This window comes from Curtobacterium sp. 314Chir4.1 (genome assembly GCF_900215175.1).
Taxonomy (GTDB): domain Bacteria; phylum Actinomycetota; class Actinomycetes; order Actinomycetales; family Microbacteriaceae; genus Curtobacterium; species Curtobacterium pusillum_A.
On sequence record NZ_OCMI01000005.1, the window covers coordinates 1 to 56065 of the forward strand.

At 71.7% G+C, this 56065-nt stretch carries 57 protein-coding genes (1 of these 57 cut by a window edge); 13 read left to right on the forward strand and 44 right to left on the reverse strand.

What is annotated here, in order from left to right; all coding sequences use genetic code 11:
- Positions 1-133 precede the first annotated feature (133 nt).
- From CRP27_RS15825 to CRP27_RS15865, 9 genes are all read right to left on the reverse strand, one after another.
- Positions 134-1801: an MDR family MFS transporter gene (locus CRP27_RS15825; protein ID WP_097181588.1), complete on the reverse strand. Its 1668-nt coding sequence runs from the start codon at positions 1799-1801 to the stop codon at positions 134-136.
- Positions 1798-2418: a TetR/AcrR family transcriptional regulator gene (locus tag CRP27_RS15830; RefSeq protein WP_176505648.1), complete on the reverse strand. Its 621-nt coding sequence runs from the start codon at positions 2416-2418 to the stop codon at positions 1798-1800. Before CRP27_RS15830 ends, CRP27_RS15825 begins: the two co-directional genes overlap by 4 nt.
- 47 nt (positions 2419-2465) lie before the next feature.
- Positions 2466-2948 carry a GNAT family N-acetyltransferase gene (locus tag CRP27_RS15835; protein ID WP_255257627.1) on the reverse strand — a complete coding sequence of 161 codons (483 nt, stop codon included), beginning with the start codon at positions 2946-2948 and terminating at the stop codon, positions 2466-2468.
- A gap of 46 nt (positions 2949-2994) precedes the next feature.
- Positions 2995-3684, reverse strand: a complete 690-nt coding sequence (locus CRP27_RS15840) for an HAD family hydrolase (protein WP_097181589.1) — start codon at positions 3682-3684, stop codon at positions 2995-2997.
- Positions 3685-3738: 54 nt separating this feature from the next.
- Positions 3739-4380 (reverse strand): MBL fold metallo-hydrolase, encoded by a 642-nt coding sequence (locus CRP27_RS15845; RefSeq protein WP_097181590.1) that lies wholly within the window; start codon positions 4378-4380, stop codon positions 3739-3741.
- 58 nt (positions 4381-4438) lie between these two features.
- Positions 4439-4870 (reverse strand): MarR family winged helix-turn-helix transcriptional regulator, encoded by a 432-nt coding sequence (locus tag CRP27_RS15850; protein ID WP_097181591.1) that lies wholly within the window; start codon positions 4868-4870, stop codon positions 4439-4441.
- 77 nt (positions 4871-4947) lie between these two features.
- Positions 4948-5520 carry a DUF3618 domain-containing protein gene (locus CRP27_RS15855; protein ID WP_097181592.1) on the reverse strand — a complete coding sequence of 191 codons (573 nt, stop codon included), beginning with the start codon at positions 5518-5520 and terminating at the stop codon, positions 4948-4950.
- Positions 5517-5960 (reverse strand): phage holin family protein, encoded by a 444-nt coding sequence (locus tag CRP27_RS15860; RefSeq protein ID WP_097181593.1) that lies wholly within the window; start codon positions 5958-5960, stop codon positions 5517-5519. Before CRP27_RS15860 ends, CRP27_RS15855 begins: the two co-directional genes overlap by 4 nt.
- On the reverse strand, positions 5957-6739 hold the full coding sequence (locus CRP27_RS15865) for a hypothetical protein (RefSeq protein WP_097181594.1): 783 nt from the start codon (positions 6737-6739) through the stop codon (positions 5957-5959). Before CRP27_RS15865 ends, CRP27_RS15860 begins: the two co-directional genes overlap by 4 nt.
- A 147-nt stretch (positions 6740-6886) precedes the next feature.
- Here CRP27_RS15865 and CRP27_RS15870 point away from each other — a divergent pair, with 147 nt between their 5' ends.
- Positions 6887-7651 carry a glycosyltransferase family 2 protein gene (locus tag CRP27_RS15870; protein ID WP_097181595.1) on the forward strand — a complete coding sequence of 255 codons (765 nt, stop codon included), beginning with the start codon at positions 6887-6889 and terminating at the stop codon, positions 7649-7651.
- A gap of 197 nt (positions 7652-7848) precedes the next feature.
- Here the strand turns inward: CRP27_RS15870 and CRP27_RS15875 are convergent, their stop codons facing one another.
- From CRP27_RS15875 to CRP27_RS15895, 5 genes are read right to left on the reverse strand one after another with little or no spacing between them, the layout of a single operon-like run.
- The gene (locus CRP27_RS15875; RefSeq protein ID WP_097181596.1) at positions 7849-9756 is read right to left on the reverse strand and encodes an amylo-alpha-1,6-glucosidase; all 1908 of its coding nucleotides are present in this window, start codon (positions 9754-9756) and stop codon (positions 7849-7851) included.
- Positions 9753-10577, reverse strand: a complete 825-nt coding sequence (locus tag CRP27_RS15880; protein WP_097181597.1) for a Type 1 glutamine amidotransferase-like domain-containing protein — start codon at positions 10575-10577, stop codon at positions 9753-9755. The genes CRP27_RS15875 and CRP27_RS15880 overlap by 4 nt, the downstream gene beginning before the upstream one ends.
- A 10-nt stretch (positions 10578-10587) precedes the next feature.
- Positions 10588-11508 carry a carbohydrate ABC transporter permease gene (locus CRP27_RS15885; protein WP_097181598.1) on the reverse strand — a complete coding sequence of 307 codons (921 nt, stop codon included), beginning with the start codon at positions 11506-11508 and terminating at the stop codon, positions 10588-10590.
- Entirely contained in the window at positions 11505-12545 is a 1041-nt protein-coding gene (locus CRP27_RS15890; protein ID WP_255257628.1) for a carbohydrate ABC transporter permease, read from the reverse strand. Before CRP27_RS15890 ends, CRP27_RS15885 begins: the two co-directional genes overlap by 4 nt.
- Positions 12546-12549: 4 nt before the next feature.
- Positions 12550-13815 (reverse strand): extracellular solute-binding protein, encoded by a 1266-nt coding sequence (locus CRP27_RS15895; RefSeq protein ID WP_097181599.1) that lies wholly within the window; start codon positions 13813-13815, stop codon positions 12550-12552.
- Positions 13816-13910: 95 nt separating this feature from the next.
- On the opposite strand from CRP27_RS15895, the gene CRP27_RS15900 reads away from it, so the two are divergent.
- Entirely contained in the window at positions 13911-14897 is a 987-nt protein-coding gene (locus CRP27_RS15900) for a LacI family DNA-binding transcriptional regulator (RefSeq protein ID WP_097181600.1), read from the forward strand.
- A 5-nt stretch (positions 14898-14902) separates the two neighbouring features.
- Here the strand turns inward: CRP27_RS15900 and CRP27_RS15905 are convergent, their stop codons facing one another.
- A complete protein-coding gene (locus CRP27_RS15905; RefSeq protein WP_097181782.1) occupies positions 14903-15517 on the reverse strand; it encodes a helix-turn-helix domain-containing protein in 615 nt (204 codons plus the stop codon).
- Between the two features lie 67 nt (positions 15518-15584).
- On the opposite strand from CRP27_RS15905, the gene CRP27_RS15910 reads away from it, so the two are divergent.
- Positions 15585-16598 (forward strand): NAD(P)/FAD-dependent oxidoreductase, encoded by a 1014-nt coding sequence (locus CRP27_RS15910; protein WP_097181601.1) that lies wholly within the window; start codon positions 15585-15587, stop codon positions 16596-16598.
- Positions 16599-16678: 80 nt separating this feature from the next.
- Here CRP27_RS15910 and CRP27_RS15915 read toward each other — a convergent pair whose 3' ends face one another.
- The 15 genes from CRP27_RS15915 to CRP27_RS15990 all read right to left on the reverse strand — a co-directional run bounded on the left by CRP27_RS15915 (position 16679) and on the right by CRP27_RS15990 (position 30200).
- Positions 16679-17344: a pentapeptide repeat-containing protein gene (locus tag CRP27_RS15915; RefSeq protein WP_097181602.1), complete on the reverse strand. Its 666-nt coding sequence runs from the start codon at positions 17342-17344 to the stop codon at positions 16679-16681.
- Between the two features lie 4 nt (positions 17345-17348).
- A complete protein-coding gene (locus CRP27_RS15920; RefSeq protein ID WP_097181603.1) occupies positions 17349-17768 on the reverse strand; it encodes a DUF6314 family protein in 420 nt (139 codons plus the stop codon).
- A 9-nt stretch (positions 17769-17777) separates the two neighbouring features.
- The gene (gene ccmI, locus CRP27_RS18555) at positions 17778-18023 is read right to left on the reverse strand and encodes a c-type cytochrome biogenesis protein CcmI (protein WP_097181604.1); all 246 of its coding nucleotides are present in this window, start codon (positions 18021-18023) and stop codon (positions 17778-17780) included.
- Complete coding sequence (locus tag CRP27_RS15930; protein ID WP_097181605.1) at positions 18020-18343, reverse strand: SHOCT domain-containing protein; 324 nt, start codon at positions 18341-18343, stop codon at positions 18020-18022. The genes ccmI and CRP27_RS15930 overlap by 4 nt, the downstream gene beginning before the upstream one ends.
- A gap of 76 nt (positions 18344-18419) precedes the next feature.
- On the reverse strand, positions 18420-19463 hold the full coding sequence (locus CRP27_RS15935) for an NAD-dependent epimerase/dehydratase family protein (protein ID WP_097181606.1): 1044 nt from the start codon (positions 19461-19463) through the stop codon (positions 18420-18422).
- Complete coding sequence (locus CRP27_RS15940; protein ID WP_097181607.1) at positions 19463-20656, reverse strand: zinc-dependent alcohol dehydrogenase; 1194 nt, start codon at positions 20654-20656, stop codon at positions 19463-19465. Before CRP27_RS15940 ends, CRP27_RS15935 begins: the two co-directional genes overlap by 1 nt.
- 203 nt (positions 20657-20859) lie before the next feature.
- A complete protein-coding gene (locus CRP27_RS15945) occupies positions 20860-21753 on the reverse strand; it encodes an aminoglycoside phosphotransferase family protein (RefSeq protein WP_097181608.1) in 894 nt (297 codons plus the stop codon).
- 9 nt (positions 21754-21762) lie between these two features.
- Entirely contained in the window at positions 21763-23850 is a 2088-nt protein-coding gene (locus CRP27_RS15950) for an acyltransferase family protein (RefSeq protein WP_097181609.1), read from the reverse strand.
- Positions 23851-23870: 20 nt separating this feature from the next.
- Complete coding sequence (locus CRP27_RS15955; RefSeq protein WP_176505649.1) at positions 23871-24521, reverse strand: DNA alkylation repair protein; 651 nt, start codon at positions 24519-24521, stop codon at positions 23871-23873.
- Positions 24518-25321: a sulfite exporter TauE/SafE family protein gene (locus CRP27_RS15960; RefSeq protein WP_097181611.1), complete on the reverse strand. Its 804-nt coding sequence runs from the start codon at positions 25319-25321 to the stop codon at positions 24518-24520. The genes CRP27_RS15955 and CRP27_RS15960 overlap by 4 nt, the downstream gene beginning before the upstream one ends.
- Before the next feature lie 36 nt (positions 25322-25357).
- Entirely contained in the window at positions 25358-26455 is a 1098-nt protein-coding gene (locus CRP27_RS15965; protein ID WP_097181612.1) for a type I restriction endonuclease, read from the reverse strand.
- A gap of 554 nt (positions 26456-27009) precedes the next feature.
- Positions 27010-27840: a hypothetical protein gene (locus CRP27_RS15975; RefSeq protein ID WP_097181614.1), complete on the reverse strand. Its 831-nt coding sequence runs from the start codon at positions 27838-27840 to the stop codon at positions 27010-27012.
- On the reverse strand, positions 27837-28292 hold the full coding sequence (locus CRP27_RS15980) for an RNA polymerase sigma factor (protein ID WP_097181615.1): 456 nt from the start codon (positions 28290-28292) through the stop codon (positions 27837-27839). The genes CRP27_RS15975 and CRP27_RS15980 overlap by 4 nt, the downstream gene beginning before the upstream one ends.
- A gap of 68 nt (positions 28293-28360) precedes the next feature.
- Complete coding sequence (locus CRP27_RS15985; protein ID WP_097181616.1) at positions 28361-29548, reverse strand: peptidoglycan DD-metalloendopeptidase family protein; 1188 nt, start codon at positions 29546-29548, stop codon at positions 28361-28363.
- Positions 29549-29723: 175 nt separating this feature from the next.
- On the reverse strand, positions 29724-30200 hold the full coding sequence (locus CRP27_RS15990; protein ID WP_097181617.1) for an SRPBCC domain-containing protein: 477 nt from the start codon (positions 30198-30200) through the stop codon (positions 29724-29726).
- A 191-nt stretch (positions 30201-30391) separates the two neighbouring features.
- Here CRP27_RS15990 and CRP27_RS15995 point away from each other — a divergent pair, with 191 nt between their 5' ends.
- The gene (locus tag CRP27_RS15995) at positions 30392-32263 is read left to right on the forward strand and encodes a gamma-glutamyltransferase family protein (protein ID WP_097181618.1); all 1872 of its coding nucleotides are present in this window, start codon (positions 30392-30394) and stop codon (positions 32261-32263) included.
- Here CRP27_RS15995 and CRP27_RS16000 read toward each other — a convergent pair.
- From CRP27_RS16000 to CRP27_RS16010, 3 genes are all read right to left on the reverse strand, one after another.
- Complete coding sequence (locus CRP27_RS16000; protein WP_141399789.1) at positions 32245-32553, reverse strand: hypothetical protein; 309 nt, start codon at positions 32551-32553, stop codon at positions 32245-32247. The genes CRP27_RS15995 and CRP27_RS16000 overlap by 19 nt on opposite strands.
- Positions 32554-32618: 65 nt before the next feature.
- Entirely contained in the window at positions 32619-32969 is a 351-nt protein-coding gene (locus CRP27_RS16005) for a hypothetical protein (RefSeq protein WP_097181620.1), read from the reverse strand.
- A gap of 87 nt (positions 32970-33056) precedes the next feature.
- Complete coding sequence (locus CRP27_RS16010; RefSeq protein ID WP_097181621.1) at positions 33057-34109, reverse strand: NAD(P)-dependent alcohol dehydrogenase; 1053 nt, start codon at positions 34107-34109, stop codon at positions 33057-33059.
- A 161-nt stretch (positions 34110-34270) separates the two neighbouring features.
- On the opposite strand from CRP27_RS16010, the gene CRP27_RS16015 reads away from it, so the two are divergent.
- Together CRP27_RS16015 and CRP27_RS16020 are read left to right on the forward strand one after the other, a co-directional pair.
- Positions 34271-34711, forward strand: coding sequence for an OsmC family peroxiredoxin (locus CRP27_RS16015; protein ID WP_097181622.1), 441 nt, complete (start codon positions 34271-34273; stop codon positions 34709-34711).
- A 99-nt stretch (positions 34712-34810) separates the two neighbouring features.
- Positions 34811-36319, forward strand: a complete 1509-nt coding sequence (locus CRP27_RS16020) for a threonine/serine exporter ThrE family protein (protein WP_097181623.1) — start codon at positions 34811-34813, stop codon at positions 36317-36319.
- A 9-nt stretch (positions 36320-36328) separates the two neighbouring features.
- On the opposite strand, the gene CRP27_RS16025 is transcribed toward CRP27_RS16020, so the two are convergent.
- Entirely contained in the window at positions 36329-37003 is a 675-nt protein-coding gene (locus CRP27_RS16025) for a TetR/AcrR family transcriptional regulator (RefSeq protein WP_097181624.1), read from the reverse strand.
- A 168-nt stretch (positions 37004-37171) separates the two neighbouring features.
- On the opposite strand from CRP27_RS16025, the gene CRP27_RS16030 reads away from it, so the two are divergent.
- The gene (locus CRP27_RS16030) at positions 37172-37495 is read left to right on the forward strand and encodes a hypothetical protein (protein WP_097181625.1); all 324 of its coding nucleotides are present in this window, start codon (positions 37172-37174) and stop codon (positions 37493-37495) included.
- A gap of 157 nt (positions 37496-37652) precedes the next feature.
- On the opposite strand, the gene CRP27_RS16035 is transcribed toward CRP27_RS16030, so the two are convergent.
- The 5 genes from CRP27_RS16035 to CRP27_RS16055 form a co-directional block, all read right to left on the reverse strand.
- Positions 37653-38552, reverse strand: a complete 900-nt coding sequence (locus tag CRP27_RS16035) for an SDR family oxidoreductase (RefSeq protein ID WP_097181626.1) — start codon at positions 38550-38552, stop codon at positions 37653-37655.
- 99 nt (positions 38553-38651) lie between these two features.
- Positions 38652-39584, reverse strand: a complete 933-nt coding sequence (locus tag CRP27_RS16040; RefSeq protein WP_097181627.1) for a PfkB family carbohydrate kinase — start codon at positions 39582-39584, stop codon at positions 38652-38654.
- On the reverse strand, positions 39584-41071 hold the full coding sequence (locus CRP27_RS16045) for a cytosine permease (RefSeq protein WP_097181628.1): 1488 nt from the start codon (positions 41069-41071) through the stop codon (positions 39584-39586). The genes CRP27_RS16040 and CRP27_RS16045 overlap by 1 nt, the downstream gene beginning before the upstream one ends.
- 70 nt (positions 41072-41141) lie before the next feature.
- A complete protein-coding gene (locus CRP27_RS16050) occupies positions 41142-42161 on the reverse strand; it encodes an ADP-ribosylglycohydrolase family protein (RefSeq protein WP_097181629.1) in 1020 nt (339 codons plus the stop codon).
- A gap of 2 nt (positions 42162-42163) precedes the next feature.
- The gene (locus CRP27_RS16055) at positions 42164-42871 is read right to left on the reverse strand and encodes a GntR family transcriptional regulator (protein WP_097181630.1); all 708 of its coding nucleotides are present in this window, start codon (positions 42869-42871) and stop codon (positions 42164-42166) included.
- Positions 42872-43005: 134 nt separating this feature from the next.
- On the opposite strand from CRP27_RS16055, the gene CRP27_RS16060 reads away from it, so the two are divergent.
- The gene (locus tag CRP27_RS16060) at positions 43006-43734 is read left to right on the forward strand and encodes a hypothetical protein (protein ID WP_097181631.1); all 729 of its coding nucleotides are present in this window, start codon (positions 43006-43008) and stop codon (positions 43732-43734) included.
- Positions 43735-43761: 27 nt separating this feature from the next.
- Here CRP27_RS16060 and CRP27_RS16065 read toward each other — a convergent pair whose 3' ends face one another.
- The 3 genes from CRP27_RS16065 to CRP27_RS16075 all read right to left on the reverse strand — a co-directional run bounded on the left by CRP27_RS16065 (position 43762) and on the right by CRP27_RS16075 (position 47622).
- Positions 43762-44544 carry an endonuclease/exonuclease/phosphatase family protein gene (locus CRP27_RS16065; protein ID WP_097181632.1) on the reverse strand — a complete coding sequence of 261 codons (783 nt, stop codon included), beginning with the start codon at positions 44542-44544 and terminating at the stop codon, positions 43762-43764.
- A gap of 62 nt (positions 44545-44606) precedes the next feature.
- Complete coding sequence (locus tag CRP27_RS16070) at positions 44607-46115, reverse strand: LCP family protein (RefSeq protein ID WP_097181633.1); 1509 nt, start codon at positions 46113-46115, stop codon at positions 44607-44609.
- A gap of 157 nt (positions 46116-46272) precedes the next feature.
- Positions 46273-47622 (reverse strand): MFS transporter, encoded by a 1350-nt coding sequence (locus CRP27_RS16075; protein ID WP_097181634.1) that lies wholly within the window; start codon positions 47620-47622, stop codon positions 46273-46275.
- Positions 47623-47682: 60 nt separating this feature from the next.
- Between CRP27_RS16075 and CRP27_RS16080 the strand changes: the two genes are divergently transcribed.
- Genes CRP27_RS16080 through CRP27_RS16090 form a run of 3 tightly spaced genes read left to right on the forward strand, consistent with a single transcriptional unit; the run spans position 47683 to position 52246 of the window.
- Positions 47683-49971 (forward strand): FAD-dependent oxidoreductase, encoded by a 2289-nt coding sequence (locus CRP27_RS16080; protein WP_369680022.1) that lies wholly within the window; start codon positions 47683-47685, stop codon positions 49969-49971.
- A gap of 44 nt (positions 49972-50015) precedes the next feature.
- Complete coding sequence (locus tag CRP27_RS16085) at positions 50016-51443, forward strand: hypothetical protein (RefSeq protein WP_097181636.1); 1428 nt, start codon at positions 50016-50018, stop codon at positions 51441-51443.
- A gap of 26 nt (positions 51444-51469) precedes the next feature.
- Entirely contained in the window at positions 51470-52246 is a 777-nt protein-coding gene (locus tag CRP27_RS16090) for an IclR family transcriptional regulator (RefSeq protein WP_097181637.1), read from the forward strand.
- 74 nt (positions 52247-52320) lie between these two features.
- Here CRP27_RS16090 and CRP27_RS16095 read toward each other — a convergent pair whose 3' ends face one another.
- Together CRP27_RS16095 and CRP27_RS16100 are read right to left on the reverse strand one after the other, a co-directional pair.
- Positions 52321-52971 (reverse strand): GntR family transcriptional regulator, encoded by a 651-nt coding sequence (locus tag CRP27_RS16095; protein WP_097181638.1) that lies wholly within the window; start codon positions 52969-52971, stop codon positions 52321-52323.
- Between the two features lie 12 nt (positions 52972-52983).
- On the reverse strand, positions 52984-55092 hold the full coding sequence (locus tag CRP27_RS16100) for an efflux RND transporter permease subunit (protein WP_097181639.1): 2109 nt from the start codon (positions 55090-55092) through the stop codon (positions 52984-52986).
- Positions 55093-55168: 76 nt separating this feature from the next.
- Here CRP27_RS16100 and CRP27_RS16105 point away from each other — a divergent pair, with 76 nt between their 5' ends.
- The gene (locus tag CRP27_RS16105) at positions 55169-55582 is read left to right on the forward strand and encodes a MarR family winged helix-turn-helix transcriptional regulator (protein WP_097181640.1); all 414 of its coding nucleotides are present in this window, start codon (positions 55169-55171) and stop codon (positions 55580-55582) included.
- A 79-nt stretch (positions 55583-55661) separates the two neighbouring features.
- Positions 55662-56065: the 5' end (the start) of an LCP family protein gene (locus tag CRP27_RS16110; RefSeq protein WP_097181641.1), read on the forward strand. Its footprint extends 634 nt past the window's final position; the window shows 404 of its 1038 coding nt (coding positions 1-404); the start codon lies at positions 55662-55664; the stop codon falls past the right edge of the window.

Sequence of the window (56065 nt, forward strand, 5' to 3'; positions counted from 1 at the left end):
CCGCCCGTGGTCGCGACCATCCCGCCGGAGCGACAGATCGGCGCCACCGCGGCACGTCCGTGCCGGGAAACCGACAGTCCCCCGCAGGGATCCTGCGGGGGACTGTCGCTTTCGCGAAGGTGCGTGGACCGGCCTAGCGTCCGTCCGACTCCGAGGACACGGACTCCGCCGCGTGGCCCGCGCGCTGGGCGCGCTCGAGCTCGTCGGCCTCGGCTCCGCCGACCGCCTCGCCGCGGGCGACCATGCCGGCCGTGTCGGAGAGCGTGATCTGCGGGAGGAAGAGCGCGAGCAGGAACGCCACCGCGATGAACGGCAGCAGGTACCAGAACACCGGTGCCAGGGAGTCGGCGTACGCGTTCACGATGCCGTCCTGCACGGCCTCCGGCAGCTTCGCCACGGTCGCGGGGTCGATGCTGCCCGCCGACGAGGCCGCATCGGTCGCCGATCCACCGGCACCACGGAACACGTCGGTGAGCGACGTCGTGAGCCGCGCCGTGAAGAGCGCACCGAACACGGCGGTCCCGAGGGAGGCACCGACCTCGCGGAAGTAGTTGTTCGTCGAGGTGGCGGTCCCGACCTGCTCGGCGGGCACGGCGTTCTGCGCCACGAGGACGACCACCTGCATGATGAGGCCGAGACCCGCACCGAAGACGAACAGGTACGCGCAGATCAGCCAGATCGGGGTGTCCGCCGCGAGCTGGGTCATGGCGAGCATCGCGAGGGCGACGAGGATCGTGCCGATGATCGGGAACATCCGGTAGCGGCCGGTCTTGGTGATCAGGTTGCCGGACGCGATCGAGGTCCCGATGAGGCCGACCATCATCGGCAGCATCAGGAGACCCGAGACCGCGGCCGAGGTGCCAGACGCCATCTGCAGGAACGTCGGGACGAAGCCGATCGCCGCGAACATGCCGATGCCGAGTACGAGGCCGATGCCGGTGGCCAGCAGGAAGGTCCGGTTCTTGAAGAACGACAGCGGCAGGACCGGGTCCGCCGCCCGCGACTCGACGAGCACGAGGAGCGCGGCCGACACGACGAGACCGGCGAACCAGGCCCAGGTCTCGAGGGCATCCCAGCCGTGGTCCTTGCTGCCGCCGAACTCCGAGAAGAACACCAGGCACGTGGTCGCGGCGGACATGAACAGCACGCCGAGCACGTCGATGCGCTTCGTCGCCTTCTTGCTCGGCAGCGTGAGGGCGAACCAGGCGACGAAGAACGCCGCGATGCCGACCGGGATGTTGATGTAGAACGCCCAGTTCCAGGTGAGGTGGTCGACGAAGAAGCCGCCGAGCAGCGGGCCGCCGATCGCGGAGAGGCCGAAGATCGCACCGAGCGGGCCGAGGTACTTGCCGCGCTGCGAAGCGGGCACGATGTCGGCGATGATCGCCTGCGACAGGATCATCAGGCCGCCACCGCCGAGCCCCTGCATCGCACGGAACACGACGAGCTGGGTGAAGTCACCGGCGAAGGCGCACCCGGCCGACGCGATCGTGAACAGGGCGATCGCGATGAGGAACAGGTTGCGGCGACCGAGGACGTCGCCGAACTTGCCGTACACGGGCATCACGATGGTGGAGGCGAGCAGGTACCCGGTCGTCAGCCAGGCCTGGTGCGCGACGCCGCCGAGCTCGCCGACGATGGTGGGCATCGCCGTGGAGACGATGGTCTGGTCGAGGCTGGAGAGCAGCATCCCCGCGATGAGTGCGGAGAAGATGATCCAGATCCGGCGCTGCGTGAGGAGCAGCGGCCCGTCGGAGCCTGGGCGAGCACGCTTGGTGGTGCCCGGCGCGGTGGCGCTCATGGAGTGGTGTCCTGTCCGGTCGTGATGGCCGCCCTCAGCAGGCGGAGGTTCGTGGTGAGCAGCTCGTCGAACGGCGGCCCGGTCGCTTCGTCGAAGGCGTCGTCGAAGAACGTCTCAGCGGTGACCTTGAGCAGCGCGGCGGCGGCCTCGGTGACCAGCCGCGCGCGTCGGTCAGCGGGGTCGTCCCACCCGAACCGCTGCCGCACGGCGTCGGTGATCCGGGCGAGCTGCACGTCGGTCGCGGAGAGGAACCGGGCGACGAGCGCCGGCTCCCGCTCGAACACGCGACGGACGAGGGCTTCGTCCGCACGGTCGATGCCGACGCGGTGGAACTGGTCGATCGCCAGCGCGACGATCGAGTCGAGCGGGTCGAGGTCGTCGGGGACGATCCCGCCAGCGGCGTACTCGTCGATCGCCTCGGCGTCGGCGTTGATCTCGATGCCGAGCACGGCGTCGTCCTTCGACGCGAAGTGGTTGAAGAACGTGCGCCTGGACACCCCGACCGTCTCGCAGAGCTGCTCGATCGTGAAACCGTGCAGCCCGTGCTCGACCGTCGAACGGCGCGCCTCGACGATCATGCGTCGGCGCAGCGCGCGGGTGCGTTCGGTGGTGCTCACCGATCAAGAATTGCACTCTCTGCCTGAAAGTGCAACGAGAGGTCGGGTTACAGCGCCTTCTCGAAGCAGAACGACCACGGCATGGTTGCGGCGTACGGCTCGTACACCGGGATCCGCGTCCAGCCGGTCTTCTCGTAGAGCGCAACGGCCTCGGGCTGCTTGTCGCCCGTCTGCAGGATCAGCCGCTGGGCTCCCCGCTCCCGCGCGACCTGCTCCCCCTCGGCGAGCAGGGCCGTCGCCGCGCCCTTGCCCCGGGCGGCGGCGAGCACGATGAGGCGCTTCAGCTCGACCTCGTCGCCGAGTCGTCGGACGGCGATGTGCCCGAGGGCTTCGCCGTCCTCGTCGATCGCGAGCAGCGAGGTGATGATCGTCTCCGGGTCCACGGCGAGCGCCCGACCACGCTCGGCCGTCACCGCCGGGTCCTCGTCGCCGTTCGACGCGCCGTAGCGCTCGTGCATCTCCTCGTCCATGCGGGCGCGGAGCGCCACTCCTCGGGGGTCCTCCCAGGCGACGCGTTCGATCGTGATCACGACGGACGATCCTGTCACGGATGCCAGCGTCGGCGCGACGAGACGCTCACGCGGCGTCCGCCAACGCGGCGATCGGACCGTCCCCGGCACGCAGCGCCGCGAGGACGGCTGCCGCGTCGTCGTACACCTCGGCCGCGCCGGCACCGCGGAGTTCGTCGCCGCCGATCCCACCGGTCATCACACCGATGCAGGTCACGCCGATGCGGCCGGAGGACTCGACGTCCCACATCGCGTCGCCCACCATCACCGCGGCGTCGGCGTCGACGCCGGCCTTGCGGAGCGCGACCTGGATGATCCCGGGGTCCGGCTTGGCCTGCTCGACGTCCTCGGAGCTCGTCACGGCGGTGATCCAATGCTCGGCGTCCAGCAGTTCCCGCAGCCGCACGAGCTCGTCCTCCGGGGCGCTGGTCGCGAGGACCACGGCGTGCCCGGCCTCGGCGACCGCCTGCAGGAGCTCGCGCGCACCCGGGAGCAGTCGGAGCCGCGGCTGGTGCTCGGCGAAGTACGCCGAGTGGTACTGCTTCGCGGTGTCCCGGGTCTCGTGCGAGGCGTCCGGGAGCAGTTCCTCGAGCAGCTTCGCGGAGTCCATGCCGATCGCTCGGTGGATGCGCCAGGCGTCGACGGACTCGCCGATCGCCAGGAACGCGCGCCACCAGGCGTCGATGTGGGCGTAGTTCGAGTCGACGAGGGTGCCGTCGATGTCGAACAGGACAGCGGTGGAGGGTGCGGCCGGCATCCCTCCACCCTGGCCTGGAGGCACGGATCGCCTCTCAGGGGCGACCGGCGTCCGTCAGACGGTGATCGACTCGCCTGCGGGCAGGATCTGCACCGGCACCGGTCCGAGACCGTCCGGGCCGAGGAACCGTGCCGCGGACTGCTGCCCGAGTTCGCTGAGCATCGCCTCGTGGATCTGCACGGCGTGCTCCGGGGAGACCGCGCGGACGTAGTCGACGGCCTCGGCGGTGCTCGTCCACGGGCCGCTGGTCGGCAGCAGCAGGGTCTGCACGGGGACACCGGGCACGAGGTAGGCGTCGCCCGGGTGGAAGACGGCGCCGTTCACGAGGTACCCGACGTTCGCGATGGTCGGGATGTCGCCGTGGATGACGGCGTGCTCCTCCCCGAAGACCTGCACGGAGAACGGGCCGACCTCGAACGCGTCACCGGCCGAGACGGCGGCGACGCGGCCGTCGTGCGCGCCGAGCTGTTCGACGATCGCGGCGGGCCCGCGGACGACGAGCGAGTCGTTCGCGTCCAGGGCGGCACGGACGGCGCCGACGTCGAAGTGGTCGAAGTGCTCGTGGGTGACGAGGACGGCGACGGCGGCCTTCGCCAGGGCGGCGCCCTCCGGCGTGAAGGTGCCCGGGTCGATGACGAGGGTGGCGCCGTCCTGCTCGAGGACGACGGTGGCGTGGTTGTACTTCGTCAGCTCCATGCCCGCAAGTCTACAACAGTGTTGTACATCAGCGTGGTCGATCCGGATGAGAGGTCGTTCACCGTTCGAGCCGCGCAGCGATGCGGTCGAACAGTTCCGGCACCCGGGCGAGCGCCGCACGCTCCGCCTCCGACAACTCCGACCCGATCACGGACGCGAACGCCCCGGCCCGAGCGCTCCGCTCCCGGAGCATGACCGTGCGGCCGGAGTCCGTCAGGCGGATCACCGAGACCCTCCGGTCCCCGTCCGAGGCCCCCCGCTCCACGAAGCCGCGCTCCTCGAGCTCCGCCACCGTCCGCGACTGCCCCTGGTGCTTCACGCCACGGGCGCGGGCGAGTTCGGCGATGGTCTGCGGCCCCTGCCGGTCGAGCAGGCCCAGGCTCGCACTCTGCGCCTGCGGCAACCCGTCGGTGAGTGCGCGTGTGGCCCGCACGATCCGCCCGATCGACTCGCGGAGCGCTTCGGCGAGGTCGTCCGGGGTCGTCGTCATGCCCTGACGGTACCGGCAGACGGACGGGAGGCGCGTGGCGGACCCGCCACGCGCCTCCCGTCCGTCACTGGGTGACGTCAACTGCTGCGCACGTCGTCCGCAGCACCCTGCGCGTGGTCCTTGACGTCGGACGCGGCGCCCTGCGCCTCGTCCTTGACCGTCTGGGCCGCGTCCTTCGCCGTGCCCGTGAGGTCCTGCGCGTGCTCCTTCGCCGAGTCGCCGAGCTGCGAGCCGACGTCCTTCGCCTGCTCCTTGGCCTCCTCGACGAGGGGTGCCGCCTTGTCCTTCAGCTCACCGGCCAGCTCCTCCTCCTTCTCCGAGGTCGGGATGAGCGACGATGCGAGCCAGCCCGCGCCGAACGCGATGAGGCCGACCGCGAGCGGGTTGCCCTTGGCCTTCTCGACGCCGCGCTGCGCAACGTCCTTCGCGTGACCGGTCGCGCCGGACGCCGAGCCCGACGCGCTCGAGCGGGCGGAGTCGGCCGCGCCCATGACGGACTCACGGACGCCCTGGAACCGGTTCTTCACCTTCTCGGTCTGGCGGTGCGCGATGGCGGACGGGCTGACCTTGTCGGCGAGTGCGTCGACGTCGGAGCCGAGTTCGCCGCGGGTGCGCTCGATCTCGGCGCGGATCTCGTCTGGGGTGCTCATGGCTTCCTCCCGGTGGTGGGCTTGAGTGTCTCGGGGACTTCCTTGGCTGTCTCGATCGTCTGCGGGGCGCCCGTGATCTCCTTGATCTCCTTGCGCCCGCGGACGGCGAGGATCGCGGCGACGATCGCGTAGACGACCGCGATGATCAGTGCCGACCACGCGTTGCCGACGAGGTAGCCGAGACCCCACCAGGCAGCGATGGACAGGAACAGCAGTGCGAACAGCGCGGTGAGGCCGGCGCCGCCGAACATGCCGCCGGCCTTGCCCGCCTTCTTCGCGGAGTCGGTCAGCTCCGCCTTGGCGAGCGCGACCTCTTGTCGGAACAGGTTCGACAGGTCACTCGACACGTCGGAGAGCAGTTCCCCGAGCGGTGTGGTCGCTGCGCGTTCCTCCGGGGTCGGTTCGCCGAGCGGGGACGACCCCGGCACGGTGTGACTCATGCGCCGTCCGCTTCCTTCTCGTGCTTGACCTCGGTGGCGAGCGCCTTCGTCAAGCGTCCGGCGAGGATGCCCGCGCCGGCCGCGATCGCGATGAACGTGCCGGGACGCTTCGCGGCGAAGGACTTCACCTCGTCGAGGAGCGAACCCGGGTCGCGGTTCTCGAGGAACCCGGCAGCGCTGCTCGCGCGGCCCGACAGGTCTCGCACGACCTTGGCGGCGATGCCCTGCTCGTCGTCGTTCTCCGCCATCCGGCCGAGCTGCTCGCCGATGCTGCGGAGGCCACCCGCGGCGCGCTGCTGCTGGTCGGCTGCCTGCTCCTTGAGGGTCTCCGTCGCCTGACCGTAGAGCTGTTTGGCGTGGTCGGTCGCCTCGGACGCGACGTTCGCGGCCTGCTCCTTGGCGGTGCCCGCGACGTCGGAGGCCTTCGCCTTCGCGTCGCCGGCGACGTCCTGCGCGGCGCCCTTGGCCGCGTCGGCCTTGCCGGAGCCGCTGTCGCTCGTCGGGCCGCTGTCGGCCGTCGGGCCGCCGGAGATGCCGGTCGTCGTCGGCGGGAGCTGCTCGTCAGCGGGGAGCGCGTCGAGGGGCTCGCCGAAGCCGGTCTCGTCCTGGACGTACGGGTCGTACACCTGCGGGACGTCCGGATCAGTTGGTCGGGCGGCGGGGACGTCGCTGGCGTACGAGGGGACGGTGACGCCAGGGTGCACCTCGTGCCCCTCGGATGCCGCGGTGCGGTCGTGGATGGGCGTCCCGGAGTCGTTCCCGGGTGGGTTCGTGGTCATGGTCGGCCTTCCGGTTGTCGTCGCCGCCGACGTGCGCCGGAGGCGTTGCGCAACCGAACGTGCGCGCCGCGTCCTGGGTCGCGGTCCAGGAACGTCGCGAAGCGCGGGTCGACTGTCCGTACAGCGCTCGACCGGTTGGATCGGGTGATGACCCGAGTCTCCGTCGTCGTCCCGGTGCGCGACGACGCCGCCCACCTCCGCCAGTGCCTCGACGCCCTCGCCGGACAGTCGGTCCCTGCGGACGAGGTCATCGTGGTCGACAACGGCAGCCGGGACGACAGCGCGGCGGTGGCGGAGTCGGCGGGGGCAGTCGTGCTCACCGAACGCGTCCGAGGCATTGCCCGGGCATCCGCCCGGGGCTACGACAGGGCATCCGGGGACGTGCTCGTCCGACTCGACGCTGACTCGATTCCGCCGCCCGGATGGATCGGCGACGCGCTCCGACTGCTCGACGATCCCGAGGTGGTCGCGGTCACCGGCCCCGGGCGCCCGCACGACGGGAGCCCGGTCGTCGGTCGGGTCTGGGACGCCGTCTACATGCGGCCGTACTTCACCCTGATGTGGGCGGCGCTCGGACGGCCGCCGCTGTTCGGGTCCGCGATGGCGATGCGCCGGGACACCTGGCTCGCGGTCCGCTCCCGCGTCCACCGGTTCGACCCAGAGGTGCACGACGACGTCGACCTGAGCATGCAGCTCGACCCGGCGTGGCGCGTGGTGGCCGATCCGGTGCTCACCGTGGAGGTGTCTGCGCGGCCGTTGTCGGGTCTCGGATCCGCGGTGCTCCGGACGCGGCGGGCGTTCCACACGTTCCGGGTGAACGGGAGGCGGGCGAACCCGGTGCGGCGGTGGGCGCGGCGGTCGCGGGTCGCGGTACACCGACGGGCCGCCACCGGGTGGTGGCGCGCCCGCTGACGGAGTCGGACTGCCCATGCGCGGGGCGGCGGCGCCGGCGCTGGTCGTTCTCGTCGGACTGGTGCCCGCGCCTGCCGAGCCCTGCGTGCACCCCGTCACGGCGACACCTACTCCACGCGCGGTGACGTCGGTATCCACATCCAGCAGTCGAACACCACGACGTCGGGGTTGCTCGACGACGTGATCGCCCACGCCTTCTAGCGGAGCGCGACCCAGACGGGGAAGGCAGCGGCGGCGCTCCATGCCTGGGGGCGGCAGGCGGCCGGGTACGGTGCCGGACACGTGACGACGGACGCGTCGTCGCCCGCGTGCAGCTCGGGCATCCGGAAGTCGAACGCCACCGCCGCGGCGAGGAGCTGCTCGGACAGGACCCGGGCCTCCTCGTGGTGTCCGGAGCGGGTGAGGCCCGCGATCACCACGGCGGTGTCGTGTGCCCAGACGGTGCCCCCGTGGTAGCTGAGCGGCCAGTACCCGACCGCGGTCGTGGAGAGGGTCCGGAGGCCGAAGCCGCTCGCCAGGTCCGGGCTCACGACGCGTGCCGCGACGACGGCCTCCTCGTCCGGGGTGAGCAGGCCGGTGCCGAGCAGGTGGCCGATGTTGCTGGTGGCCGAGTCGACCGGGCGCTTCCGGGCATCGAGGGCGATCGCCGGGTACCGGCCGACGTCGTCAGCCACCCAGAAGGCGTCGCGGAACCGATCGGCGAGGTGTCCGGCCCAGGCACGCCAATCGTCGCCGCCGGAGCGGCCGAACGCGTCGAGCAGATCGGCGCCGTGGACCGCTGCCTCGTGGGCGTAGCCCTGCACCTCGCACAGGGCGATCGGGCCGTCCGCGAGGGTGCCGTCGCGCCACTGCACGCTGTCACCGGAGTCCTTCCAGCCCTGGTTCGCCAGCCCGCGGCCGGACTCGTCGACGTACTCGAGCAGTCCGTCGCCGTCCGCGTCGCCGTGGTCGCGCATCCACGCCAGCGCCCGTTCGAGCGTCGGCAGGAGCGCTTCGACCTCGGCGGCGGGGAGCCCGGCCCGCCAGGCGTCGTGGAGCAGGCACACCCAGAGCGCCGTCGCGTCGACCGTGCCGTAGTAGAGCGGTGGCAGCGAGATCTCGTCGTTGTCGACCGGCAGGGACGCCTGGCGGAGCTCGTGCATGATCTTGCCGGGCTGCTCGGCGGTCGCGGGGTCGTCCGCGGTGCCCTGCAGCGCGGCGAGGACCCGGAGGGTCCCCCCGGCGGTGCTCGTGTCGACGGGCAGCAGGAAGCGGGCGGCCCAGATCGAGTCACGCCCGAACAGGGTGAAGAACCACGGGGCGCCGGCGGCGAGGAACGCGCCCTCCGGCCGCGCCAGCCGCAGTGCGTCGAGGTCGTCGACGGCACGCTCCAGCCAGCGCCGGAGCCGGTCGTCCTGCACGCCGGTGGGGACGTCGAACGGGCGCGGGGTGGTCACGCCGTCAACGACGGCGTCGGGTGCCTCCACGGCGCAGTCCCAGCCGAGGTCGACCTGGTGCGCGCGCTCCGTCCGCCAGCGCAGCACGACGTCACCGTCCTCGACGCGGACGGCTGCTCCGGGGGCGTCGAGCCGGACCCGCACGGAGCCCGAGGTCCACGACGCGGACTCGCCCACGGCGTCGGCGGCGACGGGCTCGGGACCGCGTCCGGCCTTCACGGCGTCCATCCCGGCGGCGTCCGGGGTGATCCGGACGGTCACGACGAGTTGCTCGGTGCTCGCCTCGGGCCGCCGGAGCCGATCGGTGACGAGCAGACGCTCCCCCACGCCGTCGATGCGCACCGTCCGACGCCGGTCGAGGCGGACGTCCGGGTCGGCTCCGGCACCGTCGAGGCCGCGCAGGAGTCCGGTGAAGACGACCTCGCGGGCACCGGCGGGCACGACGGCGACCGGCTCCACCTCGGTGTGCTCGACGCTGACGCGCACGGCGGAGACGAACCGCTGGTCGCCGGTCCAGTACCCGTGCACGGGGTTCGCGCCGATCGCGCCGTCACGCCCGGACCACGCCTGCGTCGGTGCGGCGATGACGGCGACCTCGTCGTGGAGCAGTGGCTGCAGCGGGACGCTCGGGACGGTCGTGGCGGCGGGAGTGGTGATGGTGGCGGTCATGGGGCTTCCTCGTCGACGAGTTCGGGGGACGGGGTCCAGGCGCTGGGCGTCCAGCTGGGGACGGTTCGGGGGACGTCGGGCAGCCGACGCACGGGGAGCGCCTCGGCACGGACGCCGCTCGGGTCGCCGGGGTCACGGGTGATCCGCACCGCCCGGCCGCCGTCGTGGTCGGTCACGGCCTCGACGAGCGTCGCCGCGCGGCCGCGGTAGAGGACGCCGACGCCCTCGTCGAGCTCGATGCCGTCCGGGAGGGCACCGTCGGCGACGGCTGCGCGAAAGACCGGCGACCGGTTCGGGTCCGAGTCGGTGTGGACGCCGAGCGAACCGGGCACGAGGCCGAGTCCGTCGGCGACGACCGACGGGTGCGGGCCGTGGCTCTGGGTGACACCGCCGCCGTGCCAGCACAGGGCACCGGCCGATCCACCGGCGAGCACCACCCCTGCCTGCCAGGCCTCGCGCAGGACGTCGTCGAGACCGTGGGCACGCCACACGGCGAGCAGGTTGACGACGGAGCCGCCGGAGACCCAGACGACGTCGGCGCCGAGGACGGCGTCCCGCAGTGACGGCACGTTCCGTCTCGGGAAGAACCGCAGGTGCGACGCCTCGACCCCGACCGCACGGGCCGCGGCGAGTTCGGCGCCCTCGACGGTCCGCTGGTCCCCGCCGGCGGTGTTCACGTGCAGCACGCGGGGCGCTCGACCGGCGGGGACGCGGGCGAGCCGGACGGCCTCGAACAGCAGCGGACCGTAGGCCGAGTCGTCCCACTCGCCGCCGATCAGTCCGCCGCAGGTGGCCAGGATCGTGGGTTCGGTCGCGCTCATGCCGGTGCGCTCATTCCTTGACCGCCCCGTCGCTGGAGTTCATGATCCGCTTCTGGAACACGAAGAACGCGACCGCGACCGGGATGGTCATGACGAATGCCGCCGCGAGCTTGACGGGGTACTGGTTCCCCGCGCTCAGTGCTCCCGACGCCAGCGACGCGACGCCCTTGGTGAGGGTGGTGAGCCCGGGCGAGGACGACGACACGATGAAGTGCGGCAGCTCGTTCCAGGACGCCTGGAACGACAGGATCGTGATCGTCACGACGGCGGGACGTGCCATCGGGAGGACGATCGACCAGAACGTGCGGAACGTGCCCGCGCCGTCGATCTTCGCCTGCTCCTCGACGCTCACCGGGATCGACTCGAAGAAGTTCTTCATGATGAACACCCCGGCGGCGTCGACGAGCAGCGGCACGATCATGCCGGAGTACGAGTCGTACATGCCGAGCTGGTTGATCACGAGGAACTTCGGGATGAGCAGCACCACCCCGGGCACGGCCATCACGGCCACCAACGCGGCGAACACCGTCTGGCGTCCGCGGAACCGCAGGCGGGCGAGCGCGTACCCGGCGAGGGAGTCGAAGAAGATCCGGCCGAGCGTGACGAAGACCGCGACGATCACCGAGTTCATCGTCCAGATGCCGAAGTCGGAGTTCTGGAACAGCGACCCGAACGCGGCGGCGGTCCACGTCGTCGGCAGGGCGAGCGGGTGGAGCGAGGCGTCCTGGTCGGTCTTGAACGCGTTGACGATCGCGACGTAGAACGGCAGCAGGTAGACCACCGCGATCGCGATGCCGACGACCAGCAGTGCGATGCTGCGCGGGGTGAGCCGACGCGGCCGCCGGCCCGGGCCGGGTGCCTGCGCGACGGTGGCGGCGCGCAGGTCCGGCACCGTGCCTCCAGGCCGTGCTGAGGTGGGTGTGCTCGTCATCGCACCGATCCCTTCTCGATCCAGCGCATGCGGCGCCGGGACACTGGGCGCTCGCGCAGCGCCCAGCGCTGCAGCAGCGTGAAGACGACGATGATGCCGAACAGGATGAACGCGATCGCCGCGCCGACGCCCCACTGCTGGCTCTGGAACGCGGACGTGTACGACAGGTACGCGGGTGTCAGCGTCGTGTTGGCCGGTGCCCCCTTCGTGCCCGTGTAGATCTGGTCGAAGATCTGCCACGTGCCGATCAGCCCGAGGGTCAGGACGGTGAAGAGCGTCGGTCGGAGCTGCGGCAACGTGATGCGCCAGAAGCGGGTCCAGGCCCCCGCGCCGTCGATCATCGCCGCCTCGTCGATGTCCGGCGACAGGTTCTGCAGCGCCGCGAGGAACAGCAGCATGAACGTGCCGCTCGTCGTGAACACCGCCAGCAGGATGAACGCGGTCATCGCGACCGAGGGTCCGGCGAGCCACTCCCACCACGAGATGCCGAGCATCGTGTGGTCGGCGAGCACCGCCGGCGGGTTCCCGGCGCCGAGGTGGAACAGCCCGGTCGGCTCGTTGAACCAGTTCGGCCCGTGCACCCCGACCCAGCTGATGATCTTGTTGACCGCACCGGTCGACGAGAACAGGAACAGCCAGAGCACGGTGATGGCGACGGAACTCGTCACCGAGGGGAAGTAGAACGCGGTCCGGAAGAAGCCGCGCCCGCGCAGGGCCCGCCCGTTCACGAGGAGGGCGAGGCCGAGCGCGACGGCGGTCTGCAGCGGCACGACGAACACGACGTACCAGAGGTTGTTCCGCAGGGCCGTGCCGAAGTTCTGCTCGTCGAGGCCGCCGCCACCGAGGATCTTCGCGTAGTTCTGCCCGCCGACGAACGAGACGTCGGAGGAGAACGGGCTGCCGACCCCGTGCCAGTCGGAGAGGCTCACCCACGCGGCCATGAGCACCGGGACGGCGAGGAACAGACCGAGCACGATGATCGTCGGCGCGGTGAACAGCCAGCCGGAGACGGCTTCGGCGCGGTTCTTCCGGGACACCGGGTCAGCCCTTCAGCGCGGCGGCCATGTTCTTCTGGACGCCCTCGAGCAGGGTCTTCGTGTCGGTCGACTCGAGACTGCCGAGCTTGGAGTCGAAGTCGGCGATGACGTCCGCGGTGCCGGCCTTGTTGGGCACGCCGTGGGCGCTGTCCGCCTCGTCGAGGAAGGCCGCGTACTGCGGGTACTCCTGCTTCCACTTGCTCGCCGCGGACTCGACGGACGGCATGACGCCGAACGCCTTCGCGAACGACAGCTGCTGCGTCGTGCTCGTCATCTTCTCGACGAAGTCCAGGGCCGCCTTCTGGTTCGGCGAGTCCTTCGCGATGCCCCAGCAGTTCGTGAACTGGAGCGTGCCGGCGCCCTTCGGGCCCTTCGGCAGCTGGACCACCTTGTAGTCGACGCCCGGGTAGCTCGACGACATCGCGCCGGTGAGCCAGTTGCCCTCGACGGTCATCGCGGCCTTGTCCTTGCCGAACGCGTCGCCGCCCCAGCTCTCGCCGAGGTCGCTGGAGAACTTCGTGGAGCCGTCCTGGAGCAGGCCCTTCACGTAGTCGAGCGCCGTGACGTTCGCGGCCGAGTCGACGGTGGCCTTCGTCTGGTCGGCGTTCGTGAGGGCACCGCCGGCCTGCGCCATGAAGGCACCGAGGCGCTCGTACTGCGGGCTCATGGTCAGGCCCACGCGCCCGTCCCGGGTGAGCTTCTTCGCCACGCTGGCGAGTTGGTCCCAGGTCGTCGGGACGTCGCTGTCGGTGAGCCCGGCCGCCTTCCAGTCCTTCGTGTTGATGAACAGCGCGAGGGTGGAGAAGTCCTTCGGGGCGCAGTACAGCTGGTCGTCGACGGTGAACGACTTGGTCAGGGTCGGGTAGAAGTCGCCCTTGTTCGACAGGTCGTCGCCGTACGCCAGGAGCGAGCCGTTCGAGGCGTAGCCGGTGAGCGCCGAGGTGCTGACGTAGAACACGTCGGCGGGCTTGCCGGACGCGAAGCCCTGGGCGAGCTGCTGGTCGAGGTTGTTGGCCGGCTGCACGGAGACCCCGGTGCCGGAGGACTTCGACCAGGCGGCGGCCGCGCTCTTCACGGCTGCGGTCTCGGCATCGCCCGACGAGCCGATGAGGACGGTGAGGTCCTTGTCGCTCGAGGTGAGCTTGCCGGCGCCGCCGGTGGCGTCGCCGGACCCGCTCCCGCTGAAGCCGGAGCCGCAGGCGGAGAGGGTCAGGGCTGCGGTGAGCGCCATCGCTCCCGCGGTCAGCATGCGTGCTGTGCGTCGTTGCATCGGGTGGACTCCTCGTCGAGTGTCGGGTTCGATCGTTCAAATTTGATCGATCAAACGACATGACCATACACCTCGGAGGCGCTACGGTGAACCCCATGACGCACCCCGCCACCGTCGCCGACGTCGCCCTCGCGGCGGGTGTCTCCCGGCAGACCGTGTCGAACGTGCTGAACCGGCCCGAGGTCGTCCGACCCGAGACCCTGTCCCGGGTGCAGGCCGCCATCCAGGGCCTCGGGTACCGCCCGCACGCCTCCGCCAGGCGCCTCCGCACCCGGCAGAGCTCGACCCTCGGTGTCCGGCTCGAGCCCGTGCACGGCATCTCCGGTGCCGTGCTCGACCGGTTCCTGCACGCCCTCGTCGAGAGCGCCGACGAGCGCGGGATGCGGATCCTGCTCTTCACCGCCACCGACGTCGACGACGAGCTCACCCACATGGAGCGGCTCGTCGAGGGGTCGGACGTCGACGGGTTCGTGCTCACCTCGACGTTCCACGGCGACCCCCGCGCGGCCTGGCTCGGCGACCGGGACATCCCCTTCGTCACCTTCGGCCGACCGTGGGGCCTGCCGGACATGGACGCCGCCCCGCACCCGTGGGTCGACGTCGACGGACGCTCCGGGCTGTGCGAGGCCACGGACCACCTGGTGGCGCAGGGGCACCGGCGGGTCGGGTTCCTGGGCTGGCCGAGTCCGTCCGGCCAGGGCGACGAGCGGCGCCGGGGGTGGCAGGACGCGATGCGTGCGGCCGGGCTGCCGGATGCCGACGGTCTGACGAGCGAGGACGACGTCGCGGCCGCCACCCGCACGGTCGCGGCCGCGATCGACGACGGGGCCGGGTTCGACGCCCTGGTGTGCGCCTCCGACACGCTCGCGCTCGGCGCCCGGTTCGCGCTCGGCAGCGGAGTGCCCGTGGTCGGGTACGACGACACCCCGGTCGCCGAGGCACTCGGCATCTCGAGCGTGGAACAGCCCCTCGTCGAGGTCGCCTCGGCTGCGGTCGAGCTGCTGATGGGCACGGGGCGGTCCGTGCTGCCGGCGTCGACCGGGCACCGGCTCCTGGCGCCCCGGGTGGTCTGGCGCGGCTGATCCCGCTACGAGCTGCGCGTCGGCCGCGCCCGCACGTGCGCCCGCTCCCCCTGCGGCCCGTACAGGCACAGCACCTCGGTCACCTCGTCGGTCACGTTGCCGATCCAGTGCGGGGTGTGCGTGTCGAACTCGGCCACCTCGCCCGGCCCGAGGTCCAGGTCGTGCTCCCCGAGGACGAGCCGCAGCCGGCCGGAGAGCACGTAGAGCCACTCGTAGCCCTCGTGCGTCTTGAGCGACGGTTCACCGCCGGGCGAGTTCGGCGGGAACAGCTGCTTGAACGACCGCACGCCCCCTGTTCGCCGGGTGAGTGGCACGACCACGCGCCCACCGTGCAGCTCCGGCTTGAGGTGCACGCGCGGATCCCCGGTCTGCGGCGCTCCGACGAGGTCGTCGAGCGGCACCTGGTACGCGCGGGCGAGCGGCAGGAGGAGTTCGAGCGTCGGCTTCCGCTGCCCCGACTCCAGCCGCGACAGCGTCGAGACCGAGATCCCGGTCTCGGCCGCGAGGGCGGCGAGCGTGACGTCGCGGTGCGCACGCAGGGCCCGGAGTCGAGGGCCGACCCCGTCGACCACCTGGGCGGTCGTGCGTGGGGGGATCCGTTCCTCCCGGCCGTGGGTCATGGCGACCATGTTGCCAGATCAGCAAGCATCGTTGCCAGCCGCGCACCCAACCACGCAGGATGCACGCATGCGAGATCACCACGACGTCATCGTCATCGGCGGAGCTGCCGCCGGCCTGTCAGCCGCACTCATCCTCGGTCGCTCCCGTCGCGCCGTCCTCGTCGTCGACGCGGGCGAACCCCGCAACGCGCCCGCGGAGGGCGCGCACAACTACCTCGGGCGCGAGGGCGCGTCGCCGTCGGAGCTGTACCGGATCGGGCGCGACGAGGTCGCCGCCTACGGCGTCGAGGTGACGGCCGGGAGGATCGTGGCCGCGTCGGCCACCGACGGCGACGGGATCGACCCGGTCGGCTTCTCGGTCACCCTGGAGTCCGGCGCGGTCGTCACGGCGCGCAGGCTGGTCGTCGCCTCCGGCGCCGTCGACGTCCTGCCGGAGGTCCCGGGGCTCGCCGAGCAGTGGGGGCGCGGAGTCGTCCACTGTCCGTTCTGCCACGGGTGGGAGGTCCGTGACCAGCGCATCGGCGTCCTGGTGACGACACCGAACGGGGCGCACCACGCGCTCATGTTCCGGGCGCTGAGCGAGGACGTGACGGCGTTCGTCACCGATCCGACGCTCGTCGACGACACTGCCATGGCAGGTTTGCGAGCGCGCGGGATCAAGGTCGTGGCGGGCCCGGTCGCGGAGGTGCTGTCCTCGGACGGTGTCCTCAGCGGCGTGCGACTCGGGTCGGGCGACGTCGTCCCGCTCGACGCCCTCGCCGCCGCCAGCAGCGTCGAGGCCCGGGTCGGGTTCCTGTCTGGCCTGGGGCTCGAGGCGGTCGACCAGGTCATGGGTGACTTCCGGTTCGGGAGCGCCCTGTCCGTGGACGCGGCCGGGCAGACGTCGGTCCGCGGGGTGTACGCGGCCGGGAACGTGGCATCCCCGATGGCGACCGTCATCGCATCCGCCGCGGCGGGGACGCAGGCGGGCGCCGCGGTGCACGGTGACCTGGTGCAGGCCGACCTGGCGGCGGCGCTGGCGGGCGTGGGCACGGGCACGGGCACGGGCACGGGCACGGGCACGGGGCGAGTCTCGGCCTGAGCGACGCTTCTCGCGCTCGGAGCCGCGAGGAGTGTCGCCCGCCCCGAGTCTCGGCGAAGTCGACCCGAGACCCGGGCCGGTCAGTCGACGCGGTAGCCCGCCTGGGCGGCCAGCAGCGGCGCGAGCGTGTACAGCTGGTCGGCGGCGATCGTGGCACCGCGGAAGCCCTCGAGCCGCTCGACCCGGTCGAGGTCGGCGCCCCGGAGGTCCACGTGGTCGATCCGGGTGTTCGACCCCTCGGCCGCCCGGATCCGCGTGCCGTCGAACGACACCCGGAGCAGTCGGGCATCGGCGATGTCGAGCTCGTCGATGACGCAGTCGCGGAACACGACGTCGGTGAGCGTCGAGCCGCGCAGGTTCACGAAGCCGAGCTTCATCCCGACGAACTCGACGCCGTTCAGCCCGGCGTCGTACAGCTCGGCCGAACCCACACGCCCGCCGCCGATCCGGACCTCGCGCCACGCGCTGCTCGACGCCCGGAGGACCGGGGCGTCGAGGACCTCCACGACCGAGTCCCGCACCCGGAGCCCGCGGAGGTCGGCGCCGTCGACCCGGAGCGTGCCGATCACCGACTCCTCGATCTCGACGTCGGGCAGGCGCTCCCCGGCGAGGTCGAGGGTCTCGATGCGCTTCCCCTCGATGCGGTCGCCGGTCAGGACGTCACCGGGTCCTGGGGTCCAGTCGTCGAGGTCGGCGGGTTCGGTCAGGGTGATCCGTGGGGCGTCGGTACCGGAGCTGCGGGGCATGGGCTCAGTCTGCCGGGTGGGACCGACGTCGGAGCTCGCTGTCGAGCACGTAGTCCTTGGCGGGGCCGTGCGCCTCCCACCGGACCGTCCAGCGGTCGGCGTCACCGGCGAGGACCCCCGTGTAGTCGTCCGGCGCGCACGCGTGGTCGACGCGCGCTCCCCAGACCCAGTCGTGGAAGGGCCGGCCGTCGGCGAAGAAGACCGTCCACCGGTCGTCATCGGCTCGTCGCACGTGCAGGGTCCTCGAGACGGGCACCGTCCGGCCGTCGAAGGTCATCGTGCCGGACTCGTCCCAGCGGACCTCGCCCGGGCCGGTGCTCGTCAGGGTGGTCGTGCCGGTCACGATCCCGTCGACACCGGCACGCCGATCGTCCACGCGGCGACGGAGCACCCAGTCCCCGAGCAGGTCCGTCGGCAGCAGCACCCGCCCAGGCTAGCCGCGGAGGACCTCGGCGCGGGCCTCGCGGTGCTCGTCGTCGGAGATGACCCCGCGGGCGTGCAGGTCGTCGAGCTCGGCGAGCCGCTGCTCGTGTCGACGTCCCGGCGCGCGTCGAGCGCGTCGGACGACGAGCACGACCACAACGACGACGGCCACCACGACGAGCACGGCGACGACGCTCCACACGAGGTCGTACACCGGCGGCACCAGCGGGTTGTGGGTCTCCTCGGCGAAGGTCACGGGCGGAGGGCCTCGGCGCGCGCCGCACGGTGCTCGTCGTCGGAGATGACGCCGCGGGCGTGCAGGTCGTTCAGCTCGGCGAGCCGCTGCTCGAGCGACTTCTCGGGCGCGAGCGTCCGGCTCTGCACGGCCTGGTACGCCAGGTCCTCCTGCACGGTGAACGGGTTCTGGCCCCGCTTCGCCATCCGGGCACTGCGGACGATGATCGTCACGACGATCGCGACGAAGCCGAGACCGATCACGACCGCGCCCACACCCCACAGGATGCCGAACGCACCCAGACCCTCGCCGCTGCCGTCACTGAGCAGATCTCCGAACACGTCGTCCCCCTTCGTCGGAACGATCTGACCGTAGCGCCTCCGCCGCAGGAGCGCTGCCCCGCGAAGGGGCCACCGCTCAGCCGCGCAGCGGCCCCGACCCCGGCACCCGCGCCCCGTCCGCGAACCCGGCCACGAGCTCGCGCAAGGCGTCTTCGGAGGTGTGCCGCGCCTCCCATCCGAGCACCGACCGCGCCTTGTCCGTCCGCATCACCGGCACCTGCGCCGCGATGTCCACCCACCCGGCGTCCGTCGGCTGCAGGCGCAACCGCCAGGTGAGCGTGACGATGCCCCGGACGAGCCACATCGGCGCCCGGATCGCCCCGAGCATCCCGAACGCCCGGGCGAGCCGAGGCGGGTTGAGCACGGGCGAGGCGGCGATGTTGAACGCTCCCCCGGCTCGCCGGTCGATCGCCCGCCAGTAGGCATCGGCGACGTCGTCGGCGTGCACAGCCTGGAACACGAACGGCAACGGCAGCGGCAGGACCGCCCACCGGATCCAGCGGACGATCGACATCGGCACGAGGTGACCGAGGAAGAGCCCACGGATCTCGGCGGCGGCGTCCCGCTGGAAGACCAGCCCTGGGCGCAGCCGCGTCACCACGACATCGGGGTGCTGCGCGGCGAAGCGGTCCATCGCCGCCTCGTTCGCGGCCTTGTGGATCGAGTAGGTGGCGGTCGGGATCCCGGTCGCCGGCCAGCTCTCGTCGACCGGGGTGCGCTTGCCGTCGACGTCGACCCCGCGGTACGTGCCGACCGACGAGGCGACGACGACCTGGGGGACGCCGGCGCGGGCGACGGCCTCCAGCACGTTCGCCGTCCCGGTGACGTTCGTCCGGTACTGCGCGGGGATGTCGTGCGTCGGTTGCAGCGCCCACGCCAGGTGGACCACTGCGTCGGAGCCCTGGAACACCGCGGTGAGTCGGTCGACGGCGTCGTGCGCGCCGACGTCGACCGTGTGCCACACCGCGGAGCCGTACGGATCGGCGCGGAGGTCCGGCAGTCGGCGTGCGACCCCGACGACCTCGACCGGGGTGTCGCCGCCGTCCGCACGCGCAGCCGCCAGACGTCGCACCACCGCCGTCCCGACGTTGCCGGTCGCGCCGACGACGACGATCCGCATCAGGCGGCGGCCAGGGACGGGTCGAGCACGACCTTCACGCAGCCGTCCTCCTTCTTCTGGAAGACCTCGTACATGTGCGGGGCGTCCTCCAGCGAGACCCGGTGCGTCGTGAGGTCGAGCGTCCCCAGCGGGTCGGAGGTGTCGGACACGAGCGGCATCAGGTCGTCGATCCAGCGGCGGACGTTGCACTGCCCCTCGCGCACGGTGATCTGCTTGTCGAACAGGGTGAACATCGGCATCGGGTCAGCCCGTCCGCCGTACACACCGCTCAGGGAGACGGTGCCACCGCGGCGGACGAGGTCGATCGCCGCGTGCACGGCTGCGAGCCGGTCGACGCCGGCGGTCTCGATCGCCTTCTGCGCGACGGCGTCGGGGAGCAGCCCGGCGGCACGCTGCGCGAAGCTGGCGAACGGGTTGCCGTGGGCCTCCATGCCGACCGCGTCGACCACGCCGTCCGGGCCCCGACCGTCGGTGAGGTCGACCAGCTGCGGCACGACGTCCTTCGTGAGGTCGAACACCTCGGCACCGTGCTTCGACGCGAGGTCGCGACGGACCTGCTCCGGGTCGACGGCGAGCACCCGGTACCCGAGGTGCGCGCCGATGCGTGCGGCGAACTGCCCGACCGGGCCGAGGCCGAGGACCGCGAGCGTGCCACCCTCGGGGACGTCGGCGTACTGCACGGCCTGCCAGGCGGTCGGCAGGATGTCGCTGAGGAACAGCCAACGGTCGTCGGGGCTGCCGTCGGAGGGCACCACGATCGGCCCGTAGTCGGCGTGCGGCACCCGGAGGTACTCGGCCTGTCCGCCGGGGACCTGGCCGTACATCTTCGTGTAGCCGAACAGCGAGGCACCGGTGCCGTACTCGGCGGTCTGCGTGGTCTCGCACTGGGACTGCAGGCCGTTGCGGCACATCCAGCAGTGCCCGCAGGAGATGTTGAACGGGACGACGACGCGGTCGCCGACCTTGAGGTTGGTCACCTCGCTGCCGACCGCCTCGACGATGCCCATCGGCTCGTGACCGAGCACGTCGCCCTTGTCGATGTAGGCACCGAGGACGCGGTACAGGTGCAGGTCGGAGCCGCAGATCGCGGTCGACGTGATCCGCACGATCGCGTCGGTCGGCTCCTGGATGGTCGGGTCGGGGACGGTCTCGACGGACACCTTCTCGGTGCCCTGCCAGGTCAGTGCGCGCACGTCGCGTTCCTCTCGTCGTTGTTCTCAGCCGGCCTGGGCCCACGCCGCCGGTTCCTGACCGTCGCGCCAGCGGCGGGCAGGCCGTGCCGGCGGGGAGAGGCGCGGCTCGTCTCCCCCACGTCGGTACCCGCCCGACCCGTGGTGCGTTCCCAGCCCCGTCCGCTGCGCGCGCTGCGCGGCGGACGGGAGCCGTGCCTCCAGGCTCAGACCACGGGGTCCGCGAGGACCGCGTCGAGCACGCGAGCGTGCTCCGACCGGTCGCCCGGACCCGCGCTGCCGGCGAGCATGATGAGCGACTTCCACAGTGCCCATCCGCGTGCACGTGCCCAGGTGTCCCCGTCGAGCGCGACGACGTCCCGGAACACCTGGCGGGCGTCCGCGTCGAGGAACGTCCACGCGAGCACGAGGTCGCACGCCGGGTCGCCCACCCCGCACGTCCCGAAGTCGATGAGGGCGCTGAGCCGCCCGGACCCGTCGACGAGGAGGTTGCCCGGCGCGACGTCCCCGTGGAACCACACCCCCGGTCCGTCCCCTTGCGACGCGACGGCCTCGACCCAGACCCGTTCGCACGCCCTCCGGTCGACGGCAGCACCGAGGGTGTCGAGCGCGGCGACCACCTCGGACGCGTAGTGCGACGGGTGCGCGCCCCGGTGGAAGGAGTGCGCTCCCGCGACCGGGCCGTCCGCGGCCGGGATCGCTCGCAGCTGCCGCAGCACCGTACCGACGTCGGCGGCGAACCGCGCGCGGTCGAGCCGCGGCGCACGGAGCGCGACCGTCCCGTCGATCCAGCGCCGGACCGACCACGGGAACGGGTACTCCTCGGTCGGGGTGCCGAGGCCGACCGGCTCCGGCACGGGCACGTCCAGCCGGGGCGCGAGGTACGGCAGCACCCGCTGCTCCTTCTCGACCGCCGCGACGTACCCGGCCGCACTCGGCAGCCGCACGGACAGCTCGCTGCCCAACCGGTAGGTGCGGTTGTCCCAGCCCTGCGGATCGACCTCGCGCACGGGCAACCCGGCCCACTCGGGGAACTGGTCGGCGACGAGCCGCTCCACGAGCGCGGCGTCGATGTGGGGGCGGGGCACCTCGGTGTGCATGCCCCCAGGCTAGGCGCCGCCCAGAGCGGCCAGCAGCCCCTGCTCCAGGTACGGTCGCAGCGTCTTCGCGAAGGTGAGCGTCTGGTGGCTCCCGTCCCGGTAGACGAGCACCCCGCCGATCACCGCCGGGCACGTCGTCGTGTCGCAGTAGTACCGCGTCAGGTCGACCACGTGCGCGAGCGGCCCGACCCGCGCCGCTGCCTCCCGCTGTCCGTCGGAGGTGGGGAACGCCGCCGACCGAGGAGTGTCGCACGCCGACGTCGTCGGACCGGCGGGCATCGCCCCGACGCAGGCCACGACATCCTGCCTCGGTCGCGGGTTGTCACGGATCGCGACCACCGGGATGCCGCGGTCAGTGGCGGTCCGCCACGCCTCGACCTGTCCCGCGATCGTCGCTTCCGCCGCGGACCTGCCGTCCTGCGCGACGACCGGGTACACGGTCGCGGCGTGCGTCACGATCACGCCGTCGAGGTCCTCCGTCGCGATCTTCTGCTCGACCGCGCGCTTCCACGTCTCGCAGTTGTCGACCTGGAACTGCTGCGGGGCGTCCTGCCGTGCGGTCGTCAGGTAGCACCCACCGTGTCCGGCGACCTCGATGCGCCACCCGTTCCGCTTCCCGATCTCGTCGTACACGGCCAGCCACGCGTTGCTGTGCGAGTCCCCCACCGCGAACAGGTGCTTCGTCGCGCCCGTGGTGGCCCCGACGGTGCAGGTCTGCAGCGTCGCTTCGAACCCCGACCAGCACTCCGCGCTGTTGTGGTCGTCCTTCGCGGCGATCGACGCGGCCGGCACCCGGACGTCGTCGAGCCGGGGGTTCGTGCAGGGGTCGTCGAACCCGATGCGTGCAGCGGCACCGAAGCACGGAGCGTCGCCGCGTTGCAGTGCCTGGGCGAACTCGGTCGCCTGCCGCTGCTGCACCTCGAGCGCGACCAACGTGGACGCCCCGAGCGCGACGACGACGACGGTGCTCAGCGCGCCGTACAGCGCCGTCCACCGGGGCCGCATCGCCCGCACGCGAGCGGAGAAGCGGAGCGGCTCCTCGAGCAACACCGTCGACGCGGCGGCGACACCGATCGATCCGCCGAGGACCAGCAGCTTCCACCCCGTGCCGAGCGGGTGTCCGAGCGCGATCGGCAGCAGGACGATCGCCGGCCAGTGCCAGAGGTAGACGGCGTACGAGATCCGTCCGGTGAACGCCACCGGCGGGATCCGACCGACCGTCTCGAGCACCGTCCCCCCGCCGAGGAGCACGACGAGCGTCGCACCGCCGACCGGCAGCAGCGCAGCGGTGCCCGGGAACGGCGTCGTCGGTGTGATGACCACGAGCGCCACGAGCAGCGCGACGGCGCCGAGGAGGGCTCCGGTCGTCCGGAGCGCTCGTCTGCCGGTGAACAGCGCGGCCGGTACCGTCGCCGCGAGCCCGCCGAGCGCGAACTCCCACGCGCGGGTCCCCGTCGAGAAGTACGCGACGCCCGGGACCGTCCGGGTCTGCACGACGCACCACGCCAGTGACAGGACGAACACCGCACCGAGCAGCCAGCGAGCGGTGACCACGGGCGACCGTCCACGGCGACGGAACACCGCGGCGCACAGGACGAGCAGGAGCGGCAGCGCGATGTAGAACTGCTCCTCGACGGACAGCGACCAGAAGTGCTGGAACGGCGACGGGTCGGCGTCGGACGCCAGGTAGTCGACCGCGTCCGATGCCAGCTGCCAGTTCTGCACGTAGACCGTCGAGGCGATGAGCTCACGCCCGTACTGCCCCCAGAGCGCGCTCGGCACCACCGCGAGCACGGCGGCACCGGTCGCGAGGATCGTCACGAATGCCCCGGGCAGCAGCCGCTTCGCCCGTCGGGCCCAGAAGCGTCCGAGTGCGATCCGCCCGTCCGCGAGCTGCTCTCGGAGGAGGTGCCCGGTGATGAGGTAGCCGGAGATCACGAAGAACACGTCGACGCCGACGAACCCGCCCGGCAGCCGCGCCGGCCACAGGTGGTAGAGCACCACGGCGAGGACCGCGAACGCCCGCAGGCCCTGGATGTCCCACCGGGTACCGTCCTGCTCCGCAGCGCGCCGGTGGGCGATCGGGACGGTCTCCATCACGGCAATCCTAGGTCGTGTCAGCCACGCAGCCGGTCCCGCTCTGCCGCTGGCAGGTGCTCCGTCGCGGTCACGAGCGCCGCGGGGGTCAGGAGTCGCCCGCTCCGCTCGAGGAACGTCACGAGCGCCGCTTCCGACGCACGCTTGCCGGTCTCCCGGAGCACCCACCCGAGTGCGGACTGCACCGTGTCGGTGCGCTCCCGAACGAGCCGCCCGGCGATGGCGAGCGGGACCTCGGCATCGCCTCGCTTCGCGAACGCCAGGGTCGCCACCACCGCGATCCGCCGCACCATCGCCACGTCGGACTTCACGAGCGCGAAGAGCGGTCCGGTCGACCCACCGACCACCGGTGCCCCCACGAGTTCCTCGGCCGCGAGGTCGACGAGCACCGGGTCCTCGAACCGCTCCGCCTTCGCCGCCGCCAGGTACTCCTCGGTCAGCTCCGGGTCGGGCCGTTCCCGAGCGGCCTGCACGAGCAGCAGCACCGCCACCAACCGCGCCCCGGGGTCCTCGCTCCACAGCAGTGCCGACCGCTCGCCCTCGTCGAGATCGGCGAACTGCCGCGCGACCCTGCGGGCCGCCGCGACGTCCCCGTCGGTCCGTGCGAACGCCGCGAGCACGGCCTCCGCGTCAGCGTGGCCCCGTCCACCACCGGCCGGGAGGCGCGTCACGCGACCTCCCCGACCGTCGCCTCGTTCCGTGGTGCGGTCCGACGACCACGGCGCAGGACGATGACCGCGACGACCACCAGGAACGCGGCGAAGAGCCAGGTGCCCACCCGCGGGTCGACGAGGCGGGCGATCCACGCGCCTCCAGGCGAACACACCGCGGCGGTGAACCCGACGGTCAGGCCGACCCGCAACTCGACGGCGCGGCGGCGCAGGTTCGCCACCGTGCCGGACACCGACGTCGGCACCATCGTGAGGAGGGACGTGCCCTTCGCGAGCAGGTCCCCGGCGCCGAGGACGACCTCCAGACCCGGCACGATGACGACACCGCCACCCACCCCGACCAGCCCGGACAAGACGCCGGACAGCAGACCGAGCAGCAGGAGCACGATCGCCTCGACGACGCCGAAGTGGACGTCACCGCCGCGCGTCGGCACCGTCGTGAACAGCGAGACGAGGACGACGGCGATGAACCCGACGAAGATCCACGGCAGGACCCGGAGTGGGAGGGCACGTAGCAACCGCGCCCCGACCGGGGCACCGACCACGCTGCCGACCGCGAGCGTGAGTGCGGCGAGCCAGTGCACCTCGCCCTGCACGGCGTAGGTGATCGCGCCGACGACGGCCGCGGGGGCGATCGCCACGAGCGAGGTCGCGGATGCCTGGCGTTGATCGAGGTGCAGGAACGCCATCAGCGCGGGCACGACGATCACCCCGCCGCCGACGCCGAACAGGCCGGAGAGCACCCCGGCGACGATCCCGATCGCGACCAACACGATCACGTGTCCGCGGCGCTTCTCCATCCCGCCAACCCTACGGCCGGCACGCGGCCGCCCACTTCAGGAGGAGAACCGCTGTGCAGCCTCGCGGATCGACGTGGCGTGCAGGTAGATGTCGTCCAGCGCCTCGATCGGGTGCTTCGTCTCCACCTTGTTCTCGTCGAAGAGCCCGAGGTACTTCTGCTTCTTCCCGTTGAACCAGAGCCGAGCGATCGGCTTGCGGTTGTTGTCGTCGAGCAGCACGGCGAAGTACGACTTCTGGTCACGGTGCGCGATCCGGTCTGGCTTCACCTCACTGCACGCGATCGCCTTGACGATCTGGTACCCCTCGAGTTCCTCGAGGGTCGTCTCGATCTCGGTGTCCCGGTCGAGATCGCCTTCTGCGACGGGCTCACTCGTCACTGCGTCAGCAGGCGCTTCAGCCCCGACAGGGGCGCTGTACGACGCCCCGAGCGCGGTCTTGAGGCGGTCGTTGACCTGCTCGTTCAAGAACTGCTTCGATGCCTTGGCGACGAGCGTCGTGAACTGCGCACGCGCCTCCTGAGTGAAGCGTCCGTCGTAGACGCGAGAAGCGAAGAGGCGGACGAAGTCCTCCTCCGGCTCCCGGAACTGCGCAGCGATGGCACGTTTGATGGCGCCGACGTACTTGAGTTCCTCAGCCGCACTGATGACGGAGTCGAGGTCGAAGACGTCCTTCGTCAGCTTGCGGAGCTCCGGCAGCAGCGTCTCGTCGATGTCGGCGAGGTCGAGGACCAGGAAGGGCCGGTCGTCCATCTTGTTGGGCGCGTCGAGGTCCGTGTAGAAGTTGTAGACCTCACCGTTCGTGAGTACGGCGATCCGCGCGTTGGTGACCGAGAAGTACCGGAACAGCTGCGATGCATGCTCGATCTTGAGCGGCTCGGTGGACTTCTTGCACTCGATGAGGATCTGCACCTCGCCATCACGCATGATCGCGTAGTCGACTTTCTCCCCGCGCTTCACCCCGACGTCGGCGGTGAACTCCGGCACGACTTCCAAGGGGTTGAACACGTCGTACCCGAGGATCGTCGAGATGAACGGCATGACGAACGCGTTCTTCGTCGCTTCTTCCGTCTGGATGGCCTCGCGCTGGTTCTGTACCTTCGTCGCCAGCGCGGCGAGACGCTCTTCGAACTCCACTGTTCCTCCCCTGGGTCGTTGCAACCGTATTTGAAGACCCGTCATCATCAGCCCTTCAGGGCCACCCCACTTCGCGGGACGTCGACACGGTAGCGCCGGTGGAACATCACATCCGCTCGCCGCGCCGTACGTGGTACTGGAGTATCGGTTCGCCTAGGCTGACTCCGGGGTCGCGCGTCGCCGGGCGTCTGACCCCGGGCAAGGTTGAAGCCCACCACCGCGGCAACGGTGATGGGCTTCGATTTGCTCTCCGAGTGGAGTGCTAGAGGGACCTACAGCGTCCCGAGCGCAACGCTCGGGTCCAGCGTACGCGACTCAAGTCGCGGCCGCACCCCTCGGCACTTCCGCTCCTCGTGTCCGCCGGCGCTGACACCGGAGGTGGTCTCGATGTCGAACGACAACGGGTCCGAACCCAGACGTCGAGTGTCCTGGCTGGGGGTCGCGAGCTTGCTCGTGGCCGTCACCAGGCTCGTGCTCGATGTCTGGCGGAGGGACTGAGACAGGCGGCCCGCACCCACGGGTGCGGGCCGTTCGGGTTCGGCCTGCCTCCGTGGTCAGGAGCAGTAGTCGTAAGCCGGCTCGTCCGTGGCACCGACGTACACCCTCGACACGGAGGTGCCGTCGGCCGGGATCTGGAAGACGATGAACCGTCCACCGTCCGGGACGGCCCAGAAGGTGTCCGCCGTGCCGCCGACGGGGTCCTTCCGGGTCTGCACCACGTTCGGGTACGCCGCACGGATCTCGTCGAGCGTGCTCCCGAGCCCGACGCCCGCGAGGGTCTTCGGCCCGACCTCGGGCTGGGTCACCGAGCTGTCCGAAGCTCCCGAGATGACCACCGTCTGCACGACACCGTCGCCGACGATCTCCACCACCGTGCCGTCCGACCGTTCCCAGATGCGCGCGTTCGGGTTGGCGCAGCCCCACTGGTAGATGACGGTGCCGGTGTCGTCGACCAGCGGCGGCGCGGGCGTGAGGCCCTCGCGCAGGGCTGCGTCGTCCGCCCCGGTGGCACTCCCGAGCGTCGCCGGACCGGCACCGTCCGCCGTGATCGTCCACGTCGACCAGTCCGTGGCCGAGTAGGGCGGCGCAGTCGGTGTCGGCGTCGGCGTCGGCGTGATCAGGACGGGGGCGGAGGACGGAGTGATCGTCCGGGCCGGTTCCGTCGGGCTCGGCGTGGACACCGGTGCCGCTTCGGGGGTCGTCGGGATGAGGCCGAGGGCGACTCCTCCACCGGCTGCTCCGACCGCGAGCAGCGCGACGACGGCGATCGCGACGCCGGTGCGACGACCGCGGCGCTTCCGGGGCTCGGCTCGTTCGAGGACGTTCTGCTTCATCGAGACGAGCATCCGCTGCAGGTCGTCTCCGACCGGGGGTTCCGACCTCATCGCTGCACCTCCTTCGTCGCTCGGGAGCCCCGTCGTGACGAGGTCCCTCCCGGACGAAGACCGAGCGACTGCGCGGCCTCCGACCACGTCCGACCCTCGACGAGGCAGAGCTCGACGAGCCGTCGGTCGGTGTCGGGGAGTGCGAGCAGGTCCTGCTGGACCAGCCGGAGCGGTTCGCCGCCGGCGACGTCCGCGCCGCGGGGTCCTGCGTGCGAACGACAGACCGCGAGCAGCCACGGCAACAGCCGGCCCGTGGGCAGGTTCAAGCCGTCGGCGTGCTTCCAGAGCGACAGGAAGGACTCCTGCACGACGTGCTCGACGTCGGCGGGGGTCGCACAGACCGCCCAGGCGTACCGGGTCAACGCCGGCGCGAACCGGTCGAACGCGGTCGCCAGCGCGGCCTTGTCCCCGGACACCAGACGGCGCACGAGGGACGGGTCGTCGTCAGTCACGGCACTCCCTTCACTTCACAGTGTCGGGAGAGCGACGATCCTGACAGGAGTCGGTGAATGCGGTGTCGTCACCGGAAGTGCAGGACCTTGAGCGGGTCGACGAGCGTGCCGCCCTGCCGCACCTCGACGTGCACGTGCGGCCCGGTCGACTGCCCGGTGTTCCCGGACTTCGCGATCTCGTTCCCCTTCGAGACGACCTGCCCCTGCTTCACCTCGATCTTGCTGAGGTGCGCGGTGAGCACGGTCGTCATGCCGTAGGTGACGACGACGTAGTTGCCGTACGACGGGTTGTTGGCGACGGCGCTCGTCACCGTACCGGTCGCCGACGCGTACACGGGGGTGCCGGTACCGACCGCCGCGTCGGTGCCCTGGTGGTAGCGCGGGACGTGCCCGGCCCCACGGTCGTCGCCGTACCGGCCGGAGATCTTCGTGCTGGCGACCGGCCAGAGCAGGCCGGTGACCGCGCGCGTGGACCACACGCGGGTGTCGCTCTTGCCGTAGAGCACCACGTTGCCGTCGACCTGCACGAGGAGCTGTCCGGAACCGGCCTTGCTGGTGGCACTGGACCAGAGGGCCTTCTTCGCCGCCGTGTAGATCACGAGGTTGCCGTCGGTCTGGACGGCGGCGTAGGCACCGGGGTTCCCGCCGGTCTTCGAGGCCCAGATCTGCTTGCCGTCGACGACCTGCACGAGCACGCCGTCGGCACGCATCGTGAGCGTCCGGGAGGCGGTCCGGTCGGAACGGAGGACCGAGCCCGGCAGGATCACGTTGCCACCGGCGACGCTGTCCTGGTACGTGGGGAACTCGACGACGCTGCGGTTCGCCGTGTTGATCATCCGCATCGTGCCGTCGGGACGGACGCCGAAGTTCCGGCCGACCTGACCGGCACCGCCCCAGAGCGCGACACGCACGTTGTTGTAGACGATGGCGAGGGTGCCGTTGGCGCGGATCTGCGCGAACGCCCCGGGACGACCCGAGGTGTTCGACGCCCAGAGGACCTTGCGCCCGATGCCGTACTCGACCAGGTTGCCGTCACCTTGCATGACGAGCTGGAACTGCCCGTTGTTCGACGTGACGGAGTCGCCGGGCCAGAGCGTCTTGCCCGCCGCGACCGTGCCGGTGTAGACCACGGGTGCCGCCGAGGCGGGCGACGCGGTCCCGACGAGGCCCGCGGCGACGGCGGCGATCGCGACGACCGTCGCGAGCAGGCGCGAACCCGGACGACGTGGCTGTGCTGTGGACGTGGTGGTACGCATGAAACCCCTGACCCGGGACCGCCCAGGGAGGCGGTCCGATCTGCGGACACACCCTGCGCGTCCGTTCGGCGGCACGCCCGATACGCACCGCCGAACGATGGTCACCTTTTCTGCGGGGCCGCACAACCCCCTTGACAGCTGCGGAGAACCCCAGTTCCGGGGCCACGGCGACCGGTCACGGCACCTGGAGGAACTCCTTGGGGGTGGCCAGGAGCGCCTCGAGCTTGTGGAAGGACTGCGTCCAGCCGGCGATGTTCATGTCGCGCATGACCTCCGGGAACGGCCCCTGCGTGAGGGTGACGATCGTGCCGTCGCCGTCCTCGGCGAACTCGAGCGTGAGGGACAGCAGCGTGCCGTCCTCGACACCCGGGATGCCGTGCGCGGTGGAGGTGCCCACGATGATCCGGTTCTCCTCGATCTCCTGCAGGACCGAGGTGACGGGCGACGACCACTCCGGGTCGTCGTTGTTCACCATGGTCAGGTTCCAGGCCCCGCCGACCCGGGCGTCGACCTCGACGGTGGCGACGGGGACGTGGAAGCCGAGCGGTCCGAACCAGAGCGCGAGCAGCGCCGGGTCGACGAAGGCGCGGTAGACGTCCGTGACGGGGTACGCGAACCGGTGGGTGGTGTGGGCGGTGAACTGCTCGGTCATGACTGCTCCTGCGAGTCGGTGGTGACGGTTGCGGTGGAGGTGGGTGTGGCACTGGACGCACTGACCGCGCGGGTGTGGTCGCGCTGGGCGGCGAGCATCCGTCCGCCACCGAGCGCAACCCCGTACCGCTCGTCGCCGCCGGTGTCGCCGTGGCTGCGGGCTGAGCCGCCCGACGAGGACAGGATGGAGGCATGCCGACGCCGAACCCCGCCTTCGTCCCGCCCGCAGTCCACACCACGCGCCCGGACATCCGCGGCACGTTCGGCACGGCGGCGTCGACGCACTGGATCGCCACGGCGACGGCCCAGTCGGTGCTCGAACGCGGCGGGAACGCGTTCGACGCGGCGACGGCCGGCGCGTTCGTCCTCCAGGTCGTCGAGCCGCACCTGAACGGCCCCGGCGGGGACCTGACCGCGGTCTTCGCCACCGCGTCGAACCCGACCCCGACGGTCCTCGTCGGCCAGGGTCCGGCTCCCGAGGGCGCGACGCCGGAGCACTACCGCGCCGAGGGGCTCGACCTCGTCCCCGGGTCAGGCGCCCTCGCCGCCGCCGTGCCGGGTGCCGTCGACGCGTGGTTGCTGCTCCTCCGGGACCACGGCACGTGGGAGCTCGCCGACGTCCTCGCGCCCGCCATCGGCTACGCCCGCGACGGCCACCCCGTGACACCGGCGGTGGTCCGCACCATCACCACCGTCCGAGGCCTCTTCGAGGAGCACTGGCCCACCTCCGCCACGCAGTGGCTGCCTGGAGGCACGGTGCCGGTCCCCGGGGATTTCCTGCGCAACGAGGCGCTCGCCTCGGTGTTCGACCGGCTCGTCGCCGCGGGCGAGGGCGCCGGCAGCCGGTCCGCCCGCATCGACGCGGCGCGGACCGAGTGGGCGGAGGGCTCCGTGGCCGAGGCCGTCGACCGCTTCGTCCGCACGCCCCACCGGCACTCGTCGGGCGCCGACCACGCCGGGGTGATCCGCGCGTCCGACCTCGCGGCGTTCCGGGCGACCTACGAGCCCGCGACGACCGCGGAGTTCCGCGGCTGCACGATCGCGAAGACGGGCCCGTGGGGGCAGGGTCCGGCACTGCTGCAGACCCTCCGGCTGCTCGAACCGCTCGACGACGCACTGCTCGACCCGTCGACCGAGGTCGGCGCGCACACGATCGCCGAGGCGCAGAAGCTCGCCCTGGCCGACCGCGAGGCGTTCTACGGCGACGGTGACGTCCCGCTCGACGTGCTGCTCTCCGACGCGTACACCGACGAACGCCGCGCACTGATCGGGGACCGTGCCTCGGCCGAGCTGCGCCCCGGGTCCGTCGGCGGCGTAGTGCACGCGATCCCGCCGGTCCGGACCCTGGCCGAGGCCGAGCGCGTCGGCACGGTCGCAGCGCAGGGCGTCGGCGAACCGACCGTCCGGGTCGGGGCGGCGACAGCCACACCCGTCGAGGACCGTGGTGAGCCCTTCGTCGCACCCGACGGCGAGACCCGGGGCGACACCGTCCACATCGACGTCGTGGACCGCTGGGGCAACATCGTCAGCGCGACCCCGTCCGGCGGCTGGCTGCAGTCGTCCCCGACGATCCCGGAGCTCGGGTTCTGCCTCGGCACCCGCCTGCAGATGACCTGGCTCGAGGAGGGCACCGCCTCCACCCTCCGCCCCGGCGAGCGCCCCCGCACGACACTGACCCCCACGCTCGTCCTGCGTGACGGCGCTCCGGTCCTGGCGCTCGGATCACCCGGCGGTGACCAGCAGGACCAGTGGCAGCTGCTGTTCCTGCTGCGGTGGATCGTCGGCGGGTACTCCCCGCAGCAGGCGATCGACGCACCGGCGATGCACACGACGTCGTTCCCGGGGTCGTTCTGGCCGCGTACGTGGGAGCCTGCTGGGCTCGTGGTCGAGGACCGTCTCGGCGACGAGGTCATCGCCGGGCTCGAGGCACGCGGGCACGTCGTCACCCGCGCGGGCGACTGGGCGCTCGGCCGGCTGACGTGCGTGACGCGGGACCCGGCGTCCGGGGTGCTCGGCGCCGCGGCGAACTCCCGCGGCGCGCAGGGCTACGCGGCCGGACGCTGATGCCGGCGCCGCACGGCCCGGACCCAGCGCACGAGGTTCACGACCGGGTACGCCAGCGTGAGCAGCGCGACCACGGCCATGCCGAGCGCGGCGACCCAGGCTGGATCGGGCTGCACCATGGTCCGGACGATCTGGACGACCGCGTTCACACCGACCGCGGCCAGCACGACGGACGCGAGGATGCGCCACACGAGGCCGAGGCGCGTCATCGGCGCTTCGGCGTCGGCGCCGTGGTCCGGCGGCGTGTAGGCGAACCCGACGCTTCCGGGCGCCGCGTTCGCGATGCTCATGCGGGTCGTCGCCTCGTCGTCGAGACGCGGGGGCCGGTAGCGTTGCGGCTCTTCCGGCACGGTGACTACCGCTTCGCGCGGACCCACCGCACGACGTTGACGATCGGGTACGCCAGCGCGAGCGCGGCCAGGACGAGCAGTGCGAGTGCCCCGACCCAGGCGCCGCTCGCTCCGTCGACGTTGGCGGTCTGCCACAGCGGGACGGACCGCACGATCGCGTTGATCCCGATGGCGGCGAGCACGAGCGACGCGACGATCCGCCAGACGACTCCGGCCCGGCTGACCGGGACGGCTTCGGCCGCTCCGGCACCAGCGGTCGGGGCGTCGTAGGGCAGCCCCATCGTGAGCTGACCGCCGTCGCCGTCCGCCGTTCGCGGGCGGCCGACCGCCGCCGAGTAGTCCGGATTCTTCGCCATGATCGGCTCCCACCCCGGTGCGCCCCTCGCACCGTGTCACCACGATACCGAGGAGCCCGACGAAGTGCGGGAACCGTTACCGGATCGTCAGACGGCGGCAGCGGAGGGCACGACCACCGCGCGGCCCGAGAGCTCGCCGGCCTCGAGCTTCCGGTAGGCCTCGAGTGCGTCGTCCAGGGCGTACCGCTCGACGTCCGGGACGATCTGCCCGGCGCGGTACATGGCGACGACCTCGTGCAGGTCCTCGATGGTGCCCCAGTAGGTGTTCGTGATCGTCGACTCGTACGGCGTCGCGAAGAAGTTCCACTCGGTGGTGCCGCCGGCGATACCGACGACCGTGAAGCGACCACCGACGGCCATCGACGCCTGGGCGGCCTTGATGGTCGGGGTGGCCCCGACGAAGTCGAACGCCGCGTCCACTCCGCGACCACCGGTGATCTCGCGGATCGCGGCGACCTGGTCGGGTCCCCCCGGCACGGTGATCGCCCCGCGGGCAGCCGCACGGTCCATGGCGTCCTGCTTGACGTCCGTGGCGATGACGGTCGCACCGGTCAGCGCGGTGAGGATCTGCACGGCGATCTGCCCGAGTCCCCCGAGGCCGACGACGAGAGCGTACTTGCCACCGCCCGCCAGGTTCGGCAGGGCGTTCTTGATCGCGTGGTACGGCGTCAGGGCCGCGTCGCTGAGCGGCGCGGCGGCGACGGGATCGGCGTCCCCGAGCGGCACGAGGTTGCGGGCCGGGACGGTGACGTACTCGGCCATGCCGCCGTCACGCCCGAGGCCGATGCCCATGTACGGGTTCGTGGCGGCGTTCTCGCAGTAGGTGTCCTGCCCCTTCGAGCAGTACGAGCAGTGCCCGCAGCCGACCGGTCCGTAGACGAGGTAGGCGTCTCCGACGGTGAAGCCCGTGACGCCGTCGCCGAGTTCCTCGACCCAGCCGGAGTTCTCGTGCCCGAGGACGAACGCGGGAGCCTGGGCACCCGGCTGTCCCTCCTGGAACTCGCGGTACACGGCGACGTCGGAGTGGCAGGCTCCAGCACCGGCGACCTTGAGCAGCACCTCCCCCGGGCCCGGAGTGGGCTTCGGGACCTCCGTGAGGGACGGGAAGGTCTGGTACTGCTCGAACACGACGGCGCGCATGGGGACTCCTTTGAACGCCATCCACGCTACACCTGTTGCATAAATCACCGACGTCGAAACCTGCGTCTTCCCCGTGAGCCGGTTGCGAGAACGATCGTTCTCCGCTTGACTCGGCTGCGACGGTCCCGCTCGGGACCCCTCCCCACACGAAAGGAGCGGCCATGCCCACGCGCACCGCACGCACCGCCTGGAACGGCGGCCTGAACGACGGCTCCGGCCAGGTCGAACTCTCCAGCTCCAAGGTCGGCACGTACGACGTCTCGTTCCCGAAGCGCGCCGCCGAGGACGCCGACGGCACCACCAGCCCCGAGGAGCTCATCGCCGCAGCGCACTCCGCCTGCTACGCCATGCAGTTCTCCGCGATCCTCGGCGAGGCCGGCGGCACGGTCGAGGCCCTCGACGTCAAGGCCGACGTCTCGCTCGGCCCGGACAGCGCCGGCGGCTTCAAGCTCACCGGCATCGTCCTCACCGTCAGCGGCGAGGTCTCCGGCATCGACGAGGCGGCCTTCCGCAAGGCAGCCGACGACGCCAAGGCGACGTGCCCCGTCAGCAAGGCGCTGACCGGGGTCGACATCACGCTGCACGCGACGCTCGAGCAGTAGTCCGCACCATCGGACGGACGGGAGGCGCGGTGCCAGCTGGCACCGCGCCTCCCGTCCGTCCACCGGTCCCGTGGAGAACGTGACTGGCACCATGGCGGGATGGCCGAGCAGTCCCTCCCCGGTGCCCCCAGACCCGGCCGCCTCCCCCGGCCCCGCGTCCGCAACCTGGCGCAGCACGACATCCGCGATGCCCGCGCCCGACTGCGCGGCACGATCTACGAGGACGTCGCCCCGGACACCCGACCACGCGAGCAGTACTCGCCCGTGCAGATCGTCGACTTCTGCCTCGACCTCGCAGAGGTGATGCTCGCCTCCGGTGCGGACACCCGCAGCGTCGAGACAGCCGTGGTCGCCGTGTCGACGAAGTGGAACCTCGCGCCGCTCGACCTCGACTTCTCCGGCAGCTCGGTCACGATCCAGTACGCCCCGGCGGACACCCCGCCGCTCGTGAAGGTCCGGACCGTGCAGTCCGACGGCTCCGACCTGGACCGGCTGGCGCGGGCGAACCAGATCGTCGACGACCTCGTGCACGACGAGCGCGACATGACCTCGGCGGTGAACGCGCTGGTCGCGGTGCTCCGCCTGCCGCCGCGGTGGCCGCGGTGGATGGCGGACGTGGGGCTGTCGATCCTCGGCATCTCGATCTCGATGCAGGCCGGTGGCGGGTGGCGCGCGGGGCTCGGAGCCTTCGTGCTCATGCTCGGGATCATCGTCTCCGGACGGTGGCTGACCGGCCGGGGCTTCCCGCAGTTCTTCGTGTCCGGGGCGCAGGGCGCGGTGGCGTCGGCGATCGGCACGCTCGCGATCTGGGCCGGCGTGCTGCACCCCGGCCAGGCCGCGACGATGGTGGCGGCGCTCGTGGTGCTGCTGCTCCCACACCCGTCACTCGTCACCTGGGCGCAGGACGCGATCTCCGGGTTCCGCGCGATGGCCGTCGCCCGGGCGTTCTACATCGGGTTGATCATCGCGGCGATCGTCGTCGGGGTGCCGGCCGGGATCGCCGTGACGAAGTGGCTGCACATCGAGGTCGACCCGTCCGGCATCGTGACGCAGACCCTGCCGCTCTGGGCCTCCCTGGCGCTGACCGTCGTGTCGGCGGCCGCGAACTGCTTCGTGCAGCAGGCCAGTGCCCGTGTCATCCCCGTCGCCGTGGTGTTCTCCGTCGCGGCGGGAGCGGCGCTCCGGGGCCTGCGCGACCTCGGCATCCCGCTGCTCGGCGCGACGTTCCTCGCCGCGGTCCTGCTGGGCGTGCTGTCGACCATCGCCGCAGCCCGGATGCGGACAGCGGTCGCGGCCATCGCGGTCCCGGCGTTCTGCGGCGCCCTGCTGCCCGGTGTCGCCGTGTCGAACGCACTGCTGAACTTCATGTCCGGCTCGTCGAGTGCAGCGCTGGACTTCGTCGCCGCGGTGTCGGTGGCCCTGGGGATCGGCGCCGGGCTCGTGCTCGGCGGGCTCGTCGCGACCCCCGGTGCCCGGCGGGCACTGCGCCGCGCGCGGAGGGTGGTCGTGCACTCCGTCCACAACGACACGACGGCGCTGCGCGTCATCCGCGACTCGGGCTACGACCCGGGGGACGGTTCGGTGCCCCGCGGCCCACGACCGCGCTGAGGACGCCCCTCAGAGCTCCCAGCCGCCGTCGCTCCACGTCGACAGTCGACGTGCGGCCTGCGGCTCGTAGCGCTCCATCCAGCCGCGCTCGAGCCGGGCGACGGCGCGGTCGAAGGCCGGCACGAGGTCGAGGTCCGAGCGCAGGAGCGCCTGCAGCTGGAGCCCCTCGTACAGGGCGATGAGCTGCTCGGCCCCGCGACGGGGGTCCATCGTGTGCGGAGCGCGGCCCACGGCGATGTCGTGCTCGAGCCCGCGCTTGATCTGCGCGTAGAAGAGCTGGTACCGCGAGCGCAGGTACGTGGCCATCGGGTGCTGCGGGTTGCCCGCGACCGACAGCAGCGCGACGAGCAGTCGCATGAGCGCGGGGTCCTCGGCGTTCGAGGCGACGATCGCGCGGAGGAGCTGCACGGTGGACCCGTCGCCGACCTCGCGCGTGACCTCGTCCATCCGGCCGCCGTTCCACCGGTCGACCGCCGCCAGCACGAGTCCGTCCCACGAGGGGAAGTGCTGCCGGAGTTCGTCGGCGGAGATGCCGAGGCGTTCGGCGACCTTCTCGGGGTCGGCCTCGTGGAACGGGACGTCCCGGAGCAGGTCGACGGTCGCCCCCACGATCGTGATCCGCAGGTGCAGGGTGGCGGCCGCGGCGGCTGCCGCCTGCGTGTCCGCGCTGGTGTGTTCGAGCATCGTGCCCTCCGTCGGTCCCCGGACGTCCTGTCCGAGTCGCCCTCTGGGGGCACCTCCATCCAAACGGAGATCGGGGGACACCAGAATCCCCGGTCCGGGTGTCGGCATGTCGGGGGACAAGACACCGGTTCGCAGCACGTTCGCGGGGATCCGTGTGACGATGCCGCCATGACCCCGAACGACCCCACCGCGCAGGGACTCGCGACCATGGCCTCGGCCGGCTTCGAGTTCGGCGGCGATCCCGACCAGGTCGCGCACGACGTCCGGACGATGTGGGAGCAGCTCGGTCGCCCGGTCGGCGCGTTCGACGCCGCGGCCCGGGCGATCGCCGTCCTGCCGCAGCGCCCCGAGGTCGCGATCGCGGACCAGGCCCGTCGTCGCGAGTTCGAACGCGCCGTCGGCATCAACCCCGTCGAGGTCGAGCTGGCGGCGGCGCTCTCGGCCCGCGAGCTCCTCGAGCGCATGGCGCGCACGTGCACGACGCCGTGCTGACGCCCTGCTGACGCCGCACAACGCGCGAGACGCCCCACACGCAGCGAGACACCGCCGGATCCGGCGGTGTCTCGCTGTCGATGCGGCGTTTCGCGTACGCCGCGGCGTCTCGCGTACGACGCGGCGTCTCGCGTGCGACGCGATGTGCGCCGGAGCCCTACGGCGTCGGCATCCCGCCGTCGACGTGGAGCGTCTCGCCGACGACGTACGACGACTCGCCGCTCGCCAGGAACACGTACGCCGGCGCGAGCTCGGCCGGCTGACCCCAGCGACCGAGGTAGGTCTGCTCGCCGGCGGTCGGCAGGGCCTCCGGCGGCTGTCCGCCGGCGGGCTGCAGCGGGGTCCAGATCGGACCGGGTGCCACGGCGTTGACGCGGATGCCCTTCGGCGCGAGCTGCGCCGCGAGGCCCTTCGCCAGGTTGTTCACGGTGGACTTCGTCGCCGCGTAGTGCACGAGGTGCGGTGACGGCGCGTACGCCTGGATCGAGGTCGTGTTGATGATCGTCGAACCGGGCTGCAGGTGCGGCACGGCGGCCTTGGTGATGCGGAAGGTCGCGTAGGCGTTCGTCTTGAAGGTCTCGTCGAACTCCTCGTCGGAGATGTCCACGATCGACTCGACGTTCTGCTGCTTGCCCGCGTTGTTCACGAGGATGTCGAGTCCACCGAGCTGCTCGACCGCGTCGGCGACGAGCTGCTCGCAGAATGCCAGCGACGTGATGTCGCCGGGGAGCGCCACGGCCTTGCGGCCGGCCGCCTCGATGAGGGCCACGATGCGGTCGGCGTCCTCCTGCTCCTCGGGGAGGTACGAGATGGCCACGTCGGCGCCTTCACGTGCGTAGGCGATCGCGACGGCGGCGCCGATGCCCGAGTCGCCTCCGGTGATGAGTGCCTTGCGGCCCTCGAGCCGACCGGAGCCGCGGTAGGTGTCCTCGCCGTGGTCCGCCGGGACGTTCTCCGCCATCTCGGCGTCGGTGCCGGCACCCGGCAGGTACTGCTCGTCGGGCTTCTTGTCGGCGTACATCGTCGTCGGGTCCTGCTTGCTGTACTGGTCCGTCATGGCACCGACGGTACGCAGGCGGTCGCCTCCGTCCGTCCAGACGCGTGTCCCCCGGTGCGCGACCCGGACTGGAGGCACGGCGCGGCCCCGGCGGACCCGTCAGGCCGGGTGCGTGGCCAGGAAGGCGTCGGTCTCGGCCCGCGTGGGCGCGGTCGCCGGCCCGGGTCGCGACACCGCGATCGCGGCGGCGGCGTTGGCGCGGCGGACCGCGTCGAGCAGGTGTTCCCCGCGGGAGAGCGCCGCGACGAGCACGCCGCCGTGCGCGTCACCGGCGCCGTTCGTGTCGACGGCCTCGACCGCGAACCCCGGCACGAGGACGGGACCGTCGGGGAGCGACGGGTCCGCCACCCAGCAGCCGGCACCGCCGTCACGCACCAGCACCGTGCCCCGCGCGACCGCGGCCATGGCGGTGACCGCCTGGCGGAGGTCGGCCGATCCCGGGGACGTGAGCCGGGCCTCCCGGGCGTTCGCGGAGACGATGTCCGCACGCGCCGTGACGGGCGCGACCACCTGCCGGTCCAGCGTGGCGACGAGCGGCGACGGGTCGAAGACGACGCGGACCGATGCCGGGATCGTCGGGATCCAGGCTGCGATCGCACGGCCGTTCTCCGGGTGGGCGAGGCCGTAGCCGGACACGAACAGCGTGTCGTCGTCGCGCAGCTCGACCCGGGCGAGCTCGGGGGTGCCGAGCCGCCCCTCGGCACCGACGCTCGTGACGAAGGTGCGCTCGGTGGAGGCGTCGACGAGCGCGACGCAGTACCCGCTGTCCTGGTCGGTCAGACCGGGCTGCAGGACCTGGACGTCGGCGTCGACGAGCGCCCGACGGACGACGTCGCCGAACGGGCCGGTGCCGTACTGGCCGGCGAAGACCACCTCGAGCCCGTCGCGTCGTGCGGCCACCATCGTGTTCAGACCGCCACCGGCCGTGATCTCCGACGAGGACGCGATCACGTCGCCGCCCGGGTCGGGCAGCTCGCCGACGCGCATCACGATGTCGACGATGACGTTGCCGACCGAGACCAGGCGGGGCATCAGGCGTGCTCCGTCGCGGGCAGCGGAGCAGACTCGTCGGCCGGCGCGTGCAGGGCGCCCCTCGGACCACCGGTGAGCACGTAGACCGCGGCGGCGACGATGAACGTGACGATCCAGCCGAGCCCGTTCGCGCCGATCCAGGTGCTGGCGAACGCCCCGACGAACACCGGGTCGGCGTCCCCGACCTGCACGCTCGTGAACAGGAACCCGACGACGATCGCGACGGCCCAGGCGATGACGGCCCGCCAGGCGATGCCGCCGGAGTACCAGTAGCGGCCACCGGCGCGGAGGTCGAGCAGCGCCTCGGGGTCGTACCAGGTGCGGCGGACGATGTCGGCGATGAAGACCCCGAGCCAGGCGGTGATCGGGACGGCGAGGACGGAGATGAAGGTGATGAACGGCGCGTAGAAGCCGTCGGCGACGAGCATGAAGTACATCGCGCCGAGGAACGTCACGACGACGTCGACCGTGACCGCCCACACCCGGGGCACCTTGATGCCGAGGGTCAGCGTGGTGAGGCTCGCGGAGTACACCGAGAGGTGGTTCGACAGCAGCAGGCCGCCGAACGCCGCGATGAGGTACGGGACCGCCATCCACCCGGGGAGCAGGTCGCGGATCGCGGCGACCGGGTCCCCGGCCTGCGCCAGGGTGGGGTCGCCGGCGGACACGAGCGCACCGAGCCCGACGAGGACGACGAGGGGGATGCCGGCCCCGGCGGCACTCGCGCCGACGAGCTTGCCGGCGCGCACGCTGGTCTTCGAGTACCGGGCGATGTCCGCACCCGCGGTCGCCCAGCCGATGCCGGTGCCCGCCGCGATCGTGCCGATGCCGATCGCCATCGCGGCGAACGGCCCGGCGGGGGCGCTCCCGACGACGTGCCAGTCGACGCGGACGACCAGGAACACGGCGACGAAGACGTTCAGGGCGCCGAAGACCCACGTCGCCCACCGCTGCACGGCGACGATGAACGCGTGCCCGAGGCCGGAGATGAGCACGGTCGCCACGACGAACACGAGGATCGCGACGATCGTCAGCACCGGGTTGTGCTTCGCGTCGCCGTCCGTCCCGAAGAGGATCGTGAAGAGCGACAGGAGCACGAAGGCCGCCGTCGTGGTGTTGACGGTCTCCCAGCCGAGGCGGGACAGCAGCGAGACGAACGTCGGTCCGATGTTGCCGCGGACGCCGAAGACCGCCCGGCTCAGGGTCAGGCCGGGTGCACCGCCCCGACGACCGGCGATCGAGATCACGCCGACCACGGCGAACGACCCGGCGGCGCCGATCACCGCGACGAGCAGCGCCTGCCAGATGTTCAGGTGCTGGAACGCCACCAGGGTCGCGCCGAGGGGCAGCCCGAGGATGGAGATGTTGGCGGCGAACCACACCCAGAACAGTGCGCCGGCCTGCCCGGTGCGCTCGGCAGCGGGCACGGGTTCGATGCCGCGCTGCTCGATGCTGGTGAGGGTTCCCGAGCTCGGGGTGTCTGCCATGGTTCCTCTTACGTCGTCGGAAGGGTTTCGGGACCGGGCGGTGGCTCGTGGGGGTCGCCACCGACCGGGGCTAGTGGCTGCTGGTCGCGCTGTTCAAGCGGAGTCCCAGCAGGGGGGACACGACCTCCGCGAACCGGATGTCGTTGACGGACTCGACCCGCGCGACCGCCTCGGAGGACCACGCCGACGCCCCGTGCACCGCACCGAGCACCGCGCCCGCCATGGCTGCGATCGTGTCGGTGTCGCCACCGGTGCTCGCGGCCGTGCAGAGCGTCTCCCACGGGTCCAGGTCGAGGGACACCAGGGCGAGTGCCGCCACGACGGACTCCTGGCTCGCGACGCTCGTGCCGATCACGCCGTCGATCGCCGTGACGCGGTCCGGAGCCGGCACCGTGGGCAGCCATCCGCGGGCCCAGGCGGTCTTGTCGGCGATGGACGCACCGGCGATCCAGTGCCCGCGCCGTTCACCGATCCGCGCCGCGGCCACGGCGACGGCGAGTGCCTCCGCGCGGGATGCGCCGTCGATCCCGGCGCTGACGGCGGCGGCGATCGCCGACGCCCCGGCGATGCCGAGGCCGGTGTCGTGGGTGACGCGCGACGCGTCCTGCACGGCGTCGACGAGCACGTCGAGGTCGTCGGCGGTCGTGGTGATGCCGACCGGGGTGATGCGCATCGCGGCCCCGTTGGTGGTGCCCGTCGATCCCGCTTCGGACACGGGGACACCGTCGAGGATGCGTTGGACGGCCGTCTTCGTGCTGGGTCCGAGCAGGTCGAGCGACCCCTTGGCCGCCATCCCGCGCTCCCAGTCGACGAGTGCCTCGGCGAACCGCGTCGGGTCGAGCCGGCCGTTCCCCTCGACGAGCAGTCGGGCGACGAGCACGGCCTGTTCGGTGTCGTCGGTGATGCTCGCGGCGGGCATGCCGTGGGCGATGCGCTGCCGGGGGCCGGCGTCGACGAAGCCCGTGATGCGGCCGTGGTCCTCGCGGATCTGCTGCAGCGACATCGACTGGGTCGGCATCCCGAGGGCGTCGCCGATCGCGAGGCCCTGGAACGCGGCGAGGGCGCGGTCGTGGATCGTGCTGTCGGTCATCGTCATCGTCCTTGCCCGAAGCGCATGTGGATACGGAAGCGCTCGGGGTCGAGCAGGCTGTCGACGGCCTCGACGAAGGCGCCGTCGGCCGTGCGGGAGACCCGTCGGCTGTGCAGGAACGGCGTGCCGGGTGTCCGGTCGAGCACGGCCGCCTCGGCGTCGTCCAGCGGACGCACGTCGATCCACTGCTCCGCCCGGGCCGGGACGAGCCCCGCGGCCTCGATGGTGGCGCTCAGCGAGCCGTCGACGAGACCGTCCTCGACGGCGCGGTCCAGGCGGCCGATGCGCGGCACGAGGCTCCGCTCGTAGGACACGTGGGGGCCGTCCACGACCGAGCGCACCCGGTCCACGGCGACGAGTGCGGGATCGGCGTCCACGAGGCTCGCGAGTTCGGCGTCCACGATCCGCTCGATCCGCAGGGTCGACGCGCGCACCTCGGTGCCGCTCCCCGCGATCGAGCGCGCCCAACCGGCGCGGGGGTCGAGCGCAGCACCGTCGAAGGTGACCACCGAACCGATGCCGCCGTGCGTCGCGATGTACTCGTCGTCGGCGAGGTCGGCGAGCGCCGCACGGACGGTGCCGCGGCTGACCGCGTAGCGCTCGGCGAGGTCGTGCTCACCGGGGAGGCGCTCCCCGGGGACGTAGCGGCCCGTCGCGATCGCGTCGCGGAGGGCGTCGGCGACGAGGCGTCGCTTCGATGAGACGGGCATGGCACCGATGGTACATGTACAAGACCTGTCCAGTGAGTGTCGACTGCCTCCGAAAGGTCACGGTCCGGTCACTGCCCGGCTCCGATTCGGTAACACCCGTCGTTCAGACGGGATCGACGTCGTACCGTCGAGGGGTGACCTTCCGGACCGTGCTGGCGTTGAGCGCCGCCGTGCTGGCCTTCTCGGCCGGCACGTTCGTCGTCGACGGCACGTCCGGCATCGGCGCCGCACCGGCCTCCGCGGCCGAGGTCGCGCCGGACGGCACGACGCACCAGGACGCCGCCCACGTCACCACCGCCAAGCTCAAGCGGGTCGACTCGATCGAGCTCGACGCCGAGTCGCTGGTGTTCCGCCGGGGCGAGAAGACCGTGGTCGAGGCATCGATGCGGGACTCCCGCACCACCGTGAGCCTGCTCAACCGCCTGCTCGGCACCCCGTCCCGCACCCAGACGGCCGAGGGCGACGGCGGCGCGTGCTTCCCGTCCGGCACCACCTACACGTGGGGCGGTGCGATCCGCGTGGCCGCCCTCACCACCCCGGCGCAGGCCGGCAACGCGGTGGAGGTCCGGGTGCTGCGCGAGGACGTCCGCTCCCGATTCGGCGACGACGTCGAGCTGACCGGGCCCGACGGCGTGCAGGTCGGTGACGACATCCACGACGCGATCACGGACGCCCCGAAGTCCGACCGGATGTCGTTCGGCTCGGACGACGCGAAGGCCTGGCAGCTCCTGCTCCAGGAGGGCTGGGCACCCGAGGACTACTCCGACACCGAGGGCACGAACGGCGTCTCGGCGCTCACGGACGACACCACGGTCACGGTGCTCGGCTCACCGATGCCGGTGCACGCCCAGCGCACCTGCTGACCCGACTCCCGGCAGCGACGGGACCGTTCAGACCCGGAGCGTCGCCACGACCGGGAAGTGGTCGCTCGCGAACCACGTCTCGGGGCCGTCGCGGTCGATCACCACACGGTCCACGGCGGTGAACCCCCGCGTCAGCACCCAGTCGATGCGTTCCCCCGAGTCGACCGGCGGCTCCCAGTCGTTGAACGTCGCGGTCCGGTCGTCCGGGTCGCCGCCGAGCACCCACGCGTCCTCGTAGCCCGCGTCCGCGAACACCGTCGACGCCGAGCCCGCACCGGCGGGCTCGTTGCAGTCCCCCGCGACGACGACGGGTCCGTCCGTCGCGCTGAGGCGTTCGACGATGAGTGCGGCACTCTTCGCCCGGACCTCGTCGCCGTGCGGACCGACCTCGTGGTCGAGGTGCGTGGTCAGCAGGGTGAACGCGTCACCCTCGGCGTCGAGGAACCGTGCGTGGTTCGCGACCCGGGGGAACAGGCTCCCCCACGTGTTCGAGACGGGCTCGTCGGGAGTGTCCGACAGCCAGAACGTCCCCTCGTCGACCGGGCGGAGCCGGCTGCGTCGGAAGAACACCGCGGCGTGCTCACCCGCGGTGTCGCCCTCGCGGCCCTGCCCGACGTCACCGTGGCCCGGCAGCCCCGCGCGGAGGTCGTCCATCTGGTGGGCGAAGGCCTCCTGCACGCACACGAGGTCGGGGTCGTGCCGGCGGATGACGTCGAGGAGCACGGGGAGCCGGGCCGGCCAGTCGTGCGCGGGATCCGGGTTCTTGATGTTGTAGGTCATCAGGGTGATCGGACGCGCTGCGTTGCTCACCCCTCGAACGTACCGAGCCCGGCGCTCAGGGGACCGTGACCCGCCGCAGGGCGAGGATCCGGTCAGTTGATGCAGACGCCTTCCTTGCCGTAGCTCTTCACGTCGGTCGACGAGGGCTTCGGCTCCGACGAGGCGGACTTCGACGGCTTCGACGCCGACCCCGACCCCGCGGACTCCCCCGAGGCGGGCTGCGACGCCGCACCGCCGGGAGCCGCCGGCGCGGTGACGGTCTTGCCGTCCGATCCGAGCACGAGCGTGACACCCGTCACCGCGGCGGTCCGGACCGGCACGGCACCCGGCACGACGGCGGCGAGTGCCTTTGCCTGCGACTCCTGGCCGGCCGGGTACTGGATCTGCGTGGTCTTCGTGGTGTCGGACGACCCCGGGGCGCCCACCTGGAAGCCACGAGCGGTGAGGTTGGTCCCCGCTGCGGCCGCCGCACCGGTGACACCGCTGCCGTTCAGGACCGTGACCGTGGTGGTGGCGGGCTGCGCGGCCGTCGCCTTGGTGTACTCCTCGGGCTCGCCGACCAGGCTCTGCACGAAGGCGGGGAGCCCGACGGTGTCGACCTCGACGATGGACAACGCCGAGCCGTTCACGTAGATGGTCGGCGTCCCGAGCGTCGGGATGGTGGCCGACTGGATGTTGCCGGGTCGCAGGTTCCGCATCTGCGTGGCGAGGTTCACCAGGTCGGTGTCCGTCTGGATCGACCCACCCACGGCGCCGAGGATGTTGCCCATCTTCACCGGGTTGAGCAGGGTGCCGGCGGAGAGGACCTTGCGGGCCTCCTGCGACAGGAAGTACTGCTGCCGGATGTTCCGGTCGAGGTCGCCGTTCGGCAGCCCGTGGCGCTGGCGCACGAAGGACAGTGCCTGCTTCGCGTCGAGCGTCGACTTCCCCGCGGGCAGGTCGACACCGGAGTACGGGTCCTTCGCGGCCTGGTTGAGGCAGACGTCGACCGGCCCGAGTTCCTTGACCACCTGGTAGAAGCCGAGCAGCGAGACCCGCACGTAGTGGTCGATGGACAGGCCGCTGAGGTTCTGGATCGTCTGGATGAGGAGCTTCGCGCCGCCGGTGTCGCCCCCGCCGTTGAGGGTGCCGTAGTAGAAGGCGCTGTTGAGCTTGCCCTTGCCGACCCCGGGGATGTCGACGTACGAGTCGCGGGGGAACGAGATCATCGTCGCCTGGGTGCCGTCGGCGTTGATGTGCAGGACGATCATCGTGTCGGTGTTCGTCGCACCGCCGTCGGACTGGGTGCTGAGCTCCGCCATCTGCTCGGGCGTCGCGTTGTCCGGTCGGTGGTCGTCGCCGACCAGCAGGATGTTCTGCGCCTGCCCGTCGACGTCGTCCTTGTCGGACTTGTTGCCGGCGATCGCGTCGATCTTCGTGATGCCGGTCGAGAGCCGCCCGTACGCGTACGCCGCGTAGCCGCCGCTCAGCAGCAGGCCCATGGTGAGCACGCCGGCGACGGCGGGCAGGATGACGCCTCCGCGCCGCTTCTGGCGGCCGTGGCGAGGCGGCGTGAAGCCGCGGCGGCCGTTGCCGGTCGTCTGCTCAGGGTCGTTGCTCACCCGGAAACCATAACTGCCGTGCACGGGGCGGACATGGAACGGCCCTGGAAGGTCGCCGCGATTCCGCTGGTCCGCTCACGCTGTGAGCGGCACCACGGACGGACTGGAGGCGCGGTGCCAGCGGGCACCGCGCCTCCAGTCCGCCATCCGGTCGCGTCTACGACGCGAGCGTCGCCTTGTTCGTCTCGCGCGCCCGCAGGACGGTCACGCCGGTGATCGCGGCCGCAGCCATCACGTAGAACGCGGGGGCGAAGGTGTTGCCCGTCGCGGTGATGAGCCAGGTCGCGAAGTAGGGCGTGATGCCGCCGAAGAGGGCGACGCTGACGTTGTACGCGATGCCCATCGAGCCGTAGCGGATCGCCGTGGGGAACAGCTCCGCCATCGCCGCGCTCACGGCGCCGTCGAACGCCGCCATGAACAGCCCGAGCAGGACCATCGCCCCGGCAGCGGCCCAGAAGTTGCCGGCGTCCATGAGCATGAGCGTCGGGTAGGTGAGGACGAGGAAGCCGCCACAGCCCGCGAGCATCACGGGCTTCCGGCCGATCTTGTCCGACAGCAGCCCGAAGAACGGCACGAGGGCGGCGATCACGATGAAGCCGATGACGACGACGCCGTACGAGACCAACGGCGAGTACCCGAGGTCGGCCTGCAGGTACGACGGCATGAACGTCTGCAGGATCCAGTGGCCGACGGCCTTGAGGACGACGAAGCCGACGCAGAACAGCAGCGCCTTCCACCCCGTCCGGAGCGAGCGGCGGAGCGGGTTCTTCGCGAGCTCACCCTTGGCCTTGAGGGCGCGGAACTCCGGGGTGTCCTCGAGCTTCGAGCGGAGGTAGAGGCCGACCAGGCCGAGCGGCAGGGCGATGAGGAACAGGACCCGCCAGCCCCACGACTCGAGGGCCCCGTCGCCGGCGATCGCCGTGAAGAGGAACACCAGGCCGCCACCGACGATGAAGGCCGCGAACCCGAAGACGTCGATGAAGCTCGTCACGAAGCCGCGTCGGTTGGACGGCGCGAACTCGGCGAGGAGCGTCGTCGCCCCGGCTCCCTCGCCGCCGGCCGCGAAGCCCTGCACCAGGCGCACCACGACGAGCAGGATCGGCGCGAGCAGTCCGACGCTCTGGTACGTCGGCAGGATGCCCATCACCGCGGTCGCGCCGCTGGTGATGAGGATGACCGTCGCGAGCGTGGTCTTCCGGCCGACGCGGTCGCCGAGCGACCCCCAGAACAGGCCGCCGAGCGGGCGCATCACGAAGCCGGCGCCGAACACCGCGAACGCGGAGAGCAGCGCGACCTGCGGGTCGCCCTGCTTGAAGAAGTACAGCGAGATGACCGTCGCCAGGGTGCCGTAGAGGCCGAAGTCGAACCACTCGACGAAGTGCCCGACGCCCGCGGCGACGATGACCTTCCGCATGCTCTGGCGGCGGGCGTCGTCGCCCAGTGCCGCCCGGACGTCGGGGGTGGTGGCGGCGTCGGCGCTCGTGCGCGTTCGGGTTCCGTCGCTCATGGGTTGACCTCACACTTCGTTGTCGAGAGTTCGTTGACGATAGCACTCCTCGGGCACACTTTGCCACACAGTGGGAAAGTATCGCCAGCAAGTGATACCGTCGCCGCCATGCAGTCCCGTGAACAGCACCACGACGTCGTGGTCGTCGGAGGTGGCCTCGCCGGTGTGAGTGCCGCCGTCGCCGCCGCCCGCCTCGGCTCGAGCGTCGCCCTCGTCACCAACCGCCCGGTCCTCGGTGGCAACTCCTCGAGCGAGATCCGCGTGTGGGTGGTCGGTGCCACCGCCCACGGCACGCAGCGGTTCGCCCGGGAGACCGGGATCATGGGCGAGCTGTTCCTCGAGAACCAGTACCGGAACCCGCAGGGCAACGCGATCTACTGGGACCAGGTGGTGCTCGACCTCGTGCGCGCCGAACCGAACGTGCACCTTCACCTCAACACCGACGTGCGGACCGTGACGACCGCCGACGACGACGCACGCCGGATCACCTCCGTCACCGGCTGGACGATGGGCTCCGAGATCGAGACGACGTTCACGGCCCCGGTGTTCCTCGACTGCACGGGAGACGGTCTCGTCGGGGCCCTCGCCGGGGCGTCGTACCGGATCGGCCGCGAAGGGCGTGGCGAGTACGGGGAGGAGTGGGCACCGGAACGGCCCGACGACGAACTGCTCGGCAGCTCGATCTTCTTCTCCACGCACGACACCGGCCGCCCCGAGAAGTTCGTGCCGCCGTCGATCGCCGTCGATCTGGCGACGACCCCGATCCTGGCGAACCGGGCGATCCGCACCGGCGACAACGGCTGCAACTACTGGTGGATCGAGTGGGGCGGCGAGCTCGACACCGTCAGCGAGAACGAACGCATCCGGGACGAGCTCTGGGGTGTCGTCTACGGCATCTGGGACCACATCAAGAACTCCGGCTCGTTCGACGCCGACTCGCTCACCCTCGACTGGGTCGGCGCGATCCCCGGCAAGCGGGAGTACCGCCGGTTCGTGGGCGACCACACCCTCACGCAGCAGGACCTCCTGTCGCAGCGGACGTTCCCGGACACGGTCGCGTTCGGCGGCTGGTCGATCGACCTGCACCCCGTCGAGGGCGTCTACGCCGAGACCGCCGGCGCGCAGCAGCGGTACACCGACGGGACGTACGACATCCCCTTCCGCTCCCTCTACTCGGCCGACGTGGCGAACCTGCTCTTCGCCGGCCGGAACATCTCCGCGTCGCACGTGGCCTTCGGCTCCACCCGGGTGATGGCCACCTGCGCCACGCAGGGGCAGGCGGCGGGGACCGCGGCACACCTCGCAGCCCGGCACGGGATGACCCCGCGGGAACTCGGCACCGACCACATCGCGATGCTGCAGCAGACCCTGCTCCGCGAGGACGCACCGCTCATCGGTGTCCGAGCCCTCGACGGCGCCGACCTCGCCCAGCGCGCCCGGATCAGCGCGAGCAGCGAGCTCACCGCGCTCGACACCACGCCGTGGACGACCGACGACACCTTCGCGCTCGACCGCGACGTCGCGATCGTCCTGCCCGCCGACCCCGCGCTCGGGTCGTTCGCGCTGCGCACCGTCGCCGATGCCGACACCGAGCTCACGATCGAGCTCTGGACCACCGGGAAGCCGCAGAACTACGCACCCATCGAGCACGTCTCGACCCACACCGCGACCGTCGGTGCCGGAGTCGACGAGGCAGTGGTCGACCTCGGGTTCCGTCCGGACGAACCGTGCAACGCCGTCGTCGTGGTCCGTCGGGCACCCGGGGTCCGCCTGCCCCTGACCGACGGGCACCCGTACGGCGTCCTGGCGCTCCGGGCCCGGTCGGCCGAGGACGACCGGTTCGACGACCACATCCCCGAGGAGGCCGACCAGCCCGTCACCGACTGGGAAGCGCGGGCCCTGCGCGGACGCTCCTTCGCGTTCACCGCAGCCGGCGCATCGGACGCGTGGCGCGCCTCCCGGATCGCCGACGGCCACCAGCGCCCCTTCGGCGGGCCGCACCTGTGGTCGTCGGAACCCGGAGACGGCGCGGCCACGCTCACGCTCGACTGGGCGGAGCCCGTCGACGTCCGCGAGGTCCGCATCGTCTGGAACGACGACGTCGACGCCGACCTCATCAACCTGCACCACCACCGGACCCCGTGGGACGCCGTCCCGACGCTCGCCCGGGACTACCGGATCGAGGCGTGCGTGGACGGATCGTGGCGGGAGCTCGCGACCGTCACCGACAACCGGCACCGACACCGCGTGCACGACGTCGCACCGACGCGCACCACGTCGCTGCGCGTCGTCGTCACCGCCACGAACGGTTCGCCCTTCGTGTCGGCGAGCGCCGTGAAGGTCTACTGACCCACCCGCACCACCCGCAGCACCACCGATCAAGGGAGATCGCCATGCGCCTGCGCGCACTGACCATCGCGACAGCCGTCGCGGTGTCACTCACCACCCTCGGGACGATCGCCCCGGCAGCCGCCGCGACGAGCGCCTCCGGTCCGTCAGCGGTCACCGCCGGCACCGTCGGCACCGCCGCGATCCAGGCGAACCCGGGCAACCCGACGTCGCCGACCGCCACCGCGCACACCGTGTCGGTCAACGGCACCGCCGTGCCGGTCAAGGCCGAGTCGGTCAGCGGCACCTCGCACGACGTCGCGATGTTCGCCAAGGGGACGGGCACCGCGACCGTCAGCGTCACGATGCCCGGTCTCGCCGCCTCGGCCACCCCGGTCGTCACCCCACGGACGCTCGCGATCGCCACGACGCGGTCCGGTGACACCGTCACGTTCACGATCCGCGACGCGCACCCGCTCGTCATCGAGACGCCCGGCGTCCGCGCACTGTTCCTCTTCGTCACCCCGGCCGAGACCGCGGCGCCGTCGGCCTCCGACCCGGACGTGCTGTACTTCGGCCCCGGTGAGCACGACGCCGGCGTGATCCGGCCGGTGTCGGGCCAGACCGTCTACCTCGCGCCTGGTGCCCTCGTGCACGGCCGCATCGACGGCGACGGCGTCACGGGCGTGCAGGTGCTCGGGCGCGGGATCCTCGACGCCGGAGCGGACACGTCGCGGACCGACAAGACGATGGCGATCCGGTTCCACGACAGCTCGGACATCACGGTGTCCGGCATCGGCGTCCGCAACGCCCAGTGGTGGCAGACGCTGTACATCCGTTCGTCGGGGATCCACGTGTCCTGGCTGAACCTGATGGGCACGCTCATCAACAACGACGGCATCGACACCGACGGCGTGCAGGACATGACCGTCGAGCACAACTTCGTGATGAGCGGCGACGACGGCTTCGGCTGGCACGCCCTCGACGCCGCCACGAACGGCGAACCGGACACCCGCGGCCTGCACGCCACCGACACCACGTTCTGGAACGTCACCGGCGGCAACCCCGTCCGGTTCGGCTCGTCCATGGAGACCGAGGTGTTCACGGACATCTCCATCACGCAGTCGTACGTGCTCCGCGCGAAGGAGGTCGCCCTGAAGTTCGACGTGCAGGACTGGGCGACGGTCTCGGACGTCACCGTGGACGGCTTCCACGTGGAGTCGCAGCCGGTCGGCAAGCAGGCCATCGTGCTGCAGGTCCTCAAGGGGCAGTACTCGAACGACACCGGGTACCGTGACGAACGCGGCCGGATCACCGGCATCACGATCCGCGACTTCACCGACGTCACGGCCGACCCGGTGACGCTGTCCGGGTGGGACGCCACGCACGGGATCGCCGACGTCACCTTCGAGGACGTCGTGCTCGGCGGCGCACCCCTCACCGCGGCACAGGTGCGGGCGAACGCGTTCGTCAGCGGTGTCACGGTGTCCTGATCGACTCCACGGGACAGAATGGGCGGATGGCCACCACCCCTCCGAACCAGAGCATCGAGCGCGCCGCGGCTGTCCTCGGCGCGCTCGGTGCTGCCGACGGGGCGATGCGTGCCTCCGACATCGCGCGCGCGATCGGCCTCGGGACCTCGACCACCGGTCGGCTCCTCGCCACGCTCGAGTCGCTCGAGTACGTGCGCCGCGACCCCGAGTCGCAGGGGTACTCCGTCGGCCGGGCGGTGCTCGAGCTCGCCAGCCAGGGGCTGAACCACAACCCCGTCCACCGCGAGAGCCGGGCAGCGGCGCAGGAGCTCGCGCACCGGATCGGCCTCACCGCCAACGTCGGTGTGCAGGACGACGCGGCCTGCATCTACCTCTGCCACTTCGAGGGCTCACTCGCCCCGAAGTCCCACACCATGATCGGCATGCGGCAGCCACTGCACGCGTCGGCGCTGGGCAAGGCGCTCATGCTCGACCTGTCGCAGTCCGAGCGGCAGGCGCTGCTCGGCGAGACCCTTGCGCGCTACACGGACCACACGATCACGTCGCACGACGACCTGACGGCCGACCTCGAGGCCTCGGCCAAGCGCGGCTGGTGCGTCGAGAACCAGGAGGTCGCGCTCGGCCGGTTCTGCATCGCCGCGCCGATCCGGAACGCGTCGGGGCGCATCGTGGCGGCACTGTCGATCTCGGGGCGGGTCACGCAGCTGCGGGACCGGGACACCGCGTCGCTCGCCGAGGACCTCATCGAGGTGGCCGACCGCATCAGCGTCGGCCTCGGCATGATCAGCGCGGTCGCGCACTGACGGACTGGACGCACTGACGGCCTGGAGGCACGTGGCGGCCCCGCCACGTGCCTCCAGGCCGTCATCTGGTCGCGCTAGGAGCGCGACGGGAGCAGGTGGATCGCCTCCATGGCGAGCTCGGCCGCGATGGGGTCCTTCGCGAGGACGGCGTCCTTGAGCTTCGCGAGCTCCGGCAGCACCACGTCGGCCGGGATGAGCTCGGCGAGTTCCGGGACACGGAGCTTGAAGGCGAGCCCGTCCGTCGTCGACTTGCAGAGCTGCTCGAGCGACGGGTTGCCGCAGTGCTCGGCCCACATGGCGTAGATCTCCGCGCCGTTCTGCGCGACGTCGCCCTGCTGCTGCTTCTCGACCTGCGCCGTGACGTCGTCGAGCATCTTGACGACCTTCTTGCGCTGCGCGTCGGTGAAGCGCGGGGTCGCGAGCCGCACGACGCCGCCGTAGATCACGCCGAGCGTGCGGTACGCGTCGACCAGTTCGTCCTTCGCGGGAGCGGCGACCCGGGTGTACCGGTTCGGCGCCATCTCGATCAGCCCGGCGCGGGCGAGCTCGGCGAGGGCTTCGCGGATCGGGGTCCGGGAGACACCCAACCAGGCGATGAGGTCGTCGTCGTTGAGCCGCTCGCCCGGCTCGAGGGTGCCGTCCATGATCGCGTCCCGGATCTTGTCCTGCACGGTGTCACGGAGGAGCTTCCGCTCGGCGGCGGGCTGCGTCGAAGGAACTGGCATGCACCCAGCGTGTCACATGTGATGGTCTGCGCGCGACAGGCGCGACGGCCACCACGCGCGGCGCCCCAGGTCGTACGCCAGGGCCGGGACGAGCAGTGATCGGACGACGATGGTGTCGAGCAGGACGCCGAAGGCGACGACGAACGCGATCTGCACCAGGAAGAGGATCGGGATGACCCCGAGCGCCGCGAACGTCGCTGCGAGGACGACCCCCGCCGAGGTGATCACACCACCGGTGACCCCGAGGCCGCGGAGCACACCCTCGTGCGGTCCGTGCCGGAGCGCTTCCTCGCGGACGCGGGTCATGAGGAAGATGTTGTAGTCCACCCCCAGCGCCACGAGGAAGACGAACGAGTACAGCGGCACGGACGGATCGGCTCCGGGGAAGTGGAACACGTGGTCGAACACGAGCGCGCCGACGCCGAGCGCGGCGGCGAACGACACGATCACGCTGCCGATCAGGACGAGCGGCGCCACGATGCTCCGGAGCAGCAGCATCAGGATGAGCAGGATCACGGCGAGCACCACGGGGATGATGAGCGTGCGGTCGCGGATCCCGGTGTCGTTCGTGTCGACCGCCGTGGCGGTGGCGCCGCCGACGATCGCGTCCGGGTCCACCCGCTCGACCGCGGTGCGGAGGTCGCGGGCGGTCTGCTCGGCGGCGTCGGAGTCCGCCGGCTCGGACAGGGTCGCCTCGAGCAGGACGTCGCCGTGGGACACGGTCGGGGTCGCACCGTCGGCCTGGTCGAGGGCCACGGTCCCCGTCGGGGAGTCCTTCGCCGCCGCCACGACACTGTCGACGCCGTCGACCGCGGTGATCGCGTCGGCGAGCTCGTCCGCCTTCTCCGCCGAGCCGACGACCTGGGCCGGGCTGCCCGAGCCGCCCGGGAAGTGGTCGGCCAGCACGTCCTGACCGTCACGTGCCTGCGAGCTCCCGATGACGAGGTCGCTCTGTGGGACACCGTCGGCCTCGAGCCCGACGAGACCGGTGCCCATCGCGAGCAGCCCGACCGTGCACACGATCCAGACGACCCGAGAGCGCCGCGCCACGAGCCGCCCCACACGTGCCCAGAGCCCACGGGCGTCGGGGCCGGTGAGGACGGGGTGCGCGCTGCCGTACGTCGGGCGGAGCGGCCAGAACGCCGCGCGCCGGAAGGCCAGCAGGAGTGCAGGCAGCAGGGTGAGGGCCGCCAGCAGGCTGAAGGCGATGCCGATCGCCGCGACGGGACCGAGCGCCTTGTTCGAGTTGAGGTCGGAGAGCAGCAGGCAGAGGACGCCGACGATCACCGTGCCACCAGAGGCCAGGATCGGCTCGAGGCTCCCCCGCAGCGCGGCCTTCGTCGCACCCCAGCCGGTGCGGTGGTCGCGGAGCGCCTCGCGGAACCGTGCCGTGTAGAGGAGCGCGTAGTCGGTCGCGGCGCCGATGACCAGGATCGACAGGATGCCCTGCACCTGACCGTTCACGGTCACGATGTCGGCCTTGGCGAGCCACCACACGACGAGGATCGAGGCGCAGAGGGCGAAGGTGGCGGTGCCGAGCACGAGGATCGGCAGCAGCGGTGACCGGTAGACGATGATGAGGATCACGAAGACGGCGGCGAGCGCCACCCCGAGCAGGATGCCGTCGATGCCCGCGAACGCCTCGGTCAGGTCGGCGGTGAAGCCGGCCGGCCCCGTGACGTAGCCCTGCACGCCGGACGGCAGGGCGTCGTCGACGTCGGCGCGGATCGCCTCGACGGCGTCCCCGGTGTCCGCGTCCTGGGTCAGCGTCGCGACGATCTCGACCGCGTCGCCGTCCCCGCTCGGGATCGCCGGGCTGACCCCCTGCACGTCGTCGCGCTTCCCGAGATCAGCCGCCAACGTGCTCGCTGCCCGCTGATCCGATGCCGTCAGCCCGCCGTCGCGCTCGAGCACGATGATCGCGGGGGCTCCGGAGGCCTGTCGGAACTCCGACGCGCGCTCCTGCACCTTGGTGGCGTCCGCCGATGCCGGCAGGAACGAGGTCTGGTCGTTCGTCGAGACCTCGGAGATCTTCCCGAAGTAGGGACCGCCGACGGAGGCGATCGCGAGCCAGGCCACGATGACGAGCGCGGGGAGGACGATGCGGAGGAAGCGGGACACGACCGTGAGCGTACCCCAATCGTCAGCATGCTGATTACTAGACGAACCGCAGCACCCGCGCCCGTAGACTCCATCCATGCGCGACACCCCCGACGGATGGCCACTCGGCCGGCTCCTGTCGGCGGCGGCGCGGGCCGTCGAACGGGACTGGGACGAGCGACTCCGGGCCATCGGACTCCCCCACGCGGCGCTCATCGCGATCGACATCCTCATCCGCACGGGGCCGACCGGCGCCGACACCCTCGCCCGCACCGCCCGGGTGCAGCCGCAGACGATGTCACGGACCCTCGAGCGCATGGAACGGGACGGCCTCGTCGAACGCTCCCCGCACCCCGCCGACCGCCGCCGTCGGATCGTCACCGTGACGGACCACGGTCGTGAGGCCTGGGAGACCGCGCGGCACATCGAGCGAGACGTCCTCCCGGACGACCCGGCCCTGCGTGACGCACTGACCGCCCTGCTCACACGGGGGGACAGCAGCTCAGGCTGATCATCTAGCGGATGATATACATCATGCAGTAGACTGGCGTGGTCGGCAGCACGACCGACCCGACCCGCCAGGAGCCCCGATGTCCGAGCGCCGCGCCGCCCGTCAGGCCGCCGAAACAGCCACACCCGCGCCGAAGCGGAAGCGCAAGCGCCCGTTCCTCGTGGCGCTCGTCGCCACGCTCGGTTCGCTCGTCGGCATCGCCGCGGTGGTCGCCGTCGTCGCGAGCGTCTTCCTCGGCGGCCTGGCCCGCAGCTACGACGCCGGCAAGGACGTCATCCGCGATCCGTTCCCGACCGGATCCCGCCCCGCGCCGTCGACGGGTGCCCAGAACATCCTGCTCGTCGGTTCGGACTCGCGATCGAACGACGACCCGGACGGCGACCGTGCCGCAGGCGGCCGCTCCGACACCCTGATGCTCGCGCACGTCCCGGCCGACCGGAAGGGCGTGTACCTCATGTCGATCATGCGTGACTCCTGGGTCGA

Excerpts from the sequence above, each read along its gene's own strand:
- CRP27_RS15825 (WP_097181588.1), bottom strand. The coding sequence starts at position 1,801 with ATGAGCGCCACCGCGCCGGGCACCACCAAGCGTGCTCGCCCAGGCTCC.
- CRP27_RS15840 (WP_097181589.1), bottom strand. The coding sequence starts at position 3,684 with ATGCCGGCCGCACCCTCCACCGCTGTCCTGTTCGACATCGACGGCACC.
- CRP27_RS15845 (WP_097181590.1), bottom strand. The coding sequence starts at position 4,380 with ATGGAGCTGACGAAGTACAACCACGCCACCGTCGTCCTCGAGCAGGAC.
- CRP27_RS15850 (WP_097181591.1), bottom strand. The coding sequence starts at position 4,870 with ATGACGACGACCCCGGACGACCTCGCCGAAGCGCTCCGCGAGTCGATC.
- CRP27_RS15855 (WP_097181592.1), bottom strand. The coding sequence starts at position 5,520 with ATGAGCACCCCAGACGAGATCCGCGCCGAGATCGAGCGCACCCGCGGC.
- CRP27_RS15860 (WP_097181593.1), bottom strand. The coding sequence starts at position 5,960 with ATGAGTCACACCGTGCCGGGGTCGTCCCCGCTCGGCGAACCGACCCCG.
- CRP27_RS15865 (WP_097181594.1), bottom strand. The coding sequence starts at position 6,739 with ATGACCACGAACCCACCCGGGAACGACTCCGGGACGCCCATCCACGAC.
- CRP27_RS15870 (WP_097181595.1), top strand. The coding sequence starts at position 6,887 with ATGACCCGAGTCTCCGTCGTCGTCCCGGTGCGCGACGACGCCGCCCAC.
- CRP27_RS15875 (WP_097181596.1), bottom strand. The coding sequence starts at position 9,756 with ATGACCGCCACCATCACCACTCCCGCCGCCACGACCGTCCCGAGCGTC.
- CRP27_RS15880 (WP_097181597.1), bottom strand. The coding sequence starts at position 10,577 with ATGAGCGCGACCGAACCCACGATCCTGGCCACCTGCGGCGGACTGATC.
- CRP27_RS15885 (WP_097181598.1), bottom strand. The coding sequence starts at position 11,508 with ATGACGAGCACACCCACCTCAGCACGGCCTGGAGGCACGGTGCCGGAC.
- CRP27_RS15895 (WP_097181599.1), bottom strand. The coding sequence starts at position 13,815 with ATGCAACGACGCACAGCACGCATGCTGACCGCGGGAGCGATGGCGCTC.
- CRP27_RS15900 (WP_097181600.1), top strand. The coding sequence starts at position 13,911 with ATGACGCACCCCGCCACCGTCGCCGACGTCGCCCTCGCGGCGGGTGTC.
- CRP27_RS15905 (WP_097181782.1), bottom strand. The coding sequence starts at position 15,517 with ATGACCCACGGCCGGGAGGAACGGATCCCCCCACGCACGACCGCCCAG.
- CRP27_RS15910 (WP_097181601.1), top strand. The coding sequence starts at position 15,585 with ATGCGAGATCACCACGACGTCATCGTCATCGGCGGAGCTGCCGCCGGC.
- CRP27_RS15915 (WP_097181602.1), bottom strand. The coding sequence starts at position 17,344 with ATGCCCCGCAGCTCCGGTACCGACGCCCCACGGATCACCCTGACCGAA.
- CRP27_RS15935 (WP_097181606.1), bottom strand. The coding sequence starts at position 19,463 with ATGCGGATCGTCGTCGTCGGCGCGACCGGCAACGTCGGGACGGCGGTG.
- CRP27_RS15945 (WP_097181608.1), bottom strand. The coding sequence starts at position 21,753 with ATGCACACCGAGGTGCCCCGCCCCCACATCGACGCCGCGCTCGTGGAG.
- CRP27_RS15950 (WP_097181609.1), bottom strand. The coding sequence starts at position 23,850 with ATGGAGACCGTCCCGATCGCCCACCGGCGCGCTGCGGAGCAGGACGGT.
- CRP27_RS15960 (WP_097181611.1), bottom strand. The coding sequence starts at position 25,321 with ATGGAGAAGCGCCGCGGACACGTGATCGTGTTGGTCGCGATCGGGATC.
- CRP27_RS15975 (WP_097181614.1), bottom strand. The coding sequence starts at position 27,840 with ATGAGGTCGGAACCCCCGGTCGGAGACGACCTGCAGCGGATGCTCGTC.
- CRP27_RS15985 (WP_097181616.1), bottom strand. The coding sequence starts at position 29,548 with ATGCGTACCACCACGTCCACAGCACAGCCACGTCGTCCGGGTTCGCGC.
- CRP27_RS15990 (WP_097181617.1), bottom strand. The coding sequence starts at position 30,200 with ATGACCGAGCAGTTCACCGCCCACACCACCCACCGGTTCGCGTACCCC.
- CRP27_RS15995 (WP_097181618.1), top strand. The coding sequence starts at position 30,392 with ATGCCGACGCCGAACCCCGCCTTCGTCCCGCCCGCAGTCCACACCACG.
- CRP27_RS16000 (WP_141399789.1), bottom strand. The coding sequence starts at position 32,553 with ATGAGCATCGCGAACGCGGCGCCCGGAAGCGTCGGGTTCGCCTACACG.
- CRP27_RS16005 (WP_097181620.1), bottom strand. The coding sequence starts at position 32,969 with ATGGCGAAGAATCCGGACTACTCGGCGGCGGTCGGCCGCCCGCGAACG.
- CRP27_RS16010 (WP_097181621.1), bottom strand. The coding sequence starts at position 34,109 with ATGCGCGCCGTCGTGTTCGAGCAGTACCAGACCTTCCCGTCCCTCACG.
- CRP27_RS16015 (WP_097181622.1), top strand. The coding sequence starts at position 34,271 with ATGCCCACGCGCACCGCACGCACCGCCTGGAACGGCGGCCTGAACGAC.
- CRP27_RS16020 (WP_097181623.1), top strand. The coding sequence starts at position 34,811 with ATGGCCGAGCAGTCCCTCCCCGGTGCCCCCAGACCCGGCCGCCTCCCC.
- CRP27_RS16025 (WP_097181624.1), bottom strand. The coding sequence starts at position 37,003 with ATGCTCGAACACACCAGCGCGGACACGCAGGCGGCAGCCGCCGCGGCC.
- CRP27_RS16030 (WP_097181625.1), top strand. The coding sequence starts at position 37,172 with ATGACCCCGAACGACCCCACCGCGCAGGGACTCGCGACCATGGCCTCG.
- CRP27_RS16035 (WP_097181626.1), bottom strand. The coding sequence starts at position 38,552 with ATGACGGACCAGTACAGCAAGCAGGACCCGACGACGATGTACGCCGAC.
- CRP27_RS16040 (WP_097181627.1), bottom strand. The coding sequence starts at position 39,584 with ATGCCCCGCCTGGTCTCGGTCGGCAACGTCATCGTCGACATCGTGATG.
- CRP27_RS16045 (WP_097181628.1), bottom strand. The coding sequence starts at position 41,071 with ATGGCAGACACCCCGAGCTCGGGAACCCTCACCAGCATCGAGCAGCGC.
- CRP27_RS16050 (WP_097181629.1), bottom strand. The coding sequence starts at position 42,161 with ATGACCGACAGCACGATCCACGACCGCGCCCTCGCCGCGTTCCAGGGC.
- CRP27_RS16055 (WP_097181630.1), bottom strand. The coding sequence starts at position 42,871 with ATGCCCGTCTCATCGAAGCGACGCCTCGTCGCCGACGCCCTCCGCGAC.
- CRP27_RS16075 (WP_097181634.1), bottom strand. The coding sequence starts at position 47,622 with ATGAGCGACGGAACCCGAACGCGCACGAGCGCCGACGCCGCCACCACC.
- CRP27_RS16085 (WP_097181636.1), top strand. The coding sequence starts at position 50,016 with ATGCGCCTGCGCGCACTGACCATCGCGACAGCCGTCGCGGTGTCACTC.
- CRP27_RS16090 (WP_097181637.1), top strand. The coding sequence starts at position 51,470 with ATGGCCACCACCCCTCCGAACCAGAGCATCGAGCGCGCCGCGGCTGTC.
- CRP27_RS16095 (WP_097181638.1), bottom strand. The coding sequence starts at position 52,971 with ATGCCAGTTCCTTCGACGCAGCCCGCCGCCGAGCGGAAGCTCCTCCGT.
- CRP27_RS16105 (WP_097181640.1), top strand. The coding sequence starts at position 55,169 with ATGCGCGACACCCCCGACGGATGGCCACTCGGCCGGCTCCTGTCGGCG.